Below are 55728 nucleotides of genomic sequence, written 5' to 3' on the forward strand. Positions count from 1 at the left end.
GCGGCGCGCGGCAGGGCGGTGCTCGCCGAGTCCAGGGCGCCGAAGGCGAGGCACTGGTCGACGAAGGCGTGGTAGACGCGGACCGCCTCGGCGTCGGGGAAGCCGGCTCCGCGCAGCACGCCGAGGATGGCCTCCACGGCCCGGATCTCGTGCGTCCGGCCGGTCACCCGGTAGGCGCTGAGCACGGCGGCGCGGGGCTGGGCGAGCGCCCCGGCGTGCATCCGCAGGCCGAGGTCGCGCAGGTCGGCGCGCCAGTCGCCGGTGGGCCGCCAGGTGCGCAGGGTGCGGCCGATCAGTTCGTCGGCGACGGCCAGCATCAGATCGTCGGTGTGCCGGAAGTAGCGGTACAGGGAGCTGGGGTCGGCGCCGAGGGCACGGCCCAGTCGGCGCACGGACAGGGCCTCGGCGCCGTGTTCCTCGATCAGCCGCAGCGCGGTCGCCACGATCAGCTCCTCGGACAGGACGACGCCCTGCTTGGTGGGGCGCCTGCGGCGCCGGTCGGCGGCGGGGACGACTCGGTCGCTCATGGTTCCTCCCTGGGCGCGGTGCGGCCGGGGCGCCTCGCCGGGGGCGAGGGGCTGTTGCGCCGCACCTTATGACAACACCGTTGACCTGTGAAGCGCCCGACCAGTTTCATGTGCGCTCACCGGGGCCGACCAGGCCCCCTGGTGCGAGCGGAGCCCGCCATGACCGTCACTCCCCCAGCCGTGGACCCACCCGCGCTGCGCAAGTCGCTCGGTGTCCTCGACGGCGTCGCCATCGCCGCCTCCAGTACGGCGGCCACCACCAGCATCGGTATCGGCCTCGGGGTCACCGCCGGGGTGGTGGGCCTGCATCTGCCGGCCATCATGCTGCTGGCGTTCCTGCCGGTGCTGGGCATCGCGGGCGCCTTCGCCCGCCTCAACCGGGTCGAGCCCAACGCGGGCAACGGCTACGTCTGGGTGGGCCGTTCGCTCACCCCCTGGCTGGGCTTCATGGTCGGCTGGGTGAGCATCGTGGCGACGGTGGCGTTCCTCGCCTACACCACGGCGATCACCGGTTCCGCGCTGATCCAGCTGGCCGGGGACGCGGGCCTGCACCGGCTCGGCGGACTGGACCTGGACCCGGGTTCGACCGCGCAGACCACCGCGGTGGGCGTGGTGGTGCTGGCCGCGGTCACCCTGACGGCGGTCACCGGCATCCGCAAGGCGGCCCGCCTCCAGGGCTGGCTGCTGGTCTTCGAGTACGCGGTGCTGCTCGGCTTCTGCGGATACGGCATCGTCACCGGCCCGCACGCCTTCAGCGCGAGCTGGTTCGACCCCTTCGACATCCCGTCCCCGACGGCGCTCGCGCAGGGCCTGCTGCTGTCGGTGTTCTGCTACTGGGGCTTCGAGGCCGCGTTCAGCGTCAACGAGGAGGTCCGCGACCCGCGGGACGCCTCCCGGGCCGGCTTCATCACCCTGTGCACCATGCTGGGGATGTTCCTGCTGGGCTCGGTCGCGTTCCAACGCGTGCTGTCCGAGGAGGAGTTGGCCGGGCACGGCGCCGAGGGGCTGGCGTACTTCGGTGAGCGGCTGGCCTCGCAGCCGCTGGCGGTGCTGCCCCTGGTGGCGCTGATGTTCTCGGCGGTCGCCTCGCTCCAGGCGGGGGTGATCCCGGCGGCCCGCGGGATGTTCGCGATGAGCCGGGACCGTACCCTCGGGCCGGTGTGGTCCAGGGTCAGCCCGCGGTTCGGGACGCCGGCCGCCGGGACCCTGCTGATCGGCGCGCTCGCGGCGGCGGTCGCCGCGCTCTCCCTGGTGATCCCCCGGCTCGCCGACCTGATCATGGCGACGGTCACCGCGGTCGGCATCATCGTCGCCCTGTCCTACGCGCTGACGGCGCTCGCCGCCGCCGTCCGCTTCCGGTCCCTGCTGCGCGAGGACTGGCGGCAGGGCGTGCGGGCGGTGGTGCTGCCCACGCTGAGCGCGCTGTCGCTGCTCGGCCTCGGCGGCTATCTCGGCTGGTCCTTCTACACCTCCGCCGACCACTTCGAGGTCAGCGCCGACAACGGCTGGTTCCTGCTGGCCACTCCCCTGACGATGATCGCGTCCGGCTTCCTGGCCGCCGCCTGGGCCCGCTGGGTGCGCAGGTCGCCGTACTTCCGCACCGGCCGGGGCACCGACGCCGAGGCCCCGCAGCTGATCCCGACAACCCCTGCCTAGGAGACGGAAACCATGCACGCAGACCTGCTCTTCACCGGCGGCCCCGTCCTCACCCCCGAGGGCCGCACCGCCACCGCCGTGGCCGTCACCGGCGACCGGATCACCGCCGTGGGCCACGGCGAGGTCGGGGACCTGGCCGGGCCGCGCACCGAGGTGGTCGATCTCGCCGGGCGGCTGCTGCTGCCCGGGTTCCAGGACGCCCACGTCCATCCGGTGCCGGCCGGACTGGAGATGACGCAGTGCGATCTGACCGGGGCGCGCACGGCGGCCGAGTCCGTCGCCGCGGTCCGCGCCTACGCCGAGGCGCACCCCGAACGGGAGTGGATCACCGGCGGCGGCTGGTCCATGGAGGCGTTCGAGGGCGGTACCCCGACGAAGGAGCTGCTGGACGCGGCCGTCCCCGACCGGCCGGTGTACCTGCCCAACCGCGACCATCACGGCGCGTGGGTCAACAGCCGGGCCCTGGAGCTCGCCGGGATCACCCGCGACACCCCCGACCCGGCCGACGGTCGGATCGAGCGCGACGCCAACGGGGAACCGAGCGGCACCCTCCAGGAGGGCGCGATGCGGTTCGTCGGGCGGCTGACGCCCCGGGCCGCGCCCGAGGACCGGCTCGCGGCGCTGCTGCACGCCCAGCGCCATCTGCACTCGCTCGGCATCACCGCCTGGCAGGACGCGCTGGTCGGCGACTTCCTCGGGATGGACGACCCGGCCGAGGCGTACCTCGCCGCCGCCCGCGCCGGTTCGCTGACCGCGCGGGTGGTCGGGGCGCTGTGGTGGGACCGGGGGCGGGGGGCCGAGCAGATTCCCGAACTCGTCCAGCGGCGCGCGGCGTTGAGCCACGGGCGGTTCGGGGCGGGCACGGTGAAGCTGATGCTGGACGGGGTCGCCGAGAACGGGACGGCGGCGCTGCTGGATCCGTACCTGGACGGCTGCGGCTGTGCCACCGCCAACCGGGGCGCCAGCTTCGTCGACCCCGCCCAACTACCCAAGTATGTAACCGAGTTGGACGCGCTCGGTTTCCAGTGCCACTTCCACGCCCTGGGCGACCGGGCGGTGCGTGACGCGCTGGACGCCATCGAGGCGGCGCGGGCGGCGAACGGGCCGAGCGACACCCGGCCGCACCTGGCGCACCTCCAGGTCGTCCACCCCGACGACGTAGCCCGGTTCGCCCGACTCGGCGCCACCGCGAACATCCAGCCGCTGTGGGCGGCGCACGAACCGCAGATGGACGAGCTGACCATCCCCTTCCTCGGCGCCGAACGGGCCGGATGGCAGTACCCGTTCGGTGCCCTGCTGCGCTCCGGCGCCCGGCTCGCGGCCGGCAGCGACTGGCCCGTGAGCAGCCCCGACCCGCTGGAGGGCATCCATGTGGCGGTGAACCGGGTGACCCCCGGGAGTACGGGAGCGGTGTTCCTGCCGGACGAACGCATCGCGCTGGAGGCGGCGTTGACGGCGTACACGGCCGGATCGGCGTACGTGAACCACCTGGACGACACCGGCCGGATCGCCGAGGGGGCGCTGGCCGACCTGGTGGTGCTGGACCGGGATCCGTTCGCCGGGCCCGCCGAGGAGATCGCAGCGACCCGGGTGGCGCAGACCTTCGTGGGGGGCGAGCGAGTGTACGCAGCCCAAGTGGCTTGAGCAGTAACACAGATCACGGCCGGGTCACGGTGTAGATCATTTACGCTCTGGGCAGCATCGTTCCGCTTCTCGATTCAACTTGCTTATCGGGAAAGCGCGTTCGACCGGGCGGGCGGCCGGACGGCCGCCCGCCCGCAGGGCCGGGGGGACTCTGCTCCACTCCTTCCGAAAGGAAACGCATGCCTCAGGACGTCCGGCTCGACCTCCCCTCCGGTGGTCAGCAGACAGCCGTCGACAGCTCGGTCCCCACGCAGCCGGACGCCCGGCTGCGGTCGGCGCGGGAGGGTGTCGCCCTGGCCCGCTTCCTGGAGAGCCACCTCGGAGCACGGACCGAGGAGTTCCGTGCGGGCGAGGAAGCCGCCCGGCGGCGGCTGGACGCCCTCGGCTCCGGGGCCGCCGGCACCACGCTGCACATGGAGGGCGCCCTGCGGACCGCGTCGCGCGCCTTTCTCGAACCCGACGACGAGGGCCGGGCCCGGCTGAAACGTCTCGACGCCGCGCTCAGCGTGATCGAGGCGGCCTTCCCCCAGGTCCGCACCGACATCGAGCTGTGCCGGCTGACCTGCGCGATGCTGGAGGGGGCCTGGCGGACCCGGGCCCTGACACCGCCCGAGGACGCGGAGCCCGCGGCCGACTGCGCCTGCACCCTGTGCCGGGCGCTGCCCGAGCCCCCCGCGCGCACCCTGGCCGACTACGGCTGGCGGCAGAGCGCCGGCCAGCCGCTCACCGTGAAGACCTGGCCGTACCACCGGGAGCTCGACAGCGTCCTGACCGGCGGCTGGTCCCTCGCCCGGCAGATCAACGACCACGAACTCGATCTCGGCCTGCGGTACCTCTTCGAGGACGACATCCTGCTGTTCCACGAGTACAAGCGCGTCATCGACACGATAGACACCGGGCAGCTCACCCGGCTGATAGAGGACCGCCTGGCCGAGAACTTCAGCACCAACAGCGCGCGGGCCCTGGTCTGCGGGCTCTACGCGGCCCACAAACGGTCCGTGGACGAGTACTGGCTCCAGCAGCACGCCGCGGGCGAGGTGGTACTCCCGCAGACCAACCCGCTCGGCCGGAGCACCTACTCGGCGCTCCAGATGATGGACTGCCTCTTCTGGCACGTCTCGCCCGACACCGAGCTGTGGCAGGAGGAGCACCTCACCTCCCTGCTGCTGTGCCGCGTCGTCGACGACATGTCCGACGTCCGGGCCGACGCCCTCACCGGCGAGATCAGCAACTTCTGGCTCTCCGCCATGCCGGCCCACACCAAGGCGCTCCACGCCGCCTCGGCCGTCTCGCTCATCAAGTTCGGCTGCCTGCCCGAGGCGCACACCGCGATGTGGAACAGCTGGCTGATGACCAGCACCGTCGTATGGATGGGGCTCACCGGGCGCCACGCCCTGTGGTTCGACGGCATCACCCAGGGCCTCCCGCCGGCCGAGGAGTGCGCGCTGTGCGACCTCCAGCCGGGCGCCCACACCGGCATCCTCACCCACGGCGCCACCCTGACCTTCGCCGAGCGGCCCACCGCGGCGTCGCTGAGCCCCCGCACCGCCGAGCTGTCCGCCCGCTGCCGGGCCGAACACCCTGGCACCTGGGCCCTGTTCGACAGTGAGCTGCACGCGTTCGAGGCGCTGCACGGACCCTGGTACGGCGACACCGACAGCATGTGGGAGATCCTGCGCCGTACCTACGTCGCCGCCGTGGAGGCGTCCGCCGCCGGGGCGTCCACGGACCGCGCCCGGGAGATCCAGCAGGACTCCGGCGCCGTCGGCGCCGAGCAGTTCCACACGCTGCACGACCCGCGGACCGGGCGGGAGAACACCGCGCTGCTCGCCTACCTGTTCGGCTGCGCCCACCCGCACTTCCTCTGGAACGCCACGGGGTACCGGCCCAGCGAGCTGGAGGGCGACTGGCTGGACGGCTGACGCACCGCTGCCCGGCCGGGTGGTCCGGCCGGGCAGCGGCGTGCGTACGGGTCCTGGGTTCTAGACCGTGAACTCGACCGGGAGGCTGTCCAGCAGGGACATCCAGGTGGAGGCGGTCGCGCCGAGTTCCTCCGGCGGCACGGCCAGGCGCAGGCCCGGCAGACGGTGCAGCAACACGTCGACCGCGACCTCGATGATGGACATGCCGATGCTCTGCCCGGGGCACTCGTGCGGTCCCGAACCGAACGCCAGGTGGGCCTGGTTGCCCTGCACGGAGGCGCTCGGGTCCGGCCGCACCTCGGGGTCGTGGTTGCCCGGGGCGAGACCGAGCACGAGCAGGTCGCCCTCCTCGATGGAGTGCCCGCCCAGTTCGACGTCGCCGGCCGCGAAACGCCCCGGCAGGACGGCCAGCGGCGGATGGTTCCACATGGCCTCCTCCATCACCGCCGTGATGGTCAGCTGGCCGCTGATCAGGCCGGAGAGCCGGGCCGAGTCGGTCAGGACCAGCTCCAGCACCCGGGCCAGGAGGCTGGTCGTGACGTGCGCGGCGATCAGCACCGCGCGCAGGTGCGCCACGACCTCGTCGTGGTCGAGGCCCGCGTGGTGCTCCAGCAGACCGGTGGCGAGGTCGGAGGCGGGCTCGGTCCGCCTGCGCTCGGCGAGTTCGCCGAAGATCTCCCGGATCACTCCGTCGTGCGTGACGGCGTCCTCGCCGCCCTTCATCACCTGGGCGCAGGACGCGACCAGGCGGCGCCCCTCGGCCTCGGCGAGCCCCAGGATGCGGGCGGTGACGAGCATCGGCAGCAGTTCGGCGTAGTCCGCGACCAGATCGGCGCGGCCGGCATCGGCGAACGCATCGATCTGCTTGTTGGCGAAGTGCGTGGCGTGGCGCCGGATGCCGCGGTCGGCGGCGGCCTGGAGGCTGTCACTGACCGCGCCGCGCAGCCTGCGGTGGGCCTCGCCGTCCTGGGACACGCAGTCGGGGCGCCAGGCGAGCATCGGCACCAGCGGGGAGGTCTCCGCGACCCGGCCCTCCCGCCAGTCCCGCCAGATCCGTCCGTCCCGGGCGAACTGTCGGGGGTTGTCGAGCACACGCCGGCTGTCCCGGTAGCCCAGCACCAGCCAGGCGGCGATGTCGCCCTCCAGCAGCACCGGCGCGACCGAGCCGTGCTCCTTGCGCAGCCGCTCGTAGATGCCGTGCGGGTCGGTCGCCGCCTCGGGGCCGTACAGCCGGACCGGTTCCGTGGAGCGGTGCGCGACCGGGCAGCCGCGCGGGGTGTCGGGGCCGGCCGGGCTCTCGGGGTTCTGGTCGTTCATCGCGGCTCCAGGGCTGCGGTGGAGCGTTCCTTGAGATGGCGCATCAGGGTGATCAGCACATCCCGGCTGGAGGACCGGTCCCGGGCGTCGCAGACCACGATCGGGGTGTGCTCCGGGACGTCGAGGGCGTCCCGTATCTCCTCGATGGGGTGGTCGGTGGAGTCCGGGAAGACGTTGAGGGCGATGACGAAGGGCACGTCCTGCCGCTCCATCTCCTCGATCGCCCGGAAGCTGGAGGCGAGCCGGCGGGTGTCCACCAGCACGACCGCGCCGAGCGCCCCCTTGAACAGGCCGTTCCACAGGAACCAGAAGCGTTCCTGGCCCGGGGTGCCGAACAGGTACAGCATCAGGGTGTCGTTGAGGCTGATCTTGCCGAAGTCGAGGCTGACGGTGGTCTCCGTCTTGTCGGCCACCCCGATCAGGTGGTCGACGTCGGCGCTCGCCTGGGTGAGGGTCTCCTCCGTGGTGAGCGGCTTGATGTCGCTCACGGAACGCACCATGGTGGTCTTCCCGGTGCCGAACCCGCCGGCGATCATCACCTTCACCGAGCGGGTGCCGCCCGACCCCGCCGGCTCCCCGGGGTGGTCAAAGCCTTTCAAGTCCACTGAGTACCTCCTCAAGCAGCGCGAGGTCGGGCCCGCGACCGGCGCCGTGCACCGGGATGGGGTCACGGGCTTCCACGCGGCCTGCCTCGAGCAGGTCCGCCAGCAGCACCGCGAGAATGTTGAACGGTAATCCGAGGTGGGCGCCGAGTTCGGCCACCGACAGCGGATCGCGGCAGCGCCGGAGGATCTCCTCGTGCTCGTGCTGCAGGCCCGGTCCGGGGGCCGCGCGGGAGACGATGAGCGTCGCCACGTCAAGGCTCGACGACGAACCGCCCGGTCCGCTGCGCCCCTTGGTGAGGACGTAGTAGCGCTCGAGACCTTGGGGGTCCCCCCAGCTCGAGCGGTGCCGAGAGCTCGGGGGAGGGTCCGTGGGCCGGCGGGGGGCACTCATCCAGAGTGCTCCTCCAGGCGCGGGGTGGTGCCGAGCAGTTCGCCCATCCTCCGCGCCAGATCCCTCATCTGATGTCCGAGCAGCCCCTGGTCGAGTCCCTCCCGGGCGAGGACGCCCAGGTAGGTCTCGACACCGGCCCGTACGACGAACAGGTGGCCGCCGTCGACCTCGATCATCGCCAGCCGCAACTGCCCCGCGTACTTGGGGAACTGCTCGGCGACCGGCTGGGCCAGCGCCTGGAGCCCGGCGACCACGGCGGCGAACCGGTCCACGTCGTCGGGGTCTTCGGCGCCGTAGGAGGTGATGGCCTTGCCGTCGCTGGAGGCCACCAGGGCGAAACGGATCTCCGGGATGGACTCCACGAGATCGCGGAGCGCCCAGCTCACGTCGGTTCCCTGCTGCGTCATGCGGACTTGTCGCTCTCTTCAGTCTGGTGCTCGGTGGACTCGCGCCCCGCGGTCGCCTCGGGGCCCTCGGCGGTCCCGCTCGTGGCGGGCTCCCGGCCCGCCGTGGCGAAGGCGGCGAGACCGGCGAAGGACGCGTCCGGCGGAACCGCCGCGACCGCGGTGCCCTCGCCGCGCTCCGCCCGCTCGGCGCGCTCGGCCGGCTCGGGGCGGGCCGGCTCGCCGCGCCTGCTGCGCCGCCGGGGCAGGCCCCCGGGCGTGGTCTCCACGTCCGGGCGCGCCTCCGTACCGGCCGGGGTGACGGCGGTGCGGGTCGGCAGTTCCGTCGCGGCCGCGGGGGCGGCCGACGGGGCCGCCGGGGGGGTGACCGGGGCGGCCGCGGGCAGCGGGCTGAAGTACTTGTGCGGGACCACGACGACCACCGAGGTGCCCAGCCACGGCGAGTCCGCGTAGGTGACGCGGATGCCGTAGCGGCGGGCCAGAGCGCCGACGACGCGCAGGCCGATGCTGGCGTCCTCGGAGACGCCGCCCAGACCGGCGCCGGGCGCGGTGCCCAGGAGCGCGTGCTCGGCCTCGCGCTTCTTCTCCTCGCTCAGGCCCTTGCCGGAGTCCTGGATCTCGATGCCGACACCGTTCGGCACCTCCTTGCCGGAGACGACCACCGGCTCGGTGGGCGGCGAGTAGCGCGCCGCGTTGTCCAGCAGGTGCGCGAAGATCAGCGTGAGGTGGTCCACCAGGCCGCCGTCGACGCCGAGTTCGGGCAGATGCCGTACCTCGACCCGGTGGAAGTCCTTGATCCGGCCGATGCCACCGCGGACCACGCTGAGCAGTCGCTGGGGCTCCTGCCACTGCCGTCCGGGCCGGTCCGAACCGCCGAGCACGCCGACGCTGGCGGCGAGACAGTCGGCCGGGCCGATGGCCTGGTCGAGCTCCATCAGACCGCGCGCCACGGACGGCAGCCGCCCGTGCTCGCCCTGCATCTCGTGCAGCCGGCCGCGCAGCTTGCTGGTCAGGACGTGGATGCGGTTGCCGATGCTGATCACGGCCTGCTCGGCGGAGGTCGAGCGGTTGAACTCCGCCTCGACGCCCATCAGGGAGGTCCTGAGCACCTTGCGCAGCTCGGCCTGGAGCTCCGGACCGACCGCAGCGTCCCGGCGGGTGGCCGGCAGCAGGTCGTCGACCGCGTCACCGGCGCGCAACCGCTCCAGCGCCTGGGGCAGTTGCTCCCCGGCGAGCAGGGCGACCGCGTCGTGCTGATGGGCCAACTGCTCCCTGAAAACCTCGGCCTGGTCGGCCAGCTGGGCCTCGTAGGACTGGGCCTGCGCGGCCAGGCGTTCCTCGAACGCCCTTGCCTGCTCGGCCAGTTGGGCCTCGTAGGCGCCGGCCTGCTCGGCGAGGTGGCCCTCGGCGGAGGCGCGTTCGCCCTCCTGGGCGACCCGCTCGGCGGCGAACTTCCGCTCCAGAGAGGCCACGTGCTGCTGCCACTGCTGGGAGTGCTCGGCCTGCTGGGCGCGGAAGCCGATCTCGGCCCGGCCGAGGCGGGTCCGGGTGCGGACCAGCAGCCGCACGCACAGGGTGCCCGCCGCGGTGGCGGCCGCTCCGGCCGCTGCCACGGCTATGCGCTCGGAGCTCATGAATGTCGCGGCTACCGTCCCGCCGCCTAAAGCGAGCGGCATGAGCCACCAGCTGTACCAGGCGACAGGGGCCCGCGCCGCCGGCGGCGGAGTGGCGAGTTCCATCTGCATCCTTCGAACCAACACCATCGAAAACAGGGGGGTGTGCAAGGGCGCACTCACGAGTACGCACCGCGCGAGACCGGTCACGAAGAGGTCAACTCGCGGTGCCGTACGGGAGCTTATCGGGTTCGCAGGCAAAAGGATCAACCACACCCGGTCAAGGGAGGTGCGGCTTCCGTCACTCTCCGCCACGAATCGGCCAAATCGAACTGGACAGATGTCCAGGTATGCTGGACACCCGTCCAGGAAAGGGAGAGGGAAGATTCATGGAGACCTCGGCGAACGTGCTGGTGGGCCTGGTGGCCGCGCTGCACCTCTACATCCTGGTGCTGGAGATGTTCCTGTGGCAGAAGAAGCCAGGCCGGTCCCTGCACGGATTCGATCCCGAGACGGCCCGCGCGACCGCCCCGATGGCCGCCAACCAGGGCCTGTACAACGGGTTCCTGGCGGCCGGGCTGATCTGGGGCCTGATCGCCGCCGACCCCACCGGCCACCGCGTCCAGGTCTTCTTCCTGGTCTGCGTGGTCGTCGCGGGCGTGTTCGGCGCGGCCACCGCCAACCCCCGCATCCTGGTGGCGCAGGCCCTGCCGGGTGCGCTGGCGCTGGCCGCGGTCCTGGCCGCCGGGTGAGCGGCCCCGCGCCCGAGGACCCGCGGGCGGCGCGCACCCGGGAGCGGCTACGCCTGGCCCTGTTCGAGGAGTGCGCCGAGCGGCCCCTGTCCAGGGTCACGGTCGCCGCGGTGGTGCGCCGGGCCGGGGTCGGCCGGGCCACGTTCTACCTGCACTACGACGCGCTGGAGGCACTGGCCGTCGACGCCTGCGCCGATGTGGTGCGCGAGGCGGTGGAGGCGCTGCACGCCTGGCGGGGCCGCCCCGACCCGGTGCACGCGCCCGCCGCGCTGGTGGAGTTCTTCGCCTCGCTCACCCCGCACACGGCGCTCTACCGGGAGCTGCTCACCCCCGGCGGGGGCGGCCCGCTCGGCCGCGTCCTGCACCGGGACCTCCGGGCGTACAGCCTGCGCGAGCGGGAACTGGCCGGCGCGGCGGACGCCCCCCTCGTCGCGTCCGCCGTGGCCGCCACCTTCGCCGGGGTGCTGGCCGACTGGCTGCACGGGATGATCGACACCGGCTCCACGGAAGTGGCCCACCAGGTCTGGCAGTTGCTGGTCGCGCTGCACGCGAGCAGGTGAGCGGGCGGCAGAGGGACCCCAACGCGCCTGTGGCCGCCCGGAAATCAGGCGCAGCCGAAGCCGTCGTTCACCCGGGGCCAGATCTCCACACCGTCCGCGGTGCGGATGTACACCCGGGACGGGTCGTCGTCGACCAGCCACAACTCCCGTCCCTCGTAACGGAATCCGGTGTCGCGGGCGTCTGCGGGCAGGCGCGCGTCGCCGTCGTAGGGCATGGAGAGCGAGCCGGGCGGCAGGACGTCGGAGGGGTCGCGGGCGTAGAGGCGCCCGTCCTCGCCGTCGCCGGTGGACAGGAAGTGCGCCGACTGCCAGTCGCAGTGTTCGGGGCCCACGCTGCTGTGCACCTCGGTGATCGGTACCCGGCGGCCGTCCCGGCCGGTCCAGATCTCGTACCACTGACCGTCGGTGAAGCTCTCGGGGAGTTCGGCCGGATCGCAGGAGGCGCTGGTCTCGGCGCCCCAGCCGGGCCGGTTCCTCCCGTCCTCGGCGACGATGACGGCAACCTTGGTACGGCCCCCGACGTCGAGGGAGTACAGCACCCGGCCCCCGTCGCGGCGCTCCTCGCGGTAGCCGGTGCGCGGCACGTCGGGCTGCTCGATGTCGAAGTAGGCCGCCAGCCCCTCCTCGGGGGTGGAGCCGCCGTCCCCCTCGCTCCACGGCTCGCTGCCGCCGCCGGAGTAGATCTCCCCGTCGCACTCCAGGGCGCGTCCCGCCGCGCCGGACTCGATCCGGGTCGCCCGCCGGCCGTCCTCGTCGAGGTCGGGCGCGTCGACGTGCAGCGGACCGCTGTACGGCGTCCCGGGCGCGGAGCCCTCGACGACCACGCCCTCCCCGTCGTCGGTGCAGCCCACCGCGGTCACCGCCACCACGAACGCCACCGCCATCAGCCCCGTACGCATGACCACCCCTGTCCGCCGACGCCCTGCTCACTCCTCCGACGCCATGGGGGCCGAGAACGTTCAGCGGCCGCCGGTGCCCGCCGAGGCCGGTGCGGGGGCGGCGGGCACCCGGTGAGGACGGCGCGGGGGCCGCGCGCAACCCGGTGAGACCGAAGTCTCGGACGATCTCTGTGCGATTCAAAGACATATGTCAATCGAACATGCTCTGATTCACTCCATCGAGGGTAACTTGCAGTGCGGGGAACGGTTTTGCTCTCATCTCGGCGCCCGGTGACGGTCCTGCGCTCGTGCGCTCGCCGCACGATGTCACCCCGGCCTGGCGGTGACCTGCCGCCCCACCATCGAAGGAGCAGGTTGGAGGCGATGTCGTCGTGCAGCAGGAACCCGCTCCACCCACCCGTCACTTACAGGTCCGCCGGGAGCGGGAGCACACGGTGCTGGAGTTCCGCGGCGAGATCGACATCGCCGCGGCGGCCGAACTCCTCCCCCACCTGGACCGGTTGACGGCGGTCCCCCGGGCGCGGATCGTGATCGACCTGCGGCCGGTGGAGTTCTTCGACTGTTCCGGGCTGCGGCTGCTGCACCGGGCCCGCACCCGGGTCCTGGACCACGGCGGGGAGATCCGGCTGGTCTGCGCCCAGCCGCTCGTCGTGCGGGTACTGCGGCTGACCGGACTGGCCCGGCTGCTGCCGCCGCATCCGACGCTGGACGCGGCCCTCGGCCGGCCCGGGGCCACGTCCGGCACGGTGTGAGTCCGCCCGGCGCACCGGGCCCTACTCGTCGCGCGGCGCATCGAACAGGGCGCTGACGGACTCTCCGTTGTGGATACGGCGTACGGCCTCGGCGAGCTGCGGGGCGACGGTGAGCACCCGCAGCTTCTCGGTGCGCTCCTCCTCGGGCACCGGCACGGTGTTGGTGCACACGATCTCCAGGACGTCCGGCTGCTCGCCGATCCGCTTGAGCGCGCCCGAGGTGAACAGGCCGTGCGTACAGGCCACCCGGATCGAGCGCGGCCCCAACTCCCGCAGTCGGTCCAGGAGTTCCAGGACGGTGCTGCCCTTGGCGATCTCGTCGTCCAGCACGATGACATCGCGGTCGGCCACCTCGCCGATCACCGAGTTGATGCTCACCCGGTCGTCCGCGAACCGCTGTTTGGCGCCGGCCGCGACCTGCGCGCCGAGCATCCGCGCGAACGCGGCCGCCTCCTTGGCGTTGCCGAGGTCGGGCGAGACGACGGTCGTACGGGAGAGGTCCAGGCGGCGGAAGTGGGTGGCCAGTTCGCGCAGCGCGTGCAGATGGTCCACCGGGACCGAGAAGAAGCCGTGCACCTGGGGCGAGTGCAGGGTCATCGCCAGGACCCGGCTCGCGCCGGCCGCGACCATCAGATCCGCCACCAGCCGCCCGCCGAGCGAGATCCGGGGCGCGTCCTTCTTGTCGGAACGGGCGTAGGAGTAGTGCGGCATGACGACGGTGATCCGCCCGGCGGAGGCCCCGCGGGCCGCGTCGCACATCAGCAGCAGCTCCACCAGGTGCTCCTGGACCGGCGCGACCAGCGGCTGGACGAGGAAGACGTCCCGGTCCCGGCAGTTGGCCTGGAGCTGCACCTCCAGACAGTCGTTGGCGAACCGGCTCACCCGGGTCGGACTGAGGGGCACACCGAGATGCGCGCAGACCTCCGCGGCCAGCTCGGGGTGGGCGCTACCGCTGAACACGGCGATGTCTCGCACGAATCCGCTCCTCGCATGATCGTCTGACGGCCGGCCTCATGCTACTGAGCCGTAGCCCCCGCCACGACGGCGCCGGACAGGGCGCACGGGGCACGGCGACCGCCCCGGTGACGGCACCCGCTCACACCAATGCGCCCCGTCCGCCTCCTTCGCTGGCGCCATTCGGCCAACCGGCAGGTCTCACCCTGGCGTTGGCGGGCATCCGGTCATTAGGAAGGAGGGCCGTCACCATGACGACTCCCATCAAGCGCCTCCCCGGGCGCCTGCCCGGCTGGGCGAAGGCCGTGAGCGCCGTCGTGGTGGTGCTCGCCGTGCTGTTCGCCGGGATCGGGCTGAGTGTGCTCCCGGGCCTGAAGGACGTGTTCGGTACGGAGACCCACGACCGCTCGGGCCCCGCGCTGCTGGAGTCCATCCAGGACATCAGCCGCTACGACGCCGCCTCCGGCAACTTCCAGGTCGTCGTCGACCTGGAGAAGGACGCCAAGTACCTGCCGGACGCGATCCGCGGCAGCCGCACGCTGTACGTCGGGGCGGGCAGCGTCGACGCCTATGTCGACCTCGGCAAGGTCGGCGAGAGGGACATCACGGTCAACGAGGACCGTACGTCCGCCACGATCCGGCTGCCGCACGCGGCACTCGGCGAGCCGGCGCTCGACCCCGACCGCTCCTACGCCGTCTCCAAGCAGCGCGGGCTGTTCGACCGGCTCGGTGACCTCTTCTCCGACAACCCCAACAGCGAGCAGGCCGTGCAGAAGCTGGCCGCCAAGCACATCGGCGCGGCCGCGAAGGAGAGCGCGCTGACCGAGCGCGCCGAGGGCAACACCAGCGACATGCTCAAGGGCCTGTTGCACTCCCTGGGGTTCGAGACGGTGAAGGTCGTCTTCGGGAAGGCGTGACCGGTGTGCGGGGCGGCGGCATCGTCGCCCGGACCGCGGGTAACAGCACCGCACCACAGAGAAGTTCAAGAGTGGAGGACTAGGAATGGCTCGTGCAGCCCTGAGCTCCCGCACCGGGGTGCGCCGCCCACGCATCCGCAGATCCGCACCGGCGGCCGGGGGGCCCGCCAAGACGTCCCGCTCCGCGGGCGTGCTGCGGGTACTGGCCCGCTGCGTGGCGGTGGCCTGCGCCTTCACGCTGATGGTGGCGTTCGCCGTGGTGCTCGCCAAGCTGACCCTCCAGCCGTCACCGGCCTCGGAGTCCCTGACCCACACCAACCTGCACCCGGGCCGGTCGCTGCGGGCCTATCTGGACCAGCCCGAACTGCGGGACGCCTTCAAGCAGATCGGCGGGAACCTGGTGCTGGGCGTCCCCTTCGGTGTGCTCGCCCCGGTCCTCGCGCCCCAGGCACGCGGAGTGCTCAGGGTGCTGCTGCTCACGGCGACGGTGATGCTCATGGTCGAGTTCGCCCAGGGCGCCCTGATCACCGGCCGCGCCTTCGACATCGACGACGTCATCCTCAACACGACCGGCGCGCTGATCGGTTATCTGCTGCTGGGCCGCCGGATGAGCCGGGCCGTCCACAAGCGGGAGCCGCGGCCGTAGGACGAACACGCCACGCACACCGCCTCAGCGCCGTCCGGCGAGGGGGCGGTCCGCCGCGCGGTAGGCCAGCCAGTCGGCGACCGCGGCGGCGATCGGCTGTCCGGTCTCAAGCTCCACGAAGCCGAACTGGCCGCCCTGGTTGCACTCCAGGAACCACCAGACGCCGTCCTCGTCCTCGGCGAAGTCGAAGGCGGCGTAGGCCAGGGCCGCCAGGCCCAGGTACTCGCGCACGGAGGCGGCGATGCGTCCGGGTACGGCCACCGGCTCCCAGGCGTGCCCGGTGTCGCCGTAGCGTCCGTCGACCTAGTCGGGTGCGGCCGTCTTGCGCGCGGCGAACAGTTGGAGGCCGACGGCGGTCAGACGGATGTCGGCGCGCTTGGGGACGTAGCGCTGGAGCAGCGCGGGGCCGGCCGCCACGCCGGAGAAGTCGGCGTCCGGGCCGATCAGCGTCGTGGGCAGGGCCACTCCGGGTTCGCCGGGCGGCGGGCCAGAGGCGGACTTGACCACCACCTGGCGGTGCTCCTCGGCGAACTCCCGCGCCAGCCGCGGCGAGGTCGTGAAGACGGTCGGCGGCACGGCGAAGCCGCTGCGGTGGGCGACCCCGAGCTGCCAGGGCTTGAGCCGGGCGCGCTCGGCGTTCTGCGGGTGGTTCATCCAGCGCGCCGAGGCGGAGTAGAGCATCCCGAACAGCGCCTGGCGGGTCTCCGCGGTCAGCCACGCCGAGGGGTGCGCCGCGTGCGCGGCCGGCTCGCCGGGCCTGCGCACCCACACCGAGCGCAGCCCGCCCATGCTGAGCACGTGCCCGTTGACGGAGAGGTGGCCGGTGAAGTCGCCGTGCGCGTAGTCGGCGGAGAGCACGGCCTTGCCGGGCAGGTCGGCGGGGTCCAGCCGCAGTACGGGCGTGCCCCTGCCGTGCAGCGCGGCCACCACCATGTCCGCGGTGACGTCCTCCTCGGACGTGAGGATCAGTACGGTCATGCGCCGATGGTTCCTCAGTCGTCGAAGTGGGTCTGGGACCCGGCGGTGGAGGCCGTCGTACCGGCCGCGAGGAGCAGGTCCCGGTCCAGGACGGCCGGCCGGCCGTCGGAGAGGACGTTCAACTGCAGTGCGGCGTCGTAGTGGTACGGCGTCACCACCGTCGTCAGCCCGCTGGGGTAGGCGTAGTTGAGGGTGAACGGTCGCACTCGAAAGACCTCCAGATGTCGCACGTCGGCTGCCTACCGTCCTTTACGCACCTGTTGCGTAAGGAATTCATCACTTTCGGCTACATGGGAGTGAAGGTCGTCACATCGGCCGCATCGTCTGCACCGGACGCGCCATGGATCGACACCCACCCCGCACATCACTCATCGGACGGGAAGCCGCAGGTGTCACCCTGCCGTAACTCATGGTCCGGACCAAAGTATTGACGACCTCTTACTTCACGCCTTGAATCAAGAGGCGACACCTTCACCCCCCACCTCCGCGGCGCCCCGGCCCCCACCGGCCGCCGCACGGAAGGGAGCGCCATGATCCCCTCACGCCCCTTGCGCGGTTGTCTCCTCGCCGCCCTGTCCGCCGTGCTCACGGCGTCGCTGGCGGCCGGCCCCGCACAGGCGGGCCACGCCGAGGCCGCGCCCCCGGACGCCCGGGCCGCCGAGGCCGCGGCCGCCGCGGTGACGTTCTCGGACACCTTCGACGGACCGGCAGGCGCCGCGGCCGACTCCTCGAAGTGGCAGATCGAGACCGGCGACAACGTCAACAACCACGAACGGCAGTACTACACGGCGGGCAACCGCAACGCCGCGCTGGACGGCCAGGGCAACCTCGTCATCACCGCCCGGCGCGAGAACCCGGCCAACTACCAGTGCTGGTACGGCACCTGCCAGTACACCTCGGCCCGGCTCAACACCGCGGGGAGGTTCACCGCGCAGTACGGCCATGTCGAGGCGCGGATGAAGATCCCGCGCGGGCAGGGCATGTGGCCCGCGTTCTGGATGCTCGGCAACGACCTGGGGCAGGTCGGCTGGCCGGCCTCGGGCGAGATCGACATCATGGAGAACGTCGGGTTCGAACCCTCCACGGTCCACGGCACGATCCACGGCCCCGGCTACTCCGGCTCGGGCGGCATCGGCGGGGCGTACACCCTGCCGGGCGGCCAGGCGTTCGCGGACGCCTTCCACACCTTCGCCGTCGACTGGAGCCCCGGCTCGATCACCTGGTCCGTGGACGGCAACGTCTACCAGCGGCGCACCCCTGCGGACCTGGGCGGCCGGAGCTGGGTGTTCGACAAGCCGTTCTTCCTGATCCTCAACCTGGCGGTCGGCGGCTACTGGCCCGGCGACCCGGACGGCTCCACGGTGCTGCCCCAGCAACTGGTCGTCGACCACGTCACGGTGACCACGGGCGACTCCCCCACCGGGGGCGCGATCAGGGGCCTGGCCGGCAAGTGCGTCGACGTCGCCGGGGCGAACCCGGCAAACGGAACCCCCGTACAGCTTTACGACTGCAACGGCACCGGCGCCCAGCGGTGGACGGCCGGCGCGGACGGCACCCTCCGCGCGCTCGGCAAGTGCCTGGACGCGACCGGGAACGGCACCGCGGACGGCACGACCGTCCAGCTGTGGGACTGCACCGGCGGCCCCAACCAGCGCTGGACCGTCACGGGGGCGCGCGACATCGTCAATCCGCAGGCGGACAAGTGCCTGGACGTGACCGGCAACAACACGGCCAACGGCACCCGGCTGCAACTGTGGACCTGCACGAGCGGCGCCAACCAGAAGTGGACGGTCGGCTGAGTCCGGTGGGTCCTAGTGCCGGGTCCAGGTGAACTTGTCGCCGCCGACCCAGCGCACGACATCGGGATCGTCCAGGTCGTGGACGACGATGCCGAACGCCGCCGCGGCGGACAGGACGTCGGTGACGGCCTTGGCCTCACCGACCACCATTCCGTCGATCTCCACGATCCGGAACGGAGGCGTGCCCGGCTGGACCCCGAGCACCATGATCCGCGGATGGGAGATGTACGGACTCGCGATTTCGGTCATGCAAAGAGCGTAAAGCGGATCCGGCCGTTCCGAACCCTGCGGGCGGCCGGTCCGCCGTGCGGACACCCCGCCGCCGGGCAACCCTGGGGGTGGAGGTGGCGATGGATCCCGTGGAGGCACTGGAGCGGATCGCCTTCCTGCTGGAGCGCTCCCTGGCACCGGCCTACCGGGTACGGGCCTTCCGCACCGCGGCCCGGGTACTGGCGGCGCTGCCGGAGGCGGAGGTGCGCGAGCGGGCGGCCGCCGGGACGCTGGAGTCGCTCAAGGGAGTCGGGCCGAAGACGGCGCGGGTGGCCGTCGAGGCGCTGGCCGGTGAGGCGCCCGGCTACCTGGACGGGCTGCTGCGGGCCGAGCCCCTGCCGGGCGACGCGGGGACCGCGCTGCGGGCGCGGCTGCGCGGGGACTGCCATCTGCACTCCGACTGGTCGGACGGCGGCAGCCCGATCCAGGAGATGGGCCGGACCGCGGCCGCCCTCGGGCACGAGTGGGCGGCGCTGACCGACCACTCCCCCCGGCTGACGGTGGCCCGGGGTCTGTCGGCGGAGCGGCTGCGCGAGCAGTTGGACGTGGTGGCGGCGCTGAACGGGACCTGGGCGCCGTTCCGGCTGCTGACCGGGATCGAGTGCGACATCCTGGAGGACGGCTCGCTGGACCAGGACCCACAGCTGCTGGGCCGGCTCGACGTGGTGGTGGTCTCCGTCCACTCCAAGCTGCGGATGGACGCCCGCGCGATGACCCGGCGCATGGTGGCCGCCGTACGCGATCCGCACTCCGATGTGCTCGGGCACTGCACCGGGCGGCTGATCCTCGGGCGGGAGCGGCACGAGTCGCGGTTCGACGCGGACGAGGTGTTCGCCGCCTGCGCGGAGACCGGCACGGCCGTGGAGATCAACAGCCGGCCCGAGCGCCTCGACCCGCCGCGCCGGCTGCTGCGGCGCGCGGTGGCGGCCGGCGTGCTGTTCTCCGTCGACACCGACGCGCACGCCCCCGGCCAGCTGGACTGGCAGATCCTCGGCTGTGCCCGGGCCGAGGAGTGCGGGGTGCCCGAGGACCGCGTGGTCACCACCTGGACCCGCCAGGAGCTGCTGGCCTGGACGCACGAGCGGCGGACACCGGCGCGGGCCGGGTGACCCGGATCACGCGATAACGCGACAGACCGGGGAACACCGGGGTGTCTTCACCCGTTGAACCGCATGTGGGTACGGAAGGGACAGTGTCCCCGGGCCTCACCCCCGCCCACAGGGACGATCGTTCGGCTGAAGCCCTGTGGAGCCGTACGCCGAGAGGCGACCGCCCTCCGTGCCCGCCCCTGGTCGCCCCGACCGTGATTCCCCCGTCGCGGTCGGGGCCCTTCGCGTTCAGCGCGGGGCGCGTTCCTCCAGGGCCGCTCGCCAAGCGGGCTCCGGTCCGTCGGCGACGGGTTCGGCGCGTCGGCCGCCGTGCGCGAAGAAGTCGGCGAGCGGCAGGATCGCCGCTCCGACGGTGACCGCGTCCGGGCCGAGTCCGCCGAGGTCCACCGAGACCCGCTCGGCGGGATACCGCAGCGCGTACGCGGCCGCGTGCCGGCGGACCTCGGGCAGCAGGGCCGGACCGAGCCGGAGCCCCGCCCAGCCGCCGATCAGGATCCGCTCCGGCTGGAAGAGGTTGATCAGGTCGGACAGGCCCGCGCCGATGTACTCGGCGGTCTCCGCCAGCAGCGCCCGCGCATCCGGGTCCCGCTCCGCCGCGGCGACCAGGGCGACCAGGGCGCTCTCCTGGTCGGCGCCCCGGGGCGGACGTCCGCCGGCCTCGCGCCAGCGCTCCAGCAGGGCCTCGGCACCGGCGTACGCCTCCAGGCAGCCGAGCGCGCCGCACCGGCAGCGCCGCCCGCCGACCCGCACCGTCAGGTGCCCGCCCTCGACCGCCCGCCCGTCCTCCGCCTCCGGCGTGACGACGCAGGCGCCGACGCCCGAGCCGAACAGCACGACGATCGCGCTGCGGGCGCCCCGCCCGGCGCCGAACCACATCTCCGCCTGGCCGAGCGTGCGGGCCCCGTTGTCGACGAAGTACGGGACGGACGCGGGCAGGACGCCGCCCTCGCGGAGCAGTTCCTCCAGCGCGACCCCGTCCCAGCCGACCGTCTGCCCGTGCACGACGGCCCCGCGCTCCGCGCTGTGCTCGACGATGCCCGGCACGCCGATCCCGACACCGAGCAGCCGTTCCGGGGCGATCTCAGCGGCGGTGAGCACCTCGGCGACGGCGTCCCGGATGTGCCCGACGACGGTCCCGACCGCGTATCCGTCGGACTCCAACGGCCGTTCGGATCGGGCGAGTTCGGTCAGGGCGAGGTCGAAGAGCTCGACCCGGACGCGGGTCTCGCCGACGTCCACGCCGATCATGTGGCCGCTGCCGGGCGCCACCCTGAGCAGGGTGCGGGGCCGGCCGCCGTCGGAGTCGACGTTGCCGGCCTCCTCCAGCACCCCGTCGGCGAGCAGGTCGGCGGCGACGTTGCTGACCGAGCCGGAGCTGAGCCCGGTGGCGGGTCCGAGCTCGAAGCGGCTGAGCGGCCCGTCGAAGTAGAGGCGTTGAAGGACGGCCGAGCGGTTCTCCCGCCGCAGATCACGCACCGTACGCCTGTTCCGCGCCACCATCTCGCCCCCTGTGTCGACCACGCCGTCGGGCTGGAAGATACCGGCTCAGCGGCCGAGGCCGGAGATCTCGTCGAGAGCGGCCTCCAGCTGCGGCCCGACGTACTGCCGTCTCCAGGCCAGCCCGTCCTCGTCGGCGGCGCGCGGCACGGTCTCGGTGAGCATGATCAGGTACAGGTAGGCACGGTACAGGGCGAGCCGGAGCCGGGTGGCGGGGTCGAACCCGATCACGCCGCCGGCCTCCCGGTACCCGGCGAGGAAGTCGGCGTCCTCGGCGATGTCGCCGAGCAGCGCCGTCGAGACGAGGTCGGCGACCGGGTCGCCCCAGAACATGCGCTCCCCGTCGATCAGGCCGCCGATGCGGGGCTCGGCGCCGGAGCGGTCCACCAGGATGTTGCCGGGCCACAGGTCGAAGTGGACCAGGCGCGGCTCGGTCACCGCGTCGAGCGCGCCGAGGGCGGCCCGCAGCGGTCCGGCGATCGCGTCGAGGGGGCGGGGCAGCCAGGGGCGGTAGCGGCGGGCGTCGTCGAGGACGGCGTCGAGCATGCCGGTGAAGGCGGTGCGCCAGTCGGCGGCGAGGGGTCCGAGGGCACCGGAGGGGTAGCCGAAGCCTGGTCCGGTGACCGTGTGCAGCAGGGCCGTCCCCCGGCCCAGTTCGGTGCGCAGCCGGCGCCGGTCGGCGTCGGGGAGCGTCTCGTCCCAGGGGTCGCCGGGGCAGGCGGTCATCAGCAGCTCGCGTCCGGTGGCGGCGACGACCCGCGGCACGGGTACGGCGACAGCGGCGGCCGCGCGGCAGAACTCCGCCTCGGAGACGAGCAGCCGGCGCTCGTGCGCCAGTCCCGGCACCGTCTCGGGCGGCGGCACCTTCAGCACGTACCGGGTGCCGTCGGCGAGCCGCACCTCCTCGACCTCGTTGTACGTCCCGCCGCCCAGCGGGCGTACGGCGGTGAGCGCACCGGCGTCCAGGCCGCCCGCGCTCAGCAGCCGCCGGGCCCGCTCCCAGCTGTCCGTGGGCACGCCGCCCCGTCCCCGCGCCGAGCCGTCCACCGTCACGTCCCGCCCCTCCCCGTCACCGGCGTGCGCCGGGTGTCCGGGCCCCAGCCTACGGACGGGCGGCCGATATTGGCTGGCCTCTCCCAGATCCCGCCGATTAGCCTTAGCCAGAAACCTAGGACTCCTAGGATTCCTACCCGACCGCGACGGACCGACCCCCGGAAGGCCACCATGCGCGCACTCACCGAGCCCGAGATCCGCGGCTCCTTCGTCAACTGCTCCAAGGGCGAGGCCAAGCGGCTGACCGTGCCCCGGGACCTGGACCGGCTCCCCTGGGACGACCTGGACTTCCTCGGCTGGCGGGATCCGGGCGCGCCCGACCGCAGCTTCCTGGTCACCGAGCGGGACGGCCGCACCGTCGGCGTGACCCTGCGCTTCCCCTCCTCCCGGCGCGGGTTCCTGCACCGCAGCATGTGCTCCCTGTGCCTGACGACCCATCGCGGCGGCGGGGTCTCCCTGATGACCGCCCGCAAGGCGGGCCCGGCCGGGCGCGAGGGCAACTCGGTCGGCCTGTACATGTGCACCGACCTCGCCTGCTCGCTCTATCTGCGCGGCCGCAAGCAGCCGGACTCCGGCTCCCGTATGGAGGAGAGCCTCACCGTGGAGGAGCGGATCGCCCGCACCGAGGGGAACCTGCGGGCCTTCCTCGACAAGCTCGACGTGTGAGCGCGCGGCCGGGCCGGCTCCGCAGGACGGACGCCGCCGGGCCGGGGATGATGAACAGGGTCGGCCACGCCCGCGGCTGAGCGAGAGGGGAACGGCCCGAGCATGCGAGACCCACGACGGTGGCGGGTGCCGCGGAAGCGGCTGGCGAGGCTCGGCCGGGACCCGGTGGTCGTCCAGACCCTCCGCTCGGCCGTCGCGGCGATGGTCGCGTACGTCATCGCCCTCCACCTCAGCCCGGAGAAGGCCCCGCTCACCGCACCACTGACGGCCCTGCTGGTCGTCCAGGTCACCCTCTACGCCACCCTCACCAACGGGGTGCGCCGGGTGAACTCCGTAGTGGCCGGGGTCCTGGTGGCCATCGCCTTCAGCCTGCTGGTGGGTCTGACCTGGTGGAGCCTGGGCCTGCTGATCATCGCATCGCTGGGCGTCGGCCATCTGGTCCGGGTCGACGAGTACGTGCCCGAGGTGGCGATCAGCGCGATGCTGGTGCTCGGGGTGACGACCGTCGGGGACACGGCGTGGGCGCGGGTGCTGGAGACGCTGATCGGCGCGGTGGTGGGGCTCGCCTGCAATCTGCTGCTCGCCCCGCCGGTGTGGGTGGACGAGGCGAGCGAGTCCGTGGAGGACCTGGCTCGCCGGCTGCGGCAGCTGATGCTGCGGATGGGCGAGCAGGCCGCCGGCCACACCCCGGTGGAGCGCGCGGCGGCCCGGCTGCACGAGGCGCGCCGGCTGGACCACGACATCGCCGAGGTGGACGCGGCGCTGCGGCAGGCCGAGGACAGCGTGCGGTTCAATCCGCGGGTCCGTGAGGGTCTGCTGCACCGGGTGGTGCTGCGCACCGGTCTCGACACCCTGGAGATCTGCACGGTCGTCCTGCGGGTGATCGCGCGGACCCTCACCGACCTCGCCAAGGAACGCCGGGCGAAGCCCCTGTTCGCGCCGGAGATCGGGGCGGTGCTGGAGCGGCTGCTGTCGGAGGTCGCGGACGCGACGGTGAGTTTCGCGGTGCTGGTCACCGCCCATGTCAGCGAGAACGCCGAGTCCGCCGAGGAGCGGCTCACCGCCGAACTGCGCCGGGCGGCGGGGACCCGGGACAAGCTCGCCGGGCTGCTGCTGGAGGAGGTCCGGCGCGACCCGGGGCAGTGGCAGCTGCACGGCGCGGTGCTGACCGAGGTGAACCGGATCATCGACGAGATGGACACCGAGCACCGCTCGCGCCGGCTGCTGGAGGAGCTGGACCGGGTCTCCGCCGAGCAGCGCGAGCGGATGCCCCGGCTGGTGACCCGGATCGGGGACGGCGTGCGGACGGGCCGCGACCGGCTCGCCTCGGTCCGCCGCTCCCGGTGACACCGCGGCAACGGGCCCTGGGCGCGGGGTCCGGCCCTCGGTTGCACCGGGCGGGTGATCCACGCGAGGGTGTCCGTCGCGACGGCGGACGATCCGAGGGCGGGACATGGGCAGCGTTGGTGTGAGCAGGCGCCGGCTCCTCGGCACCCTCGCGGCGACCGCGGCCGCGACCGCGCTCCCCGCCTGCGACGACTCCCCCGCACCGGCCACCGGGGGCGGCGACACGGCACCGGCGACCACGCCCACGCCCGGCCCGTCAGGCGGAGCGGCGCGGAACTCCGGCCCCCGGGCCCTGTACCTCGGCACCTACACCTCGGTGGAGGGCGGCGGCGAGGGGATCGGGGTCGCCTCGTACGACGCCGGGTCGGGGCGGGTGACCGGCGCGGGCACGATCGCGGGCATCGGCGACCCGTCGTTCCTGGCGCTCCATCCGGACGGCCGCACGCTGTACGCCGTGAACGAGCGCGCGGACGGTGCCGTGACCGCCGTGCGCCTCTCCGACCGGCAGGTCCTGGGCAGCCGGAGCACCGGGGGCGGCGCGCCGTGCCATCTGTCGGTGCATCCGGGCGGGCGGTGGCTGCTGAGCGCGAACTACGGCACCGGGAGCGTGGCCGTGCACCCCCTCGACGCCTCCGGGGCGATCGGTGAGCGGACCGCGCTGGTCACCCACTCCCGTCCGGCCCCGGGACCCGGGCAGGACGGGCCGCACGCCCACCAGGTCCTCACCGCTCCCGACGGCGGCCATGTCCTCGCCGTCGACCTGGGCACGGACTCGGTGTACACCTACCGCCTCGACTCCGCGGCGGGGACGCTCACCGAGGTCTCCCGGGCGGGGACCCGGCCGGGCGCCGGGCCGCGCCATCTGACGTTCCATCCCGGCGGCCGGTACGCCTATCTCGCCAACGAGGTCGACAACACCGTCGCGGTCTGCGCCTACGAGCCGTCGACGGGGAAGCTGACGGTGGGCGCCGCGCAGTCCACGGGGACCGGTCCGGGCACCAGTTACCCGGCGCAGATCGCGGTGACCGCCGACGGCCGCCACGCGTTCCTCGCCAACCGGGGGCACGACAGCGTGACCCGGTACGCCGTGGAGGCGGACGGGGCCCGGCTCAGGCTGCTGGGCACGGTGCCGGTGGGCGGGGACTTCCCGCGCCAGCTGGCCCTCTCGCCGGACGGCGCGCTGCTGTTCACGGCGAATCAGCGGTCGAACTCCGTGAGCGTCTTCCACGTCGACGGGGCCGACGGCGGGCTGCGGCGCGCGGGCCGGCCGTTCGCGTCACCCGTCGCCGTCTGTGCGCTGCCGCTGTAGGGCCCGCGGGCAGGAGGCCGCGCCCGCCTGGCCGAGCAGGACGTGCATGCGCTCGGTGAGCTGGGCGACGTCGTCCGCGGGACGGTGGAACGGCAGCCGTACGTCGCCGTGGGAGCGGGCGCGCTCGATCCGCAGGGTCAGTCCGTGCCGGTCGACGGCGAGCGGCTGGACCCGTACGGCGCCGTGCAGGCTGTCGGGCTCGACGAGCCGGGTGAGCCGCTCCACCGCGTCGGAGTGGCAGTCGGCGAGATGGGTCAGCAGCCGGGCCTCGGCGGTGGCCAGCGGGTCGGGCAGGGCGGCGGCGAACTCGTCGAGGCCGACCACGACCGCGCCGGAGGGCTGCCGCAGCACGACCCGGGTGGCGCGGAAGGCGAGATGGCCCTCCTCGGCGGCGAACCAGCCGGCCATCCACAGCCGGGTCCGGATCCGGTTGCGTACGGGGACGGGGGCGACGTCGGCGAACTCCAGCACCGCGGACGGCTCTCCGCGGGGTGCGCAGATCGCGGCCGCGGTCAGCGTGCTCTCGTCGGGCACGTGCAGGAACACCCGGCCGTCGTCGGCCACGGTGTGCGCGCCGACGAACTCCTCCCGGCCGCCCTCCGCCGTCACCGCGCAGGACCATGCGGTGGCGAGCACCGACCGGGCGCGTTCCGCCGCGGCCGGGGTGGCCGTCCAGTTCTGGCCGTCACCCATTCCGTACCTCCTAATTAGGTAAGCCTTGCCTAACCTATCGAAGATCGGGGCGCACGCCAACCACCGCGCGCGATCCCGCGCGGCGGCACCGGTCGGTCTCAGGGGGTGATGACGCCCAACAGTGCCCGGGCGCACAGGTCTCGGACCTGTTCCCGGGACATTTCCGCGGAGCCGCCGAGCCACTCCAGGCAGACGGCGGTGGTGAACGCCAGCCAGCCCCGCACGGCGAGCCCCGTCTCGCCGCGGCGCTCGTGGAGCGGCCCGAACTCCGGGTCCGCCGCCACCGCCGCGAGGATCTGCCGCTCCTGCGCCGCGAGCGCGTGGCGGTAGACCCTGCGCACGGCCCGGTCGCCGGAGGCCTCGGCCCGGTGGAAGGCGCGGAAGCCGTGCGCGTGCTCCTCGACGTACGCGAGGTAGGCGTCGAGGCCGACGGTGAGCTGTTCGCGCACCGGGACGCCGGGCTCGGCCGCCGTCAGCCGCAGCATCCGGGCGCTCTCGCGGTCCATCACGGCGGCGAAGAAGTCCCGCTTGGTGGGGAAGTAGTGGTAGAGCAGCCCCCGCGAGACCCCGGCGATCTCGGCCACCCGCTCGATCCACACCTCGTCGTACGGGCTCTCCGAGAACAGCCGCGCCCCGACGGCGAGGAGCTGCTCGCGGCGCTCCTCGGTGCTGAGCCGGCGACGGGTGCCCTCGCCCTGCTTCGCGCTCATGCCCGCACCTTACTTGACGCCGGTTCAACAACCGGACCAGACTGGGGCGGCGCTATTGAACCGACGTACAACACGCTCAACCCGCCGCCGGATCAAGGGAGATCGCGTCATGGCTCAGACCACGGCCGGGTCCGCGCTGCCCAAGGGGTTCCGCGGCGCGGAACAGGGCTGGCCCGAGTTGCACCGCATCCCGCACCCGCCCCACCGGCTCCCGCTGCTCGGCGACGTCCTCGGCGCGAGCCGCACCACGCCGCTCCAGGACTCCGTGCGCCAGGCGCGCCGGCTGGGCCCGATCTTCCGGCGCAAGGCGTTCGGCCGGGAGTTCGTCTTCGTGGGGGGCGCGCGGCTCGCCGCGGATCTCGCGGACGAGGCCCGCTTCGCCAAGCACGTCGGGCTCGGCATCGCCAATCTGCGGCCCGTCGCCGGGGACGCCCTGTTCACCGCGTACAACCACGAGCCCAACTGGCAGCTCGCGCACGACGTCCTGGCCCCCGGGTTCAGCCGGGAGGCCATGGAGGGCTACCACGCGATGATGCTGGACGTGGCCGGGCGGCTCACCGGCCACTGGGACCGCGCGGCACTGGCCGGGCGGACCGTGGACGTGGCCGGGGACATGACCAAGCTGACCCTGGAGACCATCGCCCGCACCGGCTTCGGGCACGACTTCGGCTCCTTCGAGCGCAGCCGGCCGCATCCCTTCGTGACCGCGATGGTGGGCACGCTCGCCCACGCCCAACGGCTCAACACCGTCCCGGCGGGGTTCCTGCTGCGCAGGTCCGCGCGGCGCAACGAGGCCGACATCGCCTATCTCAACCGCACGGTCGACGGCCTGGTGCGGGCCCGGCGCACGACGAGCGGCGACGGCGACCTGCTCGACCGGATGCTGGACACCGCCCACCCGGAGACCGGCGAGCGGCTGTCACCGGAGAACGTCCGCCGCCAGGTCATCACCTTCCTGGTCGCGGGCCACGAGACCACCTCGGGCGCGCTCTCCTTCGCCCTGCACTACCTGGCCCGGCACCCGGAGGTCACCGCCCGCGCCCGCGCCGAGGTGGACCAGGTCTGGGGGGACGCGGAACTGCCCGGCTACGACCAGGTGGCCAAGCTGCGCCATCTGCGCCGGGTGCTCGACGAGTCGCTGCGGCTGTGGCCGACGGCGCCCGCCTTCGCCCGGGAGGCCCGCGAGGACACCGTGCTGGCCGGGGAGCACCCGATGCGGCGGGGCGCGTGGGCCCTGGTGCTCATACCGGTGCTGCACCGGGACCCGGAGGTGTGGGGCGCCGACGCCGAGCGGTTCGACCCGGACCGCTTCGAGCCCAAGGCGGTCCGCTCCCGGCCCCCGCACACCTTCAAGCCGTTCGGCACCGGGGCGCGGGCCTGCATCGGCCGTCAGTTCGCCCTGCACGAGGCGACGCTGGTCCTCGGGCTGCTGCTGCGCCGCTACACCCTGCGCGCGGACCCGGCGTACCGGCTGCGGGTGACGGAGCGGCTCACGCTCATGCCGGAGGGCCTGCGGCTGACCGTCGAACGCCGGGCGCCCGCCGGGTCCGCCGCCCAGGAGCCGGTACCGGCCCGCGGCGCGGGCGAGTGACCCGGGGACGCCCAGGGCCCTAGGGCCCTCAGCGGGCGAACAGCTCGAAGGCGACCGCCGGCCTGCCCCCGAACCGCTCGCCCGTGGCGGTGGCGCTGCGGGTGAGGAAATCCCGGGCGTACGTCTCGGGGTCCTCGCTGGTCAACGCCTCGATGTAGGCCCGGTGTTCGAGCAGGGAGCGCACCGCGCGCTCCAGCCCGGGGCCGGCGTCCACGGCGTGGGTGGGGGTGCTGGACCCGGCGACGGCGACCCAGCGGACCCCGTCCCAGGGCTCCAGGCCCCGCTCCACCAGCTCCGGGAAGATCCACCGGTTCCCGGCGTCGCCCGCCGCGTCGAGCGTGGCGCGGCCCACCGCGACATGGTCGGGGGTGTTCCAGGCGACCCCGCCCCAGGTGTCCCGGTGGTTGAGGGTGATGACCAGCTCGGGCCGGTGGCGCCGGATCGCCGCCGCGATGTCCCGGCGCAGCGCGATGCCGTACTCGATCACGCCGTCCCGGTGGTCGAGGAACTCCACCTCGGACACCCCGACCACCGCGGCACTGGCCCGCTGCTCGCGCTCGCGCGCCGGACCGCACTCGGCGGGGTCCAGGGTGTCGATGCCGGCCTCGCCGCGGGTGGCCAGCACATAGGCGATCTCACGTCCCTGGTCGGTCCACGCGGCGACGGCCGCCGAGCAGCCGTACTCCAGGTCGTCCGGGTGCGCCACGACGGCGAGGGCCCGCCGCCAGTCCTCGGGCATGGGCCGCAGCTGGGTGATCAACGGATCGGTCATGTCGGCAGGTTAGCCGCGACGGCGTCCGGTTCCCCGGGTCACGGCCGTGCGGCCGTGCGGCCGTGCGGTGTCACACCTCGTCGCGGGCGAGCGCCAGCAGGCGGTCCAGGACGCGGGGGCCGCCGACCCGGACGCCGTCGTGCTCGAACTCGTCGGTGACCCAGGTGCGCAGACCGCGGACGGCGCGGGCGGTGCGCAGGGAGTGGGCGGTGTCGACGTACATGTCGTCGTGGTAGACGGCGGCGGCGACCGGGACCTCGTTGGCGGCCAGACGCGCGGGGTCGTACAGCGGCGTCCAGTCGGTGCGGGCGGCGAGGAGTTCCGCGGTCTCGCGCAGCGGGCGCAGCGCCGGGTCGCAGTCGAACATCCAGGGGTGGATCGTCTCCCCGGTGAACAGCAGCGGTCCGTCCCCGGCGAGCGCCTTGGCCGCGTCGAACTGCGGGAACTCGGCGCGGATGCGCTCCGCCGACCAGGCGGTGGGGCGGGTGTCCTGGCCGTAGATCGCCTCGTGGACGAGGGCGTACAGCGGGTGGCCCGCGTACGAGAGGAGGCCCTGGACCTCCTCCTGGAAGGCGTCGGAGAGGGCCATGCCGGCGGCGGTGCGGACGAAGGCGTGCTCCAGCAGGAAGTGCAGCCGGTGGCTGCCCTCGGCGCCGCCGAGGAGGATGCCGAGGGACTGGAACGCCTCGGCGGTGAGCCGGTAGCCGGTCGGGAGGACGACGTCGTGGGTGAGCAGGTGGTCGGCGATCCGGCGGGCCCGCTCCACGTCCTGCGGGTAGCGGGCGTAGTGGGCGGCGACCTTGCGTTCGACGCGCGGGTAGGCCGCGCGGTAGACGTCGTCGGCGTGGGCGTCGAGCGAGGGCAGGCCGCCGGTGATGACGGCGGCGCTCAGGCCCTCGGGCGCGGCGGACAGGTAGTTCACGGTGCAGAAACCGCCGAAGCTCTGCCCGAGCACGGTCCAGGGGGCGCCGCCGGTGACGGCCGGGCGGATCGCCTCGCAGTCGCGGACGATGGAGTCGGCGCGGAAGTGCGTGAGGTAGTCGGCCTGCTCGGCGGGGCCGCCGCGCAGCGGCAGCGTCTGCCGGTTCGCGGGTGTGGAGGCGCCGGTGCCGCGCTGGTCCAGCAGGAGGACGCGGTACTCCTTCAGTGCGCGGCCGAGCCAGGCGGGCCTGCCGACGAACCGGTTCGCTCCGAAGCCGGGGCCGCCCTGGAGGTAGACCAGCCAGGGCAGGTTCTGCCGGGCCCGGTCGCCGGCGACGACCTCGCGGGCGAAGAGCTCGACGCTCTCCCCCGCCGGGTCGTCGTGGTCGAGGGGCACGGTGAAGCGGCGGTCGGTGAGGACTACGCCGGGCTGGCGGTAGCTGTCGGACAACGGGGCTCCCGGTTCGAGACGGACGGCTGGCCGCGTCCCAGTTCAGCACATGTCCGGCCGGTTACCGAGCCCGGGGATCATGAACAGCTACTGAACCGCCGCTCAGCGCGCAGAGAGGCTGGAGCGCCGTACGACCAGTTCGGGCTGGAGGACGACCCGGCGGTGCTCGTGGGTGCCCGCGCCCTCCTCGCTCTCGGTCTCCTCCAGCAGCAGGCCGGCGGCGAGGGCGCCCATGGTGACCGCGGGCTGGCGCACCGAGGTCAGGGGGACGGCGGCCGCGGCCGCGAACTCGATGTCGTCGTAGCCGACGATCGCGAGGTCGTCGGGGACGCCGACACCGGCCGCGTACATGGCCTGAAGGACGCCGAGGGCGAGCAGGTCGTTGGCGCAGAACACGGCGGTGGGGCGGTCGGCGAGGCCCAGCACGCGGGCGCCGGCGTCCCGGCCGGCGGCCACGTCGAGCCGGTCGGTGGGCAGTTCGCGCAGGTGCTCGGGGCCGAGGCCGGCCTCGGCGAGCGCGGACAGGGCGCCGGTGCGCCGGTCGCGGACCTGGGTGAGGCTGGGCGGGCCGCTGACGTAGGCGATGGAGCGGTGCCCGGCGTCGACGAGGTGGCGTACGGCGAGGGCGCCGCCGGCGACGTCGTCGACGGAGACCGAGCACTCGGTGGCGCCCTCGGCGACCCGGTCGACGAGGACGAAGGGGATGTTGTGCCGCCGGAAGGCGTCGATGTTGCGGCCGGTGGCGTCGGCCGGGGTCAGCAGCACCCCGCGCACCCGCTGTTCGGCGAAGAGCGACAGGTAGTCGGCCTCCTCGGTGGCGTTCTGCGCGCTGTTGCAGACCATCACGCCGAGCCCGGCCTCGCGGGCGGCCCGTTCGGCGCCGCGGGCGACGTCCACGAAGAAGGGGTTGCCCATGTCGAGGACGAGCAGTCCCATGATCCGGCTGCGGCCCGCGCGCAGCTGGCGCGCGGACTCGCTGCGGACGTAGCCCAGCCGGTCGATGGCCGACAGCACCCGGGCGCGGGTCTCCGTGGCCACCGTGTCCGGGCGGTTGATGACGTTGGAGACCGTGCCGACGGAGACTCCGGCGGCACGGGCGACGTCCTTGATACCCACCGACTGGGCCATCGGGCAGGGACCTCCAGGGACGAGAGTGGGGGGCGGCGGGCGGGAAGGGCCCTCACATTACCGTCATGCCTCCCTAGGACGGCACGGGTCACACGGGCAGCCGGAAGTCGGCGACCCGCAGCGCCGAGGGTGTCGTACCGCTGGACTTCTCCTGGTACATCACCGACAGGACGTGGTCCTGCGCGACGCGGGTCTCGTCGATCACCACCTCTCCGAAGGCGTTGAGTCCGGCGCCGTCGTACAGCAGCGTCCAGTCGGTGTGCCCGGAGGCATGGGAGGCGCCGGCGATCCGGCCGAACGGCAGGACGGCGTAGGCGTTGTCGTACTTGTCGAGGACCAGCCTGGTGCGCTGGCTGGAGCCGAGCGGGACGGGGATCTCGGTCTTCCGCCAGGCGCCGGAGGCGTTCTTGCGGACGTGGAAGGCCCGGCCGTTGGCGGTGCGGTCGGCGACGTAGTTGGTGGTGCACTGGCCGAAGCGGCCGGGGACGTAGGAGATGATCGCGTGCGGGCGTCCCGCGGAGTCGGTGGCCTGGCTCTCCTGGTTCATCAGGGAGTGGTCGGGGTTGAGCGGGTCGACGACGAGCCCGGCGTCGGTGACGGCGACCCGGTCGGAGCCGCCGGTGGTGCCGACGGCCGTGCCGGCGTCGTTGCGCCAGGTGCGGCCCCGGTCGTCGGAGTAGACGTAGCCGGTGTCGTGGTTGGTGATGCCGCCGCCGGAGCACATGACGGCGCCGTTCTGCTCCCGCCAGGTGAAGAAGGAGTGCAGCCGGCCGGCCCGGTCGTAGTCGATGCCGTGGAGGTACATGTTGCGGGCCGCCGAGGAGCCGTGCTCGCTGGTGTAGGTGCCGGTGGAGCTGGTCCATTCGCCGAGCGCGGTCCAGCCGGTGCCGTCGTACTCGGCGAGCGCGTTGCGGCCGTTGCCGGAGACTCCGGCCCGGTAGCTGAGCTGGAGCCGGCCCTCGGGGGTGGCGATGAACTGGGGGTAGGTGAACTGGCTGGTCAACGCCAGCCCGTCCAGGGTGGACTGGGGTGCGCCGAAGCGGCTCGCGGTCCAGGACAGCCCTGTTGGATCGTCCAGCAGTCCGGCCGCCGACTTGACGTAGGTGAAGCCGTCGCTGTGCGAGTCCATGTGAAGGTGGAGCCGGCCGTCGCTGCGGGAGACACCCATGGAGATGACGTTGTGGGAGTCGTCGTAGCGCAGCGTGTGGCCGACCCTGACGGTGGACCAGGTGGTGCCGCCGAGCGCGCGACGGCCGACGACGGCGTTGCGGTCGGCGGTGTACCAGGCGGCGTACTGGTGGCCTTTGTGGGTCAACAGGCCGTTCTTCTGGAACGAGTTGTTGTTGACCAGGCCGTCGTAGGAGACGAAGAAGATCGCCCGGGAGTCGAGGGTGGTGGTGCCGACCGGGGTGACGGACGGGCCGGGGGCGGCGGCCCGGGCCGTGCCCGGGGAGGCGACGGCCGCCAGCAGCGCGGTCGTCAGCACGGTACGTCGTCTCATGGGGAACTCTCCTCCGGCTCAGGCGAGATGGAAGACTTCGGTGAGGGGTTTCATCGCCTCGTCGGGCCGGGCGCCGTCCAGCGACTCGAAGAACGGCGCCATCTCCGCCTGCCAGCGGGCGTTGACCGCGGTGGCCTCCATGCCGGCCTGGGCGGCGGCGAAGTCCTCGGTCTCCAGGTAGCCGACCAGCAGGCCGTCCTCACGCAGGAAGAGCGAGTAGTTGTGCCAGCCGGTGGCCGAGAGCGCGTCGAGCATCTCGGGCCACACCGAGGCGTGCCGCTCGCGGTACTCGTCGAGGCGCTCGGCCCGGACCTTCAGCAGGAAACACACGCGCTGCATCAACAGCCTCCTCGGGGATCAGAAGTCGAACTGGTCGATGTTCTCGGCGTTGAACACGGTCGGCTTGCCGAGGCTGATCACGCCGTCCTTGCCGATCGTGTACTCGCCCATGTCACCGGCCGTGAACGTCTCGCCCTCCTTGCCGGTGATCTGCCCGGACACCAGTGCCACGGCCGTACGGGCGGCCAACTCGCCGAGCTTGGCCGGGTCCCACAGCTCGAACGCCTCGACCGTGCCGTTCTTGACGTACTTGCGCATGTCGTTCGGGGTGCCGAGGCCGGTCAGCTTGACCTTGCCCTTGTACTTCGACCCCGACAGGTACTGGGCGGCGGCCTTGATGCCGACCGTGGTCGGGGAGATGATCCCCTTCAGGTCGGGGTACTCCTGGAGCAGGCCCTGGGTCTGCTGGAACGACTGCTGGGCGTCGTCGTTGCCGTAGGCGACCTTGACCAGCTTGATGTCCTTGTACTTCTCGTCCTTGAGTTCGTCCTTCATGAACTCGATCCAGGTGTTCTGGTTGGTCGCGGTCTGCGCAGCCGACAGGATCGCGATCTCGCCCTTGTAGCCGATCTGTTCGGCGAGCAGCTGCACCTCGGTGCGGCCGAGGTCCTCGGCGGAGGCCTGCGAGATGAACGCGTTGCGGCAGTCGGCCTTGGTGTCGGAGTCGTAGGTGACGACCTTGATGTCGTTCTTCATCGCCTGCTTGAGCGCCGTGCACAACGCGCCGGGGTCCTGCGCGGAGACGGCCATCGCGTCGACCTGCTGCTGGGTGAGCGTGTTGACGTAGCTGACCTGGCCGGCGGTGTCGGTGGCGCTGGACGGGCCGACCTCCTTGTAGCTGGAACCCAGCTCCTTCAGCGCGGCCTCGCCGCCCTTGTCCGCGGAGGTGAAGTAGGGGTTGTTGACCTGCTTGGGCAGGAAGCCGACGGTGAGGCCCTTCTTCAGTTCGGCGCCCGGGTCGGCCTTGCCGCCGGTCGCGGCGGAGACGTCCTCGTTGGCCACGTCCTCCTTGGTGGTGCCGCCGCAGGCGGTGAGGGCGAGGGCCAGGGAGGTGGCGGCGGCGAGGGCCGCCGAGGCACGGCGGAGGGATGACTTGCGCATGTCGGCTCTTCCTTACGGAGGGTGGGTGAGCGGAGCGGTGACGGGGTGGGCCGGACGCTAGGGGGCGGCCTTGGGCGTCGGCACGGGGGCGGCGGCTCTTCGGCCGGCCCGTGCGACGGCGATCTGGCGGGCGACCCGGGGTCCGAGGACGGACAGCACGAGGAGCACGCCGGTGACGAGGATCTGCGACTGGGCGGAGACGTCCTGAAGGCTCATCACGTTCTGCAGGACGCCGAGGAGGAAGACACCGGCGACGGCGCCGCCGAGTGTGCCCCTGCCGCCGTCGAAGTCGATGCCGCCGAGCAGGACGGCGGCGATGACCGACAGTTCGAGTCCGGTGGCGTTGTCGTAGCGGGCGCTGGCGTAGTGCAGGGCCCAGAAGACGCCGGTGAGGGAGGCCATCAGGCCGGTCACCACGAAGAGGACCAGCTTGTGGCGCCTGACCCGGACCCCGGTGAACCGGGCGGCCTCCTCGTTGGCGCCGATCGCGAAGAGCGACCGTCCGAAGGGCGTGGCGTGCAGGACGAGGACGGCGGCCGTGAGCAGGACCAGGAAGGGCAGGAAGGCGGAGGGGACGAAGGTGTCGCCGATCCGGCCGGAGGCGAACTCCAGGTACGGGCCGGGGAAGTCGGTGACCGCGTCGGAGCCGAGCACGATCTGCGCGATGCCCCGGTAGGCGGCGAGCGTGCCGATGGTGACGGCGAGGGACGGCAGCCCGAGCCTCGTCACGAGCAGACCGTTGATCAGCCCGCAGACCACGCCGAGCAGCAGGCAGATCGGGATGATCGCCTCGATGGTCAGGCCCTGGTTCCACAGGGCACCCATCACGGCGCCGGAGAGCCCGGCGGTGGAGGCCACCGAGAGGTCGATCTCGCCGGAGACCACGAGGAGGGTCATCGGCAGGGCGATCAGGGCGATCGGCAGGGTGTTCCCGATCAGGAACGACAGGTTGAGCGCGTTGCCGAAGCCGTCGACCGTGCCGAAGGAGAGCAGCAGGACGACGATCAGGAGGGCGCCGACCACCGTGTCCCAGCGGATCGCGCGCACGAAGGACTCAGGCATGGCGGGCGTTCCTCTTCTTCAGGGCCGAGGCCACGCGCAGCGCGACGACCCGGTCGACCGCGATGGCGAGGATGAGCAGCACGCCGTTGATGGCGAGCACCCAGACGGAGCTGACACCGAGGGCGGGCAGCACGCTGTTGATGGAGGTCAGCAGCATCGCGCCGAGGGCCGCGCCGTAGACGCTTCCGGAGCCGCCGGTGAAGACGACGCCGCCGACCACGACCGCGCTGACGACGGTGAGTTCGTAGCCGTTGCCGGTCCCGGAGTCGACGTTGCCGAACCGGGCCAGGTACAGGGCTCCGGCCAGTCCGGCGAGGGCGCCGCAGAAGGTGTAGGCGGCCAGGATGCGCTTGCGGACCGGGATGCCGGCCAGCCGGGCGGCCTCCGGGTTGGAGCCGAGCGCGTACAGTTCGCGCCCGCTGCGGTACTGCTTGAGGTAGTACGCGGTGGCCACCAGCACGGCCAGCGCGATCAGCGCCAGCCACGGCACCGCCCAGACACCGCCGGAGCCGAAGTCGACGAAGCCGTCCGGGAGGTCGGCCGCGGTGATCTGCCGGGAGCCGACCCAGATGGAGTCGATGCCGCGGATGATGTAGAGCGTGCCGAGGGTGACGACGAGCGCGGGCACCTGGCCGAGGCTGACGAGCAGTCCGTTGAGCAGACCGAAGGCGACGCCCATCAGCACGGCCAGCGCCACGGCGACGACGCCGTTGCCGCCGCCCTGGAGGTAGACACCGGCGGCGAAGGCGCTGATGCCGAGGGTCGAGCCGACCGACAGGTCGACGTTGCGGGTGATGACGACCAGCGACTGGCCGACCGCGACCAGCACCAGGATGGTCGCGTTGAGCAGCAGGTCCTTGATGCCCTGCTCGGTCAGGAACTCGCTGTTCCCGGCCTGGGTGACGGCGATCATGACCAGGAGGACGGCCAGGATGGCCAGTTCGCGCATCTTGAAGACGCGGTCGACCAGCCGGGTCGCCGCCGCCTCGGGCACCTTCGTGGAGACGGGCTGGGGGGAGGTGACCGTCATGCGGCGGCCCTCCCCGTGGCTGCGGCCATCACGGTTTCCTCGGTGGCTTCGGAGCGGGGGATCTCGGCGGCGAGGCGGCCCTCGTGCATCACCAGCACGCGGTCGGCCATGCCGAGGATCTCGGGCAGGTCGGAGGAGATCATCAGGACGGCCACTCCGTCGGCGGCCAGTTCGGACAGCAGCCGGTGCACCTCGGCCTTGGTGCCGACGTCGATGCCTCGGGTGGGCTCGTCGACGATCAGCACCTTGGGGCCGGTGGCCAGCCACTTGGCGAGGACGACCTTCTGCTGGTTGCCGCCGGACAGGGTGGAGACCGCGTCGGCGATCCGGGCGTACTTGACCTGGAGCTTGACCGCCCAGTCGAGGGAGCGGCTGCGTTCCGCGCCGCGGTCCATCAGTCCGGCCCTCACCGTCGTCCGCAGGCCGGTCAGACCGATGTTGCGCTCGATGGACATGTCCATCACCAGGCCCTGGGCACGGCGGTCCTCCGGCACCAGCGCCAGACCGGCGGCCATGGCGGTGGAGGGAGCCCCGTTGAGCAGGGCCCTGCCGTCCACATGGACCTCGCCCGCGTCCCAGCGGTCGATGCCGAAGACCGCGCGGGCGACCTCGGTGCGGCCGGCGCCGACGAGTCCGGCCAGGCCCACGATCTCGCCGCGCCGGACCTCGAAGGAGACGTCGGTGAAGACGCCCTCCCGGGTCAGCCGGCGCACGCCGAGCGCGACCTCGCCGGGCTCGACGTCCTGCTTGGGGTACAGCTCCTCCAGGTCGCGGCCGACCATCCGGCGGACCAGGTCGTCCTCGGTCATGCCGGCCAGCGGCTCGCTGGCGATCCAGGCGCCGTCGCGCAGGGTGGTGACCCGTCGGCAGATCTCGAAGATCTCCTCCAGGCGGTGGGAGATGAACAGGACGGCGGCGCCCTGCTCCCGGAGGGTGCGCACGACGCCGAAGAGCCGGGCGACCTCGCTGCCGGTGAGGGCGGCGGTCGGCTCGTCCATGATCAGGACGCGGGCGTCGAAGGAGAGCGCCTTGGCGATCTCGACGATCTGCTGGTCGGCGATGGACAGTCCGCGCGCCGGGCGGTCGGGGTCGAGTTCGACCCCGAGCCGCCGCATCAGGTCCGCGGTGGCCGCCTGGACGGCCCTGTGGTCGATGCGGCCGAACGCCCGGCGGGGCTGGCGGCCCATGAAGATGTTCTCGGCGATCGACAGGTCCGGGAAGAGCGTCGGCTCCTGGTAGATCACGGCGATGCCGGCGTCCCGGGCGTCGCCGGGGCCGTGGAAGGTCACGGGCTCACCGTCGAGCAGCACCTGGCCGGCATCCGGCCGGTGCACTCCGGCGAGCGTCTTGATGAGGGTGGACTTGCCCGCGCCGTTCTCTCCGGCGAGGGCGTGCACCTCCCCGGCGGACAGCTCCAGGGAGACGTCCCGCAGGGCGCGGACCGCGCCGAAGGACTTGGAGACGTCCTTGAGCGCCAGGACCGGGGCCGGACCCGTGGTGGACGGGTGGGTCATGGGGGCTCCTCGACGACGTCGGCGGGACGGCCCTCCCGACGTCGTGAAAGGTTTCAACTTGGTTGCCGGGACGTTAGGCACCCCACGCATGTCACGTCAATGGGTCCGTATCGAAAAAGTTTCGACGGGGAAGGTCACAACGGAGCCACAGGCAACAGCCTCGACCCTGGGGGTTGACACCCCTGCTCAGGGCTCATAACTTCCGGTGTTGAATCGTTTCACAGCGATCGTTTTCTGAAGACTCTCCGAACCGATGTCACAGGAGCCCGAAGTGACCGACCTCGCCGCGGTGAAGGCCGCGCTCAGGACCCAGGCCGTCGAGACGCCGTCATGGGCGTACGGGAACTCGGGAACCCGGTTCAAGGTGTTCGCCCAGCCGGGGGTGCCCCGCACCCCGTTCGAGAAGCTGGAGGACGCCGCCCAGGTCCACGCGTTCACGGGAGTGGCCCCGACGGTGGCGCTGCACATCCCGTGGGACAAGGTCGAGGACTACGCGGCGCTCGCCAAGTTCGCCGAGGAACGGGGCGTACGCCTGGGCGCGATCAACTCCAACACCTTCCAGGACGACGACTACAGGCTCGGCAGCGTCTGCCACCCCGACGCCGAGGTGCGGCGCAAGGCCGTCGCCCATCTGCTGGAGTGCGTGGACATCATGGACGCGACCGGCTCGGCGGATCTGAAGCTGTGGTTCGCCGACGGCACGAACTATCCCGGGCAGGACGACATCCGCGGCCGCCAGGACCGGCTGGCCGAGGCGCTGGCCGAGGTGTACGAGCGGCTCGGCGACGGGCAGCGGATGCTGCTGGAGTACAAGTTCTTCGAGCCCGCCTTCTACACGACCGACGTCCCGGACTGGGGCACGGCCTACGCCCACTGCCTGAAGCTCGGCCCGAAGGCGCAGGTCGTCGTCGACACCGGGCACCACGCGCCGGGCACCAACATCGAGTTCATCGTCGCCACGCTGCTGCGCGAGGGGAAGCTCGGCGCCTTCGACTTCAACTCGCGCTTCTACGCCGACGACGACCTGATGGTCGGTGCGGCGGACCCCTTCCAGCTCTTCCGGATCATGTACGAGGTGGTGCGCGGCGGCGGGTACTCGCCCGAGGTCGCGTTCATGCTCGACCAGTGCCACAACATCGAGGCCAAGATCCCGGCGATCATCCGTTCGGTGATGAACGTCCAGGAGGCCACCGCGAAGGCGCTGCTCGTGGACCGTGCCGCGCTGGCCTCGGCGCAGGCCGCCGGTGACGTGCTCGGGGCGAACGCCGTGGTCATGGACGCGTACAACACGGATGTGCGGCCGTTGCTGCGGGAGCTGCGGGAGGAGATGGGGCTGGACCCCGATCCGCTGGGGGCGTACTCCCGGTCCGGGTGGGCCGAGCGGATTGTCGCCGAGCGGGTTGGCGGGGAGCAGGCGGGGTGGGGGGCGTGAGGGTTCGGTACGTCGCGGGGTGCGGGTTCGTCGTGGCGTGTCGCGCCCACGCGGCGTGGCCGCACATCGATACGGCCCCGCGCCCCCAGGTGAGTCCGCTCGTCCTCTTCTGATCAGTAAGGAATCTTCATGAGCACCCACCCCGAAGCAGCCGCTCTGCTCGCTCGGTCCCGTCGGCTCGGTTCCGATCCTCGTAACACCAACTACGCCGGCGGCAACACGTCCGCGAAGGGCACCGAGACCGATCCCGTCACCGGCGGTGACGTGGAGCTGATGTGGGTCAAGGGCTCCGGCGGCGACCTGGGCACCCTGACCGAGGCCGGGCTGGCCGTGCTGCGGCTGGACCGGATGCGGGCGCTCGTCGACGTCTATCCGGGTGTCGAGCGCGAGGACGAGATGGTCGCCGCCTTCGACTACTGCCTGCACGGCAAGGGCGGTGCCGCGCCCTCCATCGACACCGCCATGCACGGACTCGTCGAGGCCGCCCACGTCGACCACCTCCACCCCGACTCCGGGATCGCCCTGGCCTGCGCCGCCGACGGTGAGAAGCTCACCGCCGAGTGCTTCGGCGACACCGTGGTGTGGGTGCCCTGGCGGCGGCCCGGCTTCCAGCTGGGGCTGGACATCGCGGCCGTGAAGAAGGCCAACCCGCAGGCCGTCGGCTGTGTGCTCGGCGGTCACGGCATCACCGCCTGGGGCGACACCTCCGAGGAGTGCGAGCGCAACTCCCTGCACATCATCCGCACCGCCGAGGCGTTCCTCGCGGAGAAGGGCGCCGCCGAGCCCTTCGGCGCCGTCGTCGCGGGCTACGAGGCCCTCGACGGCAGCGAGCGGCGCAAGCGGGCCGCGGCCCTCGCGCCGTACGTCCGTGCCCTCGCCTCCCAGGACCGGGCCCAGGTCGGCCACTTCACCGACTCCGACGTCGTCCTCGACTTCCTCGCCCGCGCCGAGCACCCCCGGCTCGCCGCGCTCGGCACCTCCTGCCCGGACCACTTCCTGCGCACCAAGGTCCGCCCGCTGGTCCTGGACCTGCCGCCCACCGCGCCCGTCGAGGACGCGGTCGCACGGCTGCGGGAGCTGCACGCCGCGTACCGCGAGGAGTACGCCGCCTACTACCACCGCCACGCCGAGCCCGACTCCCCCGCCATGCGCGGCGCCGACCCGGCGATCGTGCTCATCCCCGGCGTGGGCATGTTCTCCTTCGGCAAGGACAAGCAGACCGCGCGGGTCGCCGGCGAGTTCTACGTCAACGCGATCAACGTGATGCGCGGCGCCGAGGCGGTGTCGACGTACGCGCCGATCGAGGAGTCGGAGAAGTTCCGCATCGAGTACTGGGCGCTGGAGGAGGCCAAGCTCCAGCGCATGCCGAGGCCCAAGCCCCTGGCCACGCGCGTCGCGCTGGTGACCGGCGCGGGCAGCGGCATCGGCAGGGCCATCGCGCACCGGCTGGTCGCCGAGGGCGCGTGTGTCGTCGTCGCCGACCTCAACGGTGACAACGCCGCCGCAGTCGCCGAGGAGCTGGGCGGGCCGGACAGGGCCGTCGCCGTCACCGTCGACGTGACCTCCGAGGAGCAGATCGCCGAGGCGTTCGAGGCGGCCGCGCTGGCCTTCGGCGGTGTCGACCTCGTGGTGAACAACGCCGGCATCTCCATCTCCAAGCCACTGCTGGAGACCTCCGCCAAGGACTGGGACCTCCAGCACGACATCATGGCCCGCGGCTCCTTCCTGGTGTCCCGGGAGGCCGCGCGGATGATGATCGCGCAGGGCCTGGGCGGCGACGTCGTCTACATCGCCTCCAAGAACGCCGTCTTCGCCGGCCCGAACAACATCGCCTACTCCGCCACCAAGGCCGACCAGGCGCACCAGGTGCGCCTCCTCGCCGCCGAGCTGGGCGAGCACGGCATCCGGGTCAACGGCGTCAACCCCGACGGGGTGGTGCGCGGCTCCGGGATCTTCGCCGCAGGCTGGGGCGCCCAGCGCGCCGCGACGTACGGCATCGAGGAGGACAAGCTCGGCGAGTTCTACGCCCAGCGGACCATCCTCAAGCGCGAGGTGCTGCCCGAGCACGTCGCGAACGCCGTGTTCGCGCTCACCGGCGGCGACCTCACCCACACCACCGGGCTGCACGTCCCCGTCGACGCCGGCGTCGCGGCCGCCTTCCTTCGGTGAGCGGCTCCGTGAAGGCGTACGCCGCGGTCGACCTCGGCGCGTCCAGCGGACGTGTCATGGTCGGCCGCGTCGGGCCGGACAGCCTGGAGCTGACCGAGGCGCACCGGTTCGCCAACCGGCCGGTGCGCACCCCGGAGGGGCTCCGCTGGGACGTCCTCGCCCTCTACGCCGGGGTCCTCGACGGACTGCGCGCGGGCGGGCGGGTGGACTCCGTCGGCATCGACAGCTGGGCCGTGGACTACGGGCTGCTGGACGCCGACGGCGCCCTGCTCGGCAACCCCGTGCACTACCGCGACGCCCGTACGGAGGGTGTCGCGGAGAAGGTGTGGGCCACTGTGCCCGCGGAGGAGCTGTACGCGGCCACGGGCCTGCAGTACGCGCCGTTCAACACCCTGTACCAGCTGACGGCGGCCCGGTCCTCCCGGCAGTTCGCCCAGGCCGAGCGGCTGCTGCTCATCCCCGACCTGCTGACGTACTGGCTCACCGGTGAGCAGGGCACCGAACTCACCAACGCCTCGACGACGCAGCTGATCGACCCGCGCACCCGCGACTGGTCGCACGATCTGGCGGCGCGGCTCGGTATCGGTCTGGAGCTGTTCGCGCCGCTGCGCCGGCCGGGCGACCCGGCGGGTCTGCTGCGGCCCGAGGTGCTGGAGGAGACCGGGCTCGGCGGGCCGGTGCCGGTGACCGCGGTCGGTTCGCACGACACCGCCTCCGCGGTGGCCGCCGTGCCGGCCCGGGACGGCGAGCGGTTCGCCTACATCTGCACCGGCACCTGGTCGCTGGCCGGCCTGGAGCTGGACGCGCCGGTGCTGACGGAGGAGAGCCGGGCCGCCAACTTCACCAACGAGCTGGGGCTGGACGGCACGGTCCGCTACCTGCGCAACATCATGGGCCTGTGGCTGCTCCAGGAGTGCCTGCGCGCCTGGGGCGAGCCGGATCTGGGCGGGCTGCTGCTCCGGGCGGCCAAGGTTCCGGCGCTGCGGTCGGTGGTGGACGCGGGCGACTCCGCGTTCCTCGCGCCGGGCCGGATGCCGGAGCGGATCGCCGAGGCCTGCCGGGCCTCGGGGCAGCCGGTGCCCCAGTCGCCCGCCGAGATCACCCGGTGCATCCTCGACTCCCTGGCGCTGGCCCACCGCGAGGCCGTCGCGGACGCCGTACGGCTCGCGGACCGGCCGGTGGACGTGGTGTACGTCGTCGGGGGCGGCACCCGCAACGCGCTGCTGTGCCAGCTCACCGCCGACGCCTGCGGGCTGCCCGTGGTGACCGGCCCGACGGAGGCCGCCGCCCTCGGCAACGTGCTGGTCCAGGCCCGGTCGCACGACCTGGTCCGGGACCTCGCGGAGGGGCGCCGGCTGCTCACCCGCACCCAGCCGTCGACGCGCTACGAGCCGCGGGGCGACACCGCCCGGTGGCGGGAGGCCGCGGCCCGGCTCGCCGGGGCCTGAAAGCAAGCCGACCCCCGGCACGCCGGGGCCCGTTCGAGGCCCCGGCGGGACCGGGGCCCCGCACTACTCTGCACTCATCCGATGATCGACAAAGGAGCCGCGATGCGAGTCGCTCTGTTCCTCACCTGTGTCAACGACACGCTCTATCCGGACACCGGGCGCGCCGTGGTGAAGCTGCTGACCAGGCTGGGTGTCGAGGTCGACTTCCCGATGGCGCAGACCTGCTGCGGGCAGGCGCACTACAACACCGGCTACCGGCACGGCGCGGAGCCGCTGGCCCGGCGCTTCTGCGAGGTCTTCGCGGAGTACGAGGCGATCGTCACGCCCTCCGGGTCGTGCGGGGCGATGGTGCGGGAGCTGTATCCGAGGATGGGTGAGCGGGCCCGGGCGGAGGGCCGCGGCGACTCGCTCGCGGCGACCCTCGCGCCGGTGGTGCCCAAGACGTACGAACTGACGGAGTTCCTGGTGGACGTGCTGGGCGTGACGGACGTCGGCGCCTACTACCCGCACCGGGTGACCTACCACCCCGCCTGTCACGGGCTGCGCGGACTGGGGTTGCTGGACCGGCCCGAGCGGCTGCTGCGCGCGGTGAAGGGGATCGACCTGGTCGAACTGCCGGGCGCCGACGAGTGCTGCGGCTTCGGCGGCACGTTCGCCGTGAAGAACTCCGACGTCTCCGCGGCGATGGGCGCCGACAAGGTGCGCAACGCCGAGTCGACGGGCGCCGAGGTGCTGTGCTCGGCCGACAACTCCTGTCTGATGCACATCGGCGGGACGATGGCCCGGCTCTCCACCGGGATGCGGCCCGTGCACATCGCGGAGATCCTGGCGAGCACGGAGGAGGAACCGGCCGCATGAGCGGAACGTACCTGGGGATGCCGGCCTTCCCGGCGGCCGCCGCCGAGGCGGTGAACGACCCGACCCTGCGCGGCAATCTGCGCCACGCCACCCACACCATCCGCGGCAAGCGGGCCAAGGCGGTGGCGGAGCTGTCGGACTGGGACGAGCTGCGGGACGCGGGAGCCCGCATCAAGGACCACACACTCCGTCATCTGGACCGCTATCTGGTGCAGTTGGAGGAGTCGGTGACCGCGGCGGGCGGTGTCGTGCACTGGGCCGCGGACGCCGACGAGGCCAACCGGATCGTCGCGGACCTGGTGAAGGCGACCGGGGAGAGCGAGGTCGTCAAGGTCAAGTCGATGGCCACGCAGGAGATCGGCCTCAACGAGGCCCTGGAGGCGGAGGGCATCGGCGCCTACGAGACCGATCTCGCCGAGCTGATCGTGCAGTTGGGCAAGGACCGGCCCTCGCACATCCTGGTCCCCGCCATCCACCGCAACCGGGGCGAGATCCGGGACATCTTCGCCCGGGAGATGGGCGAGTGGGGCCGCCCGGCGCCCGACGGTCTCACCGACACGCCCGCCGAACTCGCCGAGGCCGCGCGGCTGCACCTGCGGGAGAAGTTCCTGCGCGCCAAGGTCGGCGTCTCCGGCGCCAACTTCATGGTCGCCGAGACCGGCACCCTGGTGGTGGTGGAGTCCGAGGGCAACGGCCGGATGTGCCTGACCCTGCCCGAGACGCTGATCTCGGTGGTCGGCATCGAGAAGGTCGTGCCGACCTGGCGCGACCTGGAGGTCTACCTCCAGACCCTGCCGCGCTCCTCCACCGCCGAGCGGATGAACCCGTACACCAGCATGTGGACGGGTACGACGGACGGCGACGGCCCCGGGGAGTTCCATCTGGTCCTCCTCGACAACGGCCGCACCGACACCCTCGCCGACGAGGTCGGCCGCCAGGCGCTGCGCTGCATCCGCTGCTCGGCCTGCCTCAATGTCTGCCCGGTGTACGAGCGCGCGGGCGGGCACGCGTACGGCTCGGTCTACCCGGGCCCGATCGGCGCCATCCTCAGTCCTCAACTGCGGGGCACGGCAAGCGAGGTCGACGCCTCCCTGCCGTTCGCGTCCTCGCTGTGCGGCGCCTGCTACGAGGTGTGTCCCGTAGCCATCGACATCCCCGAGGTGCTGGTGCATCTGCGGGAACGGGTCGTCCAGGGCGGGGAGGCCGTCCGGGGCGGCAACAAGGTGGTGCTGAAGCCGGCGAAGGGGCACGCCGCCGAGCGGGCGGCGCTGCGGGCGGCGGGCTGGGCGTTCTCCAGCCCGGCCGCGCTGGCCACCGGGCAGCGGCTCGCCTCGCGCACCCGGCGGCTGCACCCGCGCAGGCTGCCCGGGCCCGGCAAGGCGTGGAGCGGCACGCGGGAGCTGCCCGCAGTACCTCCCGAGCCGTTCCGGGACTGGTGGAAGCGCACGCACGGCGGAAAGGACACGGCCAAGTGAGCAGCAGGGAAAGGGTCCTGGGCCGGGTACGCCGGGCCCTGGCCGACGTGACCCCGGACGAGCGGCCGTACGAGGAGGCGGTGGCGCGGGACTATCTGCGCGAGCACGGGTCGCTCGGGGTCGAGCGGACGGTGGATCTGCTGGCGGAGAACCTGGCGGAGTACCGGGCGATCGTGCACCGCACGGACGAGGTCGAACTGCGCAGCCTGATCGGGGGGTTGCTGGCCGCGCGGGGGGCGCGGCAGGTGCTCGTGCCGCCGGGACTCCCGCCGGAGTGGATGCCGGCCGCCGGTCCCACGCGGGTGCACGACAGGGCGGTGAGCACCGCGCGCGAGCTGGACGAGGTCGACAGCGTCGTCACCGGCTGCGCCCTAGCGATCGCCGAGACCGGCACCATCGTCCTCGACGGCTCCCCCGACCAGGGGCGCCGCCGGATCACGCTGGTGCCCGATCACCACATCTGCGTGGTCCGGGTCCCCGAGCAGGTCGTCGCGTCGGTCCCGCAGGCGCTGGAGCGCCTCGATCCGCTCCGTCCGCAGACCTGGATCTCGGGCCCTTCGGCGACGAGTGACATCGAGCTGGACCGCGTGGAGGGGGTCCACGGTCCGCGCACCCTGGAGGTGGTGTTGGTCGGCTCACCGGCGGACGAGGCGTAGCGGCGGGGTCCGCCGTTCGCCGGGCCCGGAGTGCGGCCGGGCGCGCGGCCGTTGGCGTGTGGCCGTGATCCGGTTCGAACGGGTCGCGGGGCGCGGCTCAGGCGCTCTTGGGCCTGCGGGTCGCCTCGCGGCCCAGGATGCCGAAGGCCCACCGCTCGTTGAAGCCGGCGACGAAGCCGATCGCGCACCAGAAGCCCCAGAAGTCGGTGCCCTTGGCCGCCGACCCCGGGTTCTGGGCGGACGGGCAGATCTCGGCGGCGGTGGCCGGTACCGCGAAGACCGGGACCAGACCCCCGCTGAGCAGGAAGTACACCGCGAGCGCGAGGATCCAGCCGACGACCACCCGGTACACGCCCTCGTGCCGCATGCTGCGGGCCATCTGGCCGGGCACGATCAGCCCTTCCCTGGAACTGTTCTGACGTTTCGTCAGCTGCTCCGCGTTGCCCCGCAGCCGCACCAGGACACTGAGCACCGCGCCGAACGCGCCGACCCCGCCGCACACGAACGCACCCAGCAGATGCCAGCGGTTGGTGCAGTTGAGGGTGACGCCGAGCGCCTGGAGCAGGCCCACGCCCCACAGCAGCGGAACCACCAGCAGCACCAGACTCGCGGCGCAGCCCAGGGTGAGGCCGACGTTGAGGCCGCGGCTGACGGCGATCGCGCTGTCCTGGGCGAGCCGTCCGCGCAGGTCGGCGATCTCCTCGTCGAGGTACTCGGCCAGATGGTCGTCGGGTTTGACGTCGCCGAGCCGTGGATCGGCGAGCGCGTTGCCGAGGACGCGCTGCACGGTGACGCGTGCCGAGATCCGGGTGTTGTGCTCGAAGGCCCGCTGCGAGGCTCCGTACAGGAGCTGCATCTGAAGCTGCTGTTCGGGATAGAGGTCGCCGAACTTCGCGTAGACCGGGCCGAGTCCGGCCGGCACCAGGTCGGTCAGCCCCTCCGGGCGCAGTTCTGTCTCCGCCCCCTCGACCGATTCCCGCATGCCCTGCCACCACGTGCGGTGGCGTCCCCCGTCGACCGTCGTCATGAGGTACCTGTATCGCCGTCGGCGACGGCCCGGAAGGCGGCGCGCCGCACCGGTGCCGTGACGGTTGTCACGGGTGTGTCACTTCCGCAGGCCCTTGTCCTCCAGGTGGGTCCGAGCCATGCCGGAGGCCAACCGCCTTCTGCTGTCGGCCTGTTGGGTCAGGGCCGCGAGGCAGCCGTCGGGAGGCGCGGTCATCGCTCCAGTGCACCGGGCGCGCGGCGCGGCCCGTCGTGGTGACCCGTCCGGGGTGCCGCCGGTGCCGGCCGGAGGCGGCCGCCGCGGGCGGCCGGAGGTCACTTCGTACCGGCGGCGTCCAGCAGCGCGGTGACGGTGACCGTGAGGAGGCCGTCCAGCGTCTCGATGCAGGCCCCGGCGCGGGCGCTCGCCCCGTCGAAGACCAGCATCAGCTGGCGGGCGAGCAGCTCCGGGTCGTGCGCGCCGCCCTGTTCGGCCTGGGCGCGGAGGTACTCCCGCAGGCGGTCCTTCACCGTGCGGGCGACGGTGCTCGCGGGGTGTGCGGGGTCCTTCAGCTCGACCAGCGCGGCCAGGAAGGCGCAGCCGAGGTAGCCGGGCTCGGCGGATGCGCCCTCCAGCCGTTCGAAGAGGCCGAGGATCCGCTCACGGGGCGTGCCGGCCTCCTCGGGCGCGGGCACCAGCCGTGCCTCGTACGCCGGGATCCGCCGCTCCAGGCTCGCCGCCAGCACCTCGTCCTTGCCGGCGAAGAGCTGGTACATGGAGCGCTTGGAGACGCCGGCGGACCGGCACAGCGCCTCGACGCCGACGGAGACGCCGTCGCGGTAGAACAACTCGGCGGCCGAATCGAGGAGCCGGTCCCTGGTGGACGCCTTGTCTGTGGCCATACGGCGAGGTTACCGCGGAGTCGACATCAATGGAAACCGATCGGTATCCCCCTCGTCCCAGGTCGGACCGGGGCGTGACACGAGCGCTGAACAAGCGCTTAGATAGTGCCGTGGCCCCGCCCTCGGGGCCGCCCGCATCCCCGTCCTCGGGGCCCGCACCGCCGCCGACCTGGAGGCTTTCGTTGTTCACATCCGTCGACGACGTCTCCGCGCGCCTGAGCGAGACCGGCTATCTCGCCTCGCCCGCGGTCGCCACGACCGTCTTCCTCGCCGACCGGCTGGGCAAGCCGCTGCTGGTGGAGGGCCCTGCCGGGGTCGGCAAGACGGAGCTGGCCAAGGCCGTCGCCCAGGTCGCCGGCGCCCGGCTCGTCCGCCTCCAGTGCTACGAGGGCGTGGACGAGTCGCGCGCCCTGTACGAGTGGAACCACGCCAAGCAGTTGCTACGCATCAGCGCGGGCCGCGACGAGTCCTGGGACGAGACCCGCACCGACATCTTCAGCGAGGAGTTCCTGCTCCCCCGCCCGCTGCTCACGGCGATCCGCGGCGACGAGCCAAAGGTGCTGCTGATCGACGAGACCGACAAGGCGGACGTGGAGGTGGAGGGCCTGCTGCTGGAGGTGCTCAGCGACTTCCAGGTCACGGTGCCCGAACTCGGTACGGTCACCGCGACCCGCCGCCCCTTCGTCGTCCTGACCTCCAACGCCAGCCGTGAGCTCTCCGAGGCACTGCGCCGCCGCTGCCTCTTCCTGCACATCGGCTTCCCCGACGAGGAGTTGGAGCGGCGGATCGTACGGCTGAAGGTGCCGGGGCTGGACGAGGCGCTGACCCGGTCGGTGGTGCGCGTGGTGGGTGCGCTGCGGGCGATGGACCTGCGCAAGCTGCCGTCGGTCGCGGAGACGATCGACTGGGCGCGCACCCTGCTCGCCCTGGGCGCGGACACCCTGGACGAGTCCGTCGTACGGGACAGCCTCGGCGTTCTGCTGAAGCACCGGGACGACATCCTCAAGGCCGCGGCCAAACTCGATCTGGACGCCCTGTGACCACGCCCGCCGGGGTCACCGAGCGGCTGACCTCGCTGGTCGCGGCCCTGCGCGCGCACGGTGTCCGGATCGGCACGGGGGAGACGGTGGACGCGGCCGAGGCCGTGGCGGCGCTGGGCCTCGCGGACCGGGAGCGGCTGCGGGAGGGCCTGGCGGCGACCCTGCTGCACGGCACCGCCCAGCGGACGGTGTTCGACCCGGTCTTCGACCTGTACTTCCCGCGCGGTGTCGGCGCGCCCGAGCGCGCGTCGGCGGACCGGGAGGAACTGCGCGACCGGCTGGCCGCCGCGCTCGCCGCCGACGACCGTACGCTGATGGGGCGGTTGGCGATGGAGGCCGTCGACGGGTTCGGCGGCTACGGCTCCTCGCCCGCCTCCGACGGCTGGTCGTCGTACCAGGCGCTGGACCGGCTGCGCCCGCAGACCCTGCTGGCCCGGGTCCGGGACGACGTCCGCGCCCGGGGCGGCAGCCAGGGGTTCACGGACCGGCTGCTGGAGGACGAGATCCGGCGGCGCATCGAGGCGTTCCGCGCCCTGGTGGCGGTGGAGGCGCGGCGCCGGGTGGCGGAGCGGCGCGATCGGGACGAGATCGCCCGGCGCGCGGTGGCCCCGACCGCGGACCGGGTCGACTTCCTCTTCGCGGGCAAGGCCCAACTCGCCGAGCTGCGCCGGGCGGTCCAGCCCCTCGCCCGCAAGCTCGCCACGCGCCTGGCGGCCCGCAGGCGCCGGGCCTCGCGGGGCTCGATCGATCTGCGGCGCACCCTGCGCGGTTCGCTGTCGACGGGTGGGGTGCCGATGCGGCCGGTGCTGCGCCGGCGGCGGCCCGCCCGCCCCGAACTGGTGCTGCTGTGCGATGTGTCGGGCTCGGTCTCCGGCTTCTCCGACTTCACCATGCTGCTGGTCCAGGCCCTGCACGACCAGTTCAGCAAGGTGAGGGTGTTCGCCTTCGTCAACCGCGTCGACGAGGTGACCGCCCTGCTCTCGCACGGCACCGCCGACGCCGAGGGCCTCGGCGCCCGCATCCGGGCCGAGGCCACCCTCACCGGCTGGCACGGCAGCAGCGACTACGGCATGGCCCTCGGCGAGTTCGCCGAGCGGTACGGCGCCGCGGTCGGCCCGCGCACCACGGTGTTCGTGCTCGGCGACGCGCGCACCAACATGGCCGACCCGAACCTGCCCGCGCTCCGGCGGATCGCCGCCGCGGCGCGGCGGGTGTACTGGCTCAACCCCGAGGGGACGGCGAGCTGGGGCACCGGCGATTCGGCGGCGCCCGAGTACGCCGGGCTGGTGGAGATGCACGAGTGCCGCAACACCCGGCAGCTCAGCGGCCTGGTGGCCCGGCTGCTACCGGTGTGATCAGGCCGCCAGCTGCGGGTAGAGCGCCCCGAGGTCCGCGGCCAGTCCGGCCTTGACCCGGCGGCTGATGTCGTCGGCGAGCACCTCGTAGGCGCCGGCCTCGATGCCGTCGAGGGCCTGGGCCGCGACGCTCTCCGCGGTGGACTTCGGGGCGTCGACGCCCGTGGTCATGTCGGTGTCGACGTAGCCGACGTGCAGACCGGTCACCTCGATGCCGCGCGGCTTGAGGTCGAGGCGCAGCGAGTTGGTCTGGGACCACAGGGCGGCCTTGGAGGCGCTGTAGGACCCGGCGAGCCCGACCCACGACAGCACGGAGTGGACGTTGAGGAGGTGCCCGCCGCCGTTGCGTTCGATGACGGGGACGAAGGCGCGGGTGACCAGGAGCGGGCCGTAGAAGTTGGTCTCGAACTCGCGGCGCACGTCGTCGACGGAGGACTCCAGGAAGTTGGCGTTCACGCTCGCGCCCGCGTTGTTGATCAGCAGGGTGACGTCCTGCGCCCGCTCGGCGGCGGCCGCGACGGAGGCGGGGTCGCCGACCTCCAGGGCCAGCGGCACGGCGTCCGGGTGGGTGACCGTCCGCGGGTCGCGGGCGGTGGCGTACACCTTCTTCGCGCCCCGCTCGTACAGGGCGGTGACCAGGGCGCGGCCGATCCCTCGGCTGCCCCCGGTGACCAGGGCTGTGGATCCTTCGATGGCGGTCATGGTGACTCTCCCGTTTCGGCACGGCAAGGACGGACGCCGAGACCCGGAAACCGATCGGTTTACAAGCTCGTACGACGAGAGTAAACCGATCGGTTTCCCAGGGCAAGGCAGGGTGGCTTCCCGCAGAAACCTCAGGGTCCGTCCCTGATGACCCGACGTGTCCGGCTGCCTACGCTCGAAGGAGGCGAAGGGGGAGGTCATGAAGGCAGTGGTGCAGGACAGGTACGGCTCGGCCGACGTGCTGGAGTTCGGTGAGATCGACCGGCCGGTCCCGGGCCCCGGCGAGGTGCTGGTGCGGGTGCACGCGGCCTCGGTCAACGCCTACGACTGGCACTTCATGCACGGCGACCCGAAGCTGGCGCGCGGGATGATGGGGCTGCGCGCGCCCCGGGCCCGGGTCAGGGGGCGGGACTTCGCGGGCGTCGTGGAACAGGTGGGCGCGGGGATCACCGACCTCGGGGCCGGCGACGAGGTGTTCGGCGAGGCGGACGGCGCCTTCGCCGAGTACGTGTGCGCGCCGGGCGGCTCGGTGGGCCCCAAGCCGTCCAACCTCACCTTCGAGCAGGCCGCGGCGATCCCCCTCGCGGGGAACACCGCGCTGATCGGGATACGGGACGTCGCGGCGGTGCGCGAGGGGCAGACCCTCCTGGTCAACGGCGCCTCGGGCGGCGTCGGCACCTTCGCCGTGCAGCTCGGCAAGGCGTACGGGGCGGAGGTGACCGCGGTGTGCAGCGCGCGCAACGCCGACATGGCCCGCTCGCTCGGCGCGGACCATGTCCTCGACTACGCCCGCGAGGACTTCACCCGCGCCGGCAAGCGCTACGACGCGGTGCTGGACCTGGTCGGCAACCACTCACTGGCGGCGTTCCGGCGCGCGGTCACCCCGAACGGCCGCCTCGTGCTGTCCGGCGGCGGGGTCTACGAAGGCGGCAGCCTGGTCGGCCCGATGGGGCTGTTCGTGCGGCGGCGGCTGGCGGCGCCCTTCGCGCGTCAGCGGCTGCTCGAACTCCCCGCGCACCAGAGCAAGGAGAACCTGGCGGCCCTCAAGGAGCTCGCCGAGTCCGGGCGCCTGGCTCCGGTGGTGGAGCGGACGTACCCCCTGAGCGAGGCGGCCGAGGCCATCCGCTATCTGGAGGTGGAGCACGCGCGCGCGAAGGTCGTCATCACCGTCCGAGGGTGACGGCGCCTGGGCGTTCAGTCCTTGGCCTTGGCGTACTCCGTGGCCATCGTGCCCGCGAAGTCGTACACGACCACCTGTTCGTCGCCCACGACCCAGGCGTCGTGCCCGGGCGGGATGACGAAGACGTCGCCCGGTCCGACCTCGGCCTCGCCGCCGTCGTCCATCCGGACGTGCATCCTGCCCTGGACGACATAGCCGTTGTGGTGGACCTCGCAGCTCTCGGTCCCGGCGATCGGCGCCACGGACTCGGACCAGCGCCAACCCGGTTCGAACGTCCCTACGGCGAAATCGAGTCCGGTCAGGTGGACGGCCTCCAGATGCCCTCGTGGGAAATCGCGCCGCTCGTCCGGCTTTTCGAGCATCTTCACTTCGATCATCACGGCTCCCCTTCCGGCCGAGTTCGGTACCGAGGGGTCCGCACTCCGTCTCCGGGCCACCGCCGGGCGGCCGCGCCACGGCCGGACCCCACTTTCCATCGTCCGCCTGTCCCCACACCACCGCCATACGGACCAGGGCCTCGGGGCGAGGGCGCCGGCCGGCGCCCCGGGGCCACCGGCGGCGCCGGGCCCCCGTGTCAGCCGACGTCCCCGCACAGCCGGGCGAACCGTTCGGCGTCGATGTTTCCGCCCGAGAGGATCACACCGACCCGGTGCGGCAGCACGCCGGCCCGACCGGAGAGAAGGGCGGCGAGAGGTGTGGCGCCGCTCGGCTCGACGACGATCTTCAGGCGCTCGAAGGCGAAGCGCATCGCGTCCCGGATCTCGTCGTCGGTGACCAGGGCGACGGCGTCGACGAGGTGCCGGTTGACGGAGAAGGTGAGTTCGCCGGGGGTGTGCAGGGCCTGGCCGTCGGCGATGGTCCTGGGCACCGGGATCTCGACGCGCCGACCCGCCTCCAGGGACCGCTTGGTGTCGTCCCCCGCCTCGGGCTCGACCCCGATCAGCCGCAGGCCGGGGTGGAGGCCCTTCGCCGCCGTACCGCTGCCGGCGATGAGCCCGCCGCCGCCGACCGGGACGATCAGCGCGTCCAGTGCGCCGGTCTCTTCGAGGAGTTCCAGTGCCGCCGTGCCCTGCCCTGCCATGACGTGGGGGTGCTCGTAGGGCGGGATGAGGGCGAGGCCCCGCTCGGCGGCGAGGGCCTCGGCGATGGCGACCCGGTCCCCGGTGTAGCGGTCGTAGGTGACGATCTCGGCGCCGTACGCCTCGGTCGCCTGGCGTTTGGAGGGCGGGGCGTCCTCGGGCATGACGATCACGGCGGTGGTGCCGAGTTCCCGGGCGGCCAGGGCTACGGCCTGGGCGTGGTTTCCGGAGGAGTAGGCGGCGATGCCGCGGGCGAGCTGCTCCGGCGCCAGCCGGGAGGCGGCGTTGTAGGCGCCGCGGAACTTGAAGGCGCCGACCCGCTGGAAGTTCTCGCACTTGAGGTGGACCTCGGCGCCGACGAGGTCGTCGAGGGTGCGCGAGCGCAGGACCGGGGTGCGGTGGGCGACTTTCTTGAGGCGCTCGGCCGCGTCGCGGATGTCGTCGAGGGTGATGGGGGGCGGGGTGGTCGTCACGCGTCTCCTCCGGGGGAGTCGGGAGTCGGGCCGGTCGTGGCGCGCGCCTGGGAGAGGTAGCTGTAGGCGGTGGCGCGGGAGATGCCGAGCCGGGCGGCGACGTGTTCGACGGCGCGCCGTACGGCGAACACGCCCCGTACGTCCAGTCCGCGGAACAGTTCGAGGCGCCGGTCGCGGTCCAGCTCCGCCCAGCCGCGGTTCTGGCGGAGCTGGTGGGCGTCGAGGATGGCGTCGACGACGGAGTCGATGTCGTTGCCGAAGGTGGTGACCGGGGCCTCGGCGGGGTCCCGGCCGACGCCGGCCAGGGCGCCGAGCAGAGCGTGGGCCTCGTTGACGGCGGTGACGTCCAGGTTGACGCAGAGGGCGCCGAAGACCTCGCCGGTGGAGTCCCGCAGGAGGAGCGTGGACGCCTTCACCAGCGCCCCCGTGCCGGTCCGGGTGACGTAGTTCAGCTCGTCCTCGGCGTCCGGGCCGCGGGCGACCATGCGCAGGCCGATCTCGCTCATCGCCCCGCCGACGGACCGCCCGGTCACGGTGCCGGCGACCGCCACGACGGACCGCTCCGGACGCCGATAGTCGTGCAGGACGACCTCGCACAGCGGCCCGAAGGTCGCCACGAGCCCGTCCACGACCGGCGTCAGCGCGGCGATGACCGCGTCCCGCTCGGAGTCCAGGGCCACCTCGGCCGCCATCACAAGCTCCCGACCGTCGAGCACACCAACACGGCCAGACTACATGTCCAGCCGATGGACGAACAGTCCAATCCCGTTCGTCGAGCGCCGACGAAGCGCGGAAAACGCTTTCCGACACCGGGATGTTACCGGTAACATCCCCATCACCACCGAGTCATCGAGCCGCCCAACCGCCCCTCCCCGCAAGCTCGCAGACCTCCCCTCCCCGGCCGCCCCCACACCACTGCGAGCCGCACATCCGCCCGCCCGTACCCGCGAAAGGGAAGCTCCCGCATGCCTGCCCTGACGACGACGTCCGACGGTTTCCTGCTGCGCGGCGAGCCGCTGCGCATCATCTCCGGCGCCCTGCACTACTTCCGGGTCCACCCCGGCCACTGGGCCGACCGGCTGCGCAAGGCACGCCTAATGGGTCTCAACACCGTGGAGACCTACGTGCCGTGGAACCTCCACCAGCCCGACCCCGACGGCCCCCTGGTCCTCGACGGCATCCTCGACCTGCCCGGTTTCCTGGGCCTCGCCCACGCCGAGGGGCTGAACGTCGTCCTGCGTCCCGGCCCGTACATCTGTGCCGAGTGGGACGGCGGCGGCCTGCCGTCCTGGCTCGTCTCCGACCCCGGCATCCGGCCGCGCAGCTCCGACCCCCGCTTCACCGGCGCCGTCGACCGCTACCTCGACCTCCTCGTCCCGCCGCTGCTCCCGCACCTGGCCGCGGCGGGCGGGCCCGTGATCGCCGTACAGGTGGAGAACGAGTACGGCGCCTACGGCGACGACACCGCCTACCTGAAGCACCTGGAGCGGGCCCTGCGCGACCGCGGTGTGGAGGAACTGCTCCTCACCTGTGACCAGGCCATCCCCGAACACCTGGCGGCGGGCGGCCTGCCC

53 protein-coding genes and 1 pseudogene (2 of these 54 running past the window's edge) are annotated in these 55728 nt (G+C 72.8%); 24 read left to right on the top strand and 30 right to left on the bottom strand.

Annotated features, from left to right (window positions below; all coding sequences use genetic code 11):
* Positions 1–527: the 5' portion of a TetR/AcrR family transcriptional regulator gene (locus ABT296_RS26025; RefSeq protein ID WP_351931052.1), read on the bottom strand. Its footprint begins 187 nt before the window's first position; the window shows 527 of its 714 coding nt (coding positions 1–527); its start codon is at positions 525–527; its stop codon lies off the left edge, out of view.
* Positions 528–686: 159 nt separating this feature from the next.
* Here ABT296_RS26025 and ABT296_RS26030 point away from each other — a divergent pair, with 159 nt between their 5' ends.
* The 3 genes from ABT296_RS26030 (at position 687) to ABT296_RS26040 (ending at position 5749) form a co-directional block, all read left to right on the top strand.
* Positions 687–2183, top strand: coding sequence for an APC family permease (locus ABT296_RS26030; RefSeq protein WP_351931053.1), 1497 nt, complete (start codon positions 687–689; stop codon positions 2181–2183).
* Positions 2184–2195: 12 nt separating this feature from the next.
* Positions 2196–3827 carry an amidohydrolase gene (locus ABT296_RS26035; RefSeq protein ID WP_351931054.1) on the top strand — a complete coding sequence of 544 codons (1632 nt, stop codon included), beginning with the start codon at positions 2196–2198 and terminating at the stop codon, positions 3825–3827.
* Positions 3828–4006: 179 nt separating this feature from the next.
* Positions 4007–5749 carry a hypothetical protein gene (locus tag ABT296_RS26040; RefSeq protein WP_351931055.1) on the top strand — a complete coding sequence of 581 codons (1743 nt, stop codon included), beginning with the start codon at positions 4007–4009 and terminating at the stop codon, positions 5747–5749.
* A 60-nt stretch (positions 5750–5809) separates the two neighbouring features.
* Here ABT296_RS26040 and ABT296_RS26045 read toward each other — a convergent pair whose 3' ends face one another.
* Genes ABT296_RS26045 through ABT296_RS26065 form a run of 5 tightly spaced genes read right to left on the bottom strand, consistent with a single transcriptional unit; the run spans position 5810 to position 10205 of the window.
* Entirely contained in the window at positions 5810–7066 is a 1257-nt protein-coding gene (locus tag ABT296_RS26045) for a cytochrome P450 (protein WP_351931056.1), read from the bottom strand.
* Positions 7063–7671 (bottom strand): GTP-binding protein, encoded by a 609-nt coding sequence (locus tag ABT296_RS26050; RefSeq protein ID WP_351931057.1) that lies wholly within the window; start codon positions 7669–7671, stop codon positions 7063–7065. The genes ABT296_RS26045 and ABT296_RS26050 overlap by 4 nt, the downstream gene beginning before the upstream one ends.
* Positions 7652–8062 carry a DUF742 domain-containing protein gene (locus tag ABT296_RS26055; protein ID WP_351931058.1) on the bottom strand — a complete coding sequence of 137 codons (411 nt, stop codon included), beginning with the start codon at positions 8060–8062 and terminating at the stop codon, positions 7652–7654. Before ABT296_RS26055 ends, ABT296_RS26050 begins: the two co-directional genes overlap by 20 nt.
* Positions 8059–8469, bottom strand: a complete 411-nt coding sequence (locus ABT296_RS26060) for a roadblock/LC7 domain-containing protein (protein ID WP_015655861.1) — start codon at positions 8467–8469, stop codon at positions 8059–8061. The genes ABT296_RS26055 and ABT296_RS26060 overlap by 4 nt, the downstream gene beginning before the upstream one ends.
* The gene (locus ABT296_RS26065; protein WP_351931059.1) at positions 8466–10205 is read right to left on the bottom strand and encodes an ATP-binding protein; all 1740 of its coding nucleotides are present in this window, start codon (positions 10203–10205) and stop codon (positions 8466–8468) included. Before ABT296_RS26065 ends, ABT296_RS26060 begins: the two co-directional genes overlap by 4 nt.
* A 263-nt stretch (positions 10206–10468) precedes the next feature.
* Between ABT296_RS26065 and ABT296_RS26070 the strand changes: the two genes are divergently transcribed.
* Both ABT296_RS26070 and ABT296_RS26075 read left to right on the top strand, forming a co-directional pair.
* Positions 10469–10831: a DUF1304 domain-containing protein gene (locus ABT296_RS26070; RefSeq protein WP_351931060.1), complete on the top strand. Its 363-nt coding sequence runs from the start codon at positions 10469–10471 to the stop codon at positions 10829–10831.
* Positions 10828–11391 (top strand): TetR/AcrR family transcriptional regulator, encoded by a 564-nt coding sequence (locus tag ABT296_RS26075; RefSeq protein WP_351931061.1) that lies wholly within the window; start codon positions 10828–10830, stop codon positions 11389–11391. Before ABT296_RS26070 ends, ABT296_RS26075 begins: the two co-directional genes overlap by 4 nt.
* Before the next feature lie 44 nt (positions 11392–11435).
* Here the strand turns inward: ABT296_RS26075 and ABT296_RS26080 are convergent, their stop codons facing one another.
* The gene (locus tag ABT296_RS26080; protein WP_351931062.1) at positions 11436–12290 is read right to left on the bottom strand and encodes a hypothetical protein; all 855 of its coding nucleotides are present in this window, start codon (positions 12288–12290) and stop codon (positions 11436–11438) included.
* A 434-nt stretch (positions 12291–12724) separates the two neighbouring features.
* Here ABT296_RS26080 and ABT296_RS26085 point away from each other — a divergent pair, with 434 nt between their 5' ends.
* Positions 12725–13042, top strand: a complete 318-nt coding sequence (locus ABT296_RS26085) for an anti-sigma factor antagonist (RefSeq protein ID WP_502977324.1) — start codon at positions 12725–12727, stop codon at positions 13040–13042.
* A 21-nt stretch (positions 13043–13063) separates the two neighbouring features.
* On the opposite strand, the gene ABT296_RS26090 is transcribed toward ABT296_RS26085, so the two are convergent.
* Positions 13064–14017 carry a ribose-phosphate diphosphokinase gene (locus ABT296_RS26090; RefSeq protein ID WP_351931064.1) on the bottom strand — a complete coding sequence of 318 codons (954 nt, stop codon included), beginning with the start codon at positions 14015–14017 and terminating at the stop codon, positions 13064–13066.
* A 230-nt stretch (positions 14018–14247) separates the two neighbouring features.
* Here ABT296_RS26090 and ABT296_RS26095 point away from each other — a divergent pair, with 230 nt between their 5' ends.
* Positions 14248–14913, top strand: coding sequence for a DUF4230 domain-containing protein (locus ABT296_RS26095; protein WP_351931065.1), 666 nt, complete (start codon positions 14248–14250; stop codon positions 14911–14913).
* A gap of 85 nt (positions 14914–14998) precedes the next feature.
* Positions 14999–15559, top strand: a complete 561-nt coding sequence (locus ABT296_RS26100) for a VanZ family protein (protein WP_351931066.1) — start codon at positions 14999–15001, stop codon at positions 15557–15559.
* Between the two features lie 24 nt (positions 15560–15583).
* On the opposite strand, the pseudogene tgmB reads toward ABT296_RS26100, so the two are convergent.
* Positions 15584–16537: pseudogene (gene tgmB / locus ABT296_RS26105) on the bottom strand (ATP-grasp ribosomal peptide maturase).
* A 14-nt stretch (positions 16538–16551) separates the two neighbouring features.
* The gene (gene tgmA / locus ABT296_RS26110; protein ID WP_351931067.1) at positions 16552–16743 is read right to left on the bottom strand and encodes a putative ATP-grasp-modified RiPP; all 192 of its coding nucleotides are present in this window, start codon (positions 16741–16743) and stop codon (positions 16552–16554) included.
* A gap of 324 nt (positions 16744–17067) precedes the next feature.
* Here tgmA and ABT296_RS26115 point away from each other — a divergent pair, with 324 nt between their 5' ends.
* Positions 17068–18336, top strand: a complete 1269-nt coding sequence (locus ABT296_RS26115) for a ricin-type beta-trefoil lectin domain protein (protein WP_351931068.1) — start codon at positions 17068–17070, stop codon at positions 18334–18336.
* Positions 18337–18348: 12 nt separating this feature from the next.
* On the opposite strand, the gene ABT296_RS26120 is transcribed toward ABT296_RS26115, so the two are convergent.
* A complete protein-coding gene (locus tag ABT296_RS26120) occupies positions 18349–18585 on the bottom strand; it encodes a hypothetical protein (RefSeq protein WP_351931069.1) in 237 nt (78 codons plus the stop codon).
* 101 nt (positions 18586–18686) lie between these two features.
* Here ABT296_RS26120 and ABT296_RS26125 point away from each other — a divergent pair, with 101 nt between their 5' ends.
* Positions 18687–19715, top strand: coding sequence for a PHP domain-containing protein (locus ABT296_RS26125; RefSeq protein WP_351931070.1), 1029 nt, complete (start codon positions 18687–18689; stop codon positions 19713–19715).
* A gap of 228 nt (positions 19716–19943) precedes the next feature.
* Here the strand turns inward: ABT296_RS26125 and ABT296_RS26130 are convergent, their stop codons facing one another.
* Entirely contained in the window at positions 19944–21215 is a 1272-nt protein-coding gene (locus ABT296_RS26130; RefSeq protein ID WP_351931107.1) for an ROK family protein, read from the bottom strand.
* 45 nt (positions 21216–21260) lie between these two features.
* Positions 21261–22229: a phosphotransferase family protein gene (locus tag ABT296_RS26135; protein ID WP_351931071.1), complete on the bottom strand. Its 969-nt coding sequence runs from the start codon at positions 22227–22229 to the stop codon at positions 21261–21263.
* 207 nt (positions 22230–22436) lie between these two features.
* On the opposite strand from ABT296_RS26135, the gene ABT296_RS26140 reads away from it, so the two are divergent.
* The 3 genes from ABT296_RS26140 (at position 22437) to ABT296_RS26150 (ending at position 25587) form a co-directional block, all read left to right on the top strand.
* Positions 22437–22931 (top strand): FBP domain-containing protein, encoded by a 495-nt coding sequence (locus ABT296_RS26140; RefSeq protein WP_351931072.1) that lies wholly within the window; start codon positions 22437–22439, stop codon positions 22929–22931.
* A gap of 102 nt (positions 22932–23033) precedes the next feature.
* Positions 23034–24278: an aromatic acid exporter family protein gene (locus ABT296_RS26145; RefSeq protein ID WP_351931073.1), complete on the top strand. Its 1245-nt coding sequence runs from the start codon at positions 23034–23036 to the stop codon at positions 24276–24278.
* A 106-nt stretch (positions 24279–24384) separates the two neighbouring features.
* Complete coding sequence (locus ABT296_RS26150) at positions 24385–25587, top strand: lactonase family protein (RefSeq protein WP_351931074.1); 1203 nt, start codon at positions 24385–24387, stop codon at positions 25585–25587.
* On the opposite strand, the gene ABT296_RS26155 is transcribed toward ABT296_RS26150, so the two are convergent.
* Both ABT296_RS26155 and ABT296_RS26160 read right to left on the bottom strand, forming a co-directional pair.
* The gene (locus tag ABT296_RS26155; RefSeq protein ID WP_351931075.1) at positions 25555–26280 is read right to left on the bottom strand and encodes a DUF2470 domain-containing protein; all 726 of its coding nucleotides are present in this window, start codon (positions 26278–26280) and stop codon (positions 25555–25557) included. The two genes, ABT296_RS26150 and ABT296_RS26155, sit on opposite strands and share 33 nt — an antisense overlap.
* A gap of 98 nt (positions 26281–26378) precedes the next feature.
* Entirely contained in the window at positions 26379–26990 is a 612-nt protein-coding gene (locus ABT296_RS26160) for a TetR/AcrR family transcriptional regulator (protein WP_351931076.1), read from the bottom strand.
* A 109-nt stretch (positions 26991–27099) separates the two neighbouring features.
* On the opposite strand from ABT296_RS26160, the gene ABT296_RS26165 reads away from it, so the two are divergent.
* A complete protein-coding gene (locus tag ABT296_RS26165) occupies positions 27100–28581 on the top strand; it encodes a cytochrome P450 (protein ID WP_351931077.1) in 1482 nt (493 codons plus the stop codon).
* A gap of 28 nt (positions 28582–28609) precedes the next feature.
* Here ABT296_RS26165 and ABT296_RS26170 read toward each other — a convergent pair whose 3' ends face one another.
* The 9 genes from ABT296_RS26170 to ABT296_RS26210 form a co-directional block, all read right to left on the bottom strand.
* Complete coding sequence (locus ABT296_RS26170) at positions 28610–29353, bottom strand: PIG-L deacetylase family protein (protein WP_351931078.1); 744 nt, start codon at positions 29351–29353, stop codon at positions 28610–28612.
* Positions 29354–29423: 70 nt separating this feature from the next.
* On the bottom strand, positions 29424–30725 hold the full coding sequence (locus tag ABT296_RS26175) for an alpha/beta fold hydrolase (protein WP_351931079.1): 1302 nt from the start codon (positions 30723–30725) through the stop codon (positions 29424–29426).
* Positions 30726–30827: 102 nt separating this feature from the next.
* Positions 30828–31853, bottom strand: coding sequence for a LacI family DNA-binding transcriptional regulator (locus ABT296_RS26180; RefSeq protein WP_351931080.1), 1026 nt, complete (start codon positions 31851–31853; stop codon positions 30828–30830).
* 88 nt (positions 31854–31941) lie between these two features.
* Entirely contained in the window at positions 31942–33354 is a 1413-nt protein-coding gene (locus tag ABT296_RS26185; protein WP_351931081.1) for a BNR repeat-containing protein, read from the bottom strand.
* Positions 33355–33372: 18 nt separating this feature from the next.
* A complete protein-coding gene (locus tag ABT296_RS26190) occupies positions 33373–33693 on the bottom strand; it encodes an L-rhamnose mutarotase (RefSeq protein WP_351931082.1) in 321 nt (106 codons plus the stop codon).
* 18 nt (positions 33694–33711) lie between these two features.
* Complete coding sequence (gene rhaS / locus ABT296_RS26195; RefSeq protein WP_351931083.1) at positions 33712–34794, bottom strand: rhamnose ABC transporter substrate-binding protein; 1083 nt, start codon at positions 34792–34794, stop codon at positions 33712–33714.
* Between the two features lie 57 nt (positions 34795–34851).
* Positions 34852–35856: an ABC transporter permease gene (locus tag ABT296_RS26200; RefSeq protein WP_351931084.1), complete on the bottom strand. Its 1005-nt coding sequence runs from the start codon at positions 35854–35856 to the stop codon at positions 34852–34854.
* Positions 35849–36886, bottom strand: coding sequence for an ABC transporter permease (locus ABT296_RS26205; protein ID WP_351931085.1), 1038 nt, complete (start codon positions 36884–36886; stop codon positions 35849–35851). The genes ABT296_RS26200 and ABT296_RS26205 overlap by 8 nt, the downstream gene beginning before the upstream one ends.
* Positions 36883–38400, bottom strand: a complete 1518-nt coding sequence (locus ABT296_RS26210; protein WP_351931086.1) for a sugar ABC transporter ATP-binding protein — start codon at positions 38398–38400, stop codon at positions 36883–36885. The genes ABT296_RS26205 and ABT296_RS26210 overlap by 4 nt, the downstream gene beginning before the upstream one ends.
* A 271-nt stretch (positions 38401–38671) precedes the next feature.
* Here ABT296_RS26210 and rhaI point away from each other — a divergent pair, with 271 nt between their 5' ends.
* From rhaI to ABT296_RS26240, 6 genes are all read left to right on the top strand, one after another.
* On the top strand, positions 38672–39832 hold the full coding sequence (gene rhaI / locus ABT296_RS26215) for an L-rhamnose isomerase (protein WP_351931087.1): 1161 nt from the start codon (positions 38672–38674) through the stop codon (positions 39830–39832).
* Between the two features lie 129 nt (positions 39833–39961).
* Entirely contained in the window at positions 39962–42001 is a 2040-nt protein-coding gene (locus ABT296_RS26220) for a bifunctional aldolase/short-chain dehydrogenase (protein ID WP_351931088.1), read from the top strand.
* 8 nt (positions 42002–42009) lie between these two features.
* Positions 42010–43449: a rhamnulokinase gene (locus ABT296_RS26225; RefSeq protein WP_351931108.1), complete on the top strand. Its 1440-nt coding sequence runs from the start codon at positions 42010–42012 to the stop codon at positions 43447–43449.
* A 102-nt stretch (positions 43450–43551) separates the two neighbouring features.
* On the top strand, positions 43552–44307 hold the full coding sequence (locus ABT296_RS26230) for a (Fe-S)-binding protein (RefSeq protein WP_351931089.1): 756 nt from the start codon (positions 43552–43554) through the stop codon (positions 44305–44307).
* Positions 44304–45782 carry a LutB/LldF family L-lactate oxidation iron-sulfur protein gene (locus ABT296_RS26235; protein WP_351931090.1) on the top strand — a complete coding sequence of 493 codons (1479 nt, stop codon included), beginning with the start codon at positions 44304–44306 and terminating at the stop codon, positions 45780–45782. The genes ABT296_RS26230 and ABT296_RS26235 overlap by 4 nt, the downstream gene beginning before the upstream one ends.
* Positions 45779–46438, top strand: a complete 660-nt coding sequence (locus ABT296_RS26240; protein ID WP_351931091.1) for a LutC/YkgG family protein — start codon at positions 45779–45781, stop codon at positions 46436–46438. The genes ABT296_RS26235 and ABT296_RS26240 overlap by 4 nt, the downstream gene beginning before the upstream one ends.
* A gap of 97 nt (positions 46439–46535) precedes the next feature.
* On the opposite strand, the gene ABT296_RS26245 is transcribed toward ABT296_RS26240, so the two are convergent.
* Both ABT296_RS26245 and ABT296_RS26250 read right to left on the bottom strand, forming a co-directional pair.
* A complete protein-coding gene (locus ABT296_RS26245) occupies positions 46536–47465 on the bottom strand; it encodes a hypothetical protein (protein WP_351931092.1) in 930 nt (309 codons plus the stop codon).
* Positions 47466–47758: 293 nt separating this feature from the next.
* On the bottom strand, positions 47759–48325 hold the full coding sequence (locus tag ABT296_RS26250; protein ID WP_351931093.1) for a TetR/AcrR family transcriptional regulator: 567 nt from the start codon (positions 48323–48325) through the stop codon (positions 47759–47761).
* A gap of 182 nt (positions 48326–48507) precedes the next feature.
* On the opposite strand from ABT296_RS26250, the gene ABT296_RS26255 reads away from it, so the two are divergent.
* Together ABT296_RS26255 and ABT296_RS26260 are read left to right on the top strand one after the other, a co-directional pair.
* Positions 48508–49365 (top strand): AAA family ATPase, encoded by an 858-nt coding sequence (locus tag ABT296_RS26255; protein ID WP_351931094.1) that lies wholly within the window; start codon positions 48508–48510, stop codon positions 49363–49365.
* Entirely contained in the window at positions 49362–50720 is a 1359-nt protein-coding gene (locus tag ABT296_RS26260; RefSeq protein WP_351931095.1) for a vWA domain-containing protein, read from the top strand. The genes ABT296_RS26255 and ABT296_RS26260 overlap by 4 nt, the downstream gene beginning before the upstream one ends.
* Here ABT296_RS26260 and ABT296_RS26265 read toward each other — a convergent pair whose 3' ends face one another.
* Positions 50721–51422 (bottom strand): SDR family oxidoreductase, encoded by a 702-nt coding sequence (locus ABT296_RS26265; protein ID WP_351931096.1) that lies wholly within the window; start codon positions 51420–51422, stop codon positions 50721–50723.
* A gap of 199 nt (positions 51423–51621) precedes the next feature.
* Here ABT296_RS26265 and ABT296_RS26270 point away from each other — a divergent pair, with 199 nt between their 5' ends.
* On the top strand, positions 51622–52602 hold the full coding sequence (locus ABT296_RS26270) for an NAD(P)-dependent alcohol dehydrogenase (protein WP_351931097.1): 981 nt from the start codon (positions 51622–51624) through the stop codon (positions 52600–52602).
* 14 nt (positions 52603–52616) lie between these two features.
* On the opposite strand, the gene ABT296_RS26275 is transcribed toward ABT296_RS26270, so the two are convergent.
* From ABT296_RS26275 to ABT296_RS26285, 3 genes are all read right to left on the bottom strand, one after another.
* The gene (locus ABT296_RS26275) at positions 52617–52979 is read right to left on the bottom strand and encodes a cupin domain-containing protein (RefSeq protein WP_351931098.1); all 363 of its coding nucleotides are present in this window, start codon (positions 52977–52979) and stop codon (positions 52617–52619) included.
* Positions 52980–53176: 197 nt separating this feature from the next.
* Complete coding sequence (locus ABT296_RS26280) at positions 53177–54154, bottom strand: pyridoxal-phosphate dependent enzyme (RefSeq protein WP_351931099.1); 978 nt, start codon at positions 54152–54154, stop codon at positions 53177–53179.
* On the bottom strand, positions 54151–54846 hold the full coding sequence (locus ABT296_RS26285) for a helix-turn-helix transcriptional regulator (RefSeq protein ID WP_351931100.1): 696 nt from the start codon (positions 54844–54846) through the stop codon (positions 54151–54153). The genes ABT296_RS26280 and ABT296_RS26285 overlap by 4 nt, the downstream gene beginning before the upstream one ends.
* 273 nt (positions 54847–55119) lie before the next feature.
* Between ABT296_RS26285 and ABT296_RS26290 the strand changes: the two genes are divergently transcribed.
* A protein-coding gene (locus ABT296_RS26290; protein WP_351931101.1) for a glycoside hydrolase family 35 protein crosses the window boundary here: on the top strand, positions 55120–55728 show its start. The gene runs 1158 nt beyond the window's last position; only the first 609 of its 1767 coding nucleotides appear in the window; the start codon lies at positions 55120–55122; its stop codon lies beyond the right edge, outside the window.

The organism is Streptomyces sp. NPDC000983, assembly GCF_040299205.1.
In the GTDB taxonomy this organism is placed as follows: domain Bacteria; phylum Actinomycetota; class Actinomycetes; order Streptomycetales; family Streptomycetaceae; genus Streptomyces.

Bases quoted from the DNA above. Each gene is read 5' to 3' on its own strand.
- ABT296_RS26030 (WP_351931053.1), top strand. From the start codon at position 687: ATGACCGTCACTCCCCCAGCCGTGGACCCACCCGCGCTGCGCAAGTCG.
- ABT296_RS26035 (WP_351931054.1), top strand. From the start codon at position 2,196: ATGCACGCAGACCTGCTCTTCACCGGCGGCCCCGTCCTCACCCCCGAG.
- ABT296_RS26040 (WP_351931055.1), top strand. From the start codon at position 4,007: ATGCCTCAGGACGTCCGGCTCGACCTCCCCTCCGGTGGTCAGCAGACA.
- ABT296_RS26045 (WP_351931056.1), bottom strand. From the start codon at position 7,066: ATGAACGACCAGAACCCCGAGAGCCCGGCCGGCCCCGACACCCCGCGC.
- ABT296_RS26055 (WP_351931058.1), bottom strand. From the start codon at position 8,062: ATGAGTGCCCCCCGCCGGCCCACGGACCCTCCCCCGAGCTCTCGGCAC.
- ABT296_RS26060 (WP_015655861.1), bottom strand. From the start codon at position 8,469: ATGACGCAGCAGGGAACCGACGTGAGCTGGGCGCTCCGCGATCTCGTG.
- ABT296_RS26065 (WP_351931059.1), bottom strand. From the start codon at position 10,205: ATGGAACTCGCCACTCCGCCGCCGGCGGCGCGGGCCCCTGTCGCCTGG.
- ABT296_RS26070 (WP_351931060.1), top strand. From the start codon at position 10,469: ATGGAGACCTCGGCGAACGTGCTGGTGGGCCTGGTGGCCGCGCTGCAC.
- ABT296_RS26080 (WP_351931062.1), bottom strand. From the start codon at position 12,290: ATGCGTACGGGGCTGATGGCGGTGGCGTTCGTGGTGGCGGTGACCGCG.
- ABT296_RS26095 (WP_351931065.1), top strand. From the start codon at position 14,248: ATGACGACTCCCATCAAGCGCCTCCCCGGGCGCCTGCCCGGCTGGGCG.
- ABT296_RS26100 (WP_351931066.1), top strand. From the start codon at position 14,999: ATGGCTCGTGCAGCCCTGAGCTCCCGCACCGGGGTGCGCCGCCCACGC.
- ABT296_RS26115 (WP_351931068.1), top strand. From the start codon at position 17,068: ATGATCCCCTCACGCCCCTTGCGCGGTTGTCTCCTCGCCGCCCTGTCC.
- ABT296_RS26120 (WP_351931069.1), bottom strand. From the start codon at position 18,585: ATGACCGAAATCGCGAGTCCGTACATCTCCCATCCGCGGATCATGGTG.
- ABT296_RS26125 (WP_351931070.1), top strand. From the start codon at position 18,687: ATGGATCCCGTGGAGGCACTGGAGCGGATCGCCTTCCTGCTGGAGCGC.
- ABT296_RS26130 (WP_351931107.1), bottom strand. From the start codon at position 21,215: ATGGTGGCGCGGAACAGGCGTACGGTGCGTGATCTGCGGCGGGAGAAC.
- ABT296_RS26140 (WP_351931072.1), top strand. From the start codon at position 22,437: ATGCGCGCACTCACCGAGCCCGAGATCCGCGGCTCCTTCGTCAACTGC.
- ABT296_RS26145 (WP_351931073.1), top strand. From the start codon at position 23,034: ATGCGAGACCCACGACGGTGGCGGGTGCCGCGGAAGCGGCTGGCGAGG.
- ABT296_RS26150 (WP_351931074.1), top strand. From the start codon at position 24,385: ATGGGCAGCGTTGGTGTGAGCAGGCGCCGGCTCCTCGGCACCCTCGCG.
- ABT296_RS26155 (WP_351931075.1), bottom strand. From the start codon at position 26,280: ATGGGTGACGGCCAGAACTGGACGGCCACCCCGGCCGCGGCGGAACGC.
- ABT296_RS26160 (WP_351931076.1), bottom strand. From the start codon at position 26,990: ATGAGCGCGAAGCAGGGCGAGGGCACCCGTCGCCGGCTCAGCACCGAG.
- ABT296_RS26165 (WP_351931077.1), top strand. From the start codon at position 27,100: ATGGCTCAGACCACGGCCGGGTCCGCGCTGCCCAAGGGGTTCCGCGGC.
- ABT296_RS26170 (WP_351931078.1), bottom strand. From the start codon at position 29,353: ATGACCGATCCGTTGATCACCCAGCTGCGGCCCATGCCCGAGGACTGG.
- ABT296_RS26180 (WP_351931080.1), bottom strand. From the start codon at position 31,853: ATGGCCCAGTCGGTGGGTATCAAGGACGTCGCCCGTGCCGCCGGAGTC.
- ABT296_RS26185 (WP_351931081.1), bottom strand. From the start codon at position 33,354: ATGAGACGACGTACCGTGCTGACGACCGCGCTGCTGGCGGCCGTCGCC.
- ABT296_RS26190 (WP_351931082.1), bottom strand. From the start codon at position 33,693: ATGCAGCGCGTGTGTTTCCTGCTGAAGGTCCGGGCCGAGCGCCTCGAC.
- rhaS (WP_351931083.1), bottom strand. From the start codon at position 34,794: ATGCGCAAGTCATCCCTCCGCCGTGCCTCGGCGGCCCTCGCCGCCGCC.
- ABT296_RS26200 (WP_351931084.1), bottom strand. From the start codon at position 35,856: ATGCCTGAGTCCTTCGTGCGCGCGATCCGCTGGGACACGGTGGTCGGC.
- ABT296_RS26205 (WP_351931085.1), bottom strand. From the start codon at position 36,886: ATGACGGTCACCTCCCCCCAGCCCGTCTCCACGAAGGTGCCCGAGGCG.
- ABT296_RS26210 (WP_351931086.1), bottom strand. From the start codon at position 38,400: ATGACCCACCCGTCCACCACGGGTCCGGCCCCGGTCCTGGCGCTCAAG.
- ABT296_RS26220 (WP_351931088.1), top strand. From the start codon at position 39,962: ATGAGCACCCACCCCGAAGCAGCCGCTCTGCTCGCTCGGTCCCGTCGG.
- ABT296_RS26230 (WP_351931089.1), top strand. From the start codon at position 43,552: ATGCGAGTCGCTCTGTTCCTCACCTGTGTCAACGACACGCTCTATCCG.
- ABT296_RS26235 (WP_351931090.1), top strand. From the start codon at position 44,304: ATGAGCGGAACGTACCTGGGGATGCCGGCCTTCCCGGCGGCCGCCGCC.
- ABT296_RS26245 (WP_351931092.1), bottom strand. From the start codon at position 47,465: ATGACGACGGTCGACGGGGGACGCCACCGCACGTGGTGGCAGGGCATG.
- ABT296_RS26250 (WP_351931093.1), bottom strand. From the start codon at position 48,325: ATGGCCACAGACAAGGCGTCCACCAGGGACCGGCTCCTCGATTCGGCC.
- ABT296_RS26265 (WP_351931096.1), bottom strand. From the start codon at position 51,422: ATGACCGCCATCGAAGGATCCACAGCCCTGGTCACCGGGGGCAGCCGA.
- ABT296_RS26270 (WP_351931097.1), top strand. From the start codon at position 51,622: ATGAAGGCAGTGGTGCAGGACAGGTACGGCTCGGCCGACGTGCTGGAG.
- ABT296_RS26275 (WP_351931098.1), bottom strand. From the start codon at position 52,979: ATGATCGAAGTGAAGATGCTCGAAAAGCCGGACGAGCGGCGCGATTTC.
- ABT296_RS26285 (WP_351931100.1), bottom strand. From the start codon at position 54,846: ATGGCGGCCGAGGTGGCCCTGGACTCCGAGCGGGACGCGGTCATCGCC.